The sequence below is a fragment of the Roseateles microcysteis genome (assembly GCF_036880965.1).
Lineage (GTDB): Bacteria > Pseudomonadota > Gammaproteobacteria > Burkholderiales > Burkholderiaceae_C > JAUASW01.
The window spans coordinates 395,684-453,354 of sequence record NZ_JBAJMV010000006.1 but is presented as its reverse complement, the minus strand read 5'-3'; the positions used below and the strand labels follow the sequence as shown (position 1 = coordinate 453,354).

The 57,671-nt window shown below is 68.4% G+C and carries 42 protein-coding genes (2 of these 42 running past the window's edge); 23 read left to right on the top strand and 19 right to left on the bottom strand.

The annotated features are described in order from the left end of the window. The 5 genes from V3596_RS18680 to V3596_RS18660 all read right to left on the bottom strand — a co-directional run. On the bottom strand, positions 1 to 1,092 hold the 5' portion of the coding sequence (locus V3596_RS18680) for an acyl-CoA dehydrogenase family protein (protein ID WP_334279316.1). Its footprint begins 549 nt before the window's first position; only the first 1,092 of its 1,641 coding nucleotides appear in the window; its start codon is at positions 1,090 to 1,092; the stop codon falls past the left edge of the window. Further along, entirely contained in the window at positions 1,058 to 1,669 is a 612-nt protein-coding gene (locus V3596_RS18675; RefSeq protein WP_334279315.1) for a GNAT family N-acetyltransferase, read from the bottom strand. Before V3596_RS18675 ends, V3596_RS18680 begins: the two co-directional genes overlap by 35 nt. Beyond that, positions 1,666 to 2,250, bottom strand: coding sequence for a GNAT family N-acetyltransferase (locus V3596_RS18670; RefSeq protein ID WP_334279314.1), 585 nt, complete (start codon positions 2,248 to 2,250; stop codon positions 1,666 to 1,668). The genes V3596_RS18675 and V3596_RS18670 overlap by 4 nt, the downstream gene beginning before the upstream one ends. 73 nt (positions 2,251 to 2,323) lie before the next feature. Further along, positions 2,324 to 3,487 (bottom strand): diguanylate cyclase domain-containing protein, encoded by a 1,164-nt coding sequence (locus tag V3596_RS18665; RefSeq protein ID WP_334279313.1) that lies wholly within the window; start codon positions 3,485 to 3,487, stop codon positions 2,324 to 2,326. Between the two features lie 69 nt (positions 3,488 to 3,556). Beyond that, positions 3,557 to 5,068 carry an AMP nucleosidase gene (locus V3596_RS18660; protein ID WP_334279312.1) on the bottom strand — a complete coding sequence of 504 codons (1,512 nt, stop codon included), beginning with the start codon at positions 5,066 to 5,068 and terminating at the stop codon, positions 3,557 to 3,559. A gap of 164 nt (positions 5,069 to 5,232) precedes the next feature. Between V3596_RS18660 and V3596_RS18655 the strand changes: the two genes are divergently transcribed. The 6 genes from V3596_RS18655 to V3596_RS18630 all read left to right on the top strand — a co-directional run bounded on the left by V3596_RS18655 (position 5,233) and on the right by V3596_RS18630 (position 20,441). Further along, entirely contained in the window at positions 5,233 to 8,811 is a 3,579-nt protein-coding gene (locus tag V3596_RS18655) for an alpha-1,6-glucosidase domain-containing protein (protein WP_334279311.1), read from the top strand. A 94-nt stretch (positions 8,812 to 8,905) separates the two neighbouring features. Beyond that, positions 8,906 to 10,027: an HD-GYP domain-containing protein gene (locus tag V3596_RS18650; protein WP_334279310.1), complete on the top strand. Its 1,122-nt coding sequence runs from the start codon at positions 8,906 to 8,908 to the stop codon at positions 10,025 to 10,027. Continuing rightward, positions 10,002 to 15,038, top strand: a complete 5,037-nt coding sequence (locus V3596_RS18645) for a PAS domain S-box protein (RefSeq protein WP_334279309.1) — start codon at positions 10,002 to 10,004, stop codon at positions 15,036 to 15,038. The genes V3596_RS18650 and V3596_RS18645 overlap by 26 nt, the downstream gene beginning before the upstream one ends. Positions 15,039 to 15,197: 159 nt before the next feature. Then, complete coding sequence (locus V3596_RS18640) at positions 15,198 to 16,316, top strand: HD domain-containing phosphohydrolase (protein ID WP_334279308.1); 1,119 nt, start codon at positions 15,198 to 15,200, stop codon at positions 16,314 to 16,316. A gap of 4 nt (positions 16,317 to 16,320) precedes the next feature. After that, entirely contained in the window at positions 16,321 to 19,410 is a 3,090-nt protein-coding gene (locus tag V3596_RS18635) for a PAS domain S-box protein (protein WP_334279307.1), read from the top strand. Beyond that, a complete protein-coding gene (locus tag V3596_RS18630; protein WP_334279306.1) occupies positions 19,407 to 20,441 on the top strand; it encodes a lactonase family protein in 1,035 nt (344 codons plus the stop codon). The genes V3596_RS18635 and V3596_RS18630 overlap by 4 nt, the downstream gene beginning before the upstream one ends. Before the next feature lie 2 nt (positions 20,442 to 20,443). On the opposite strand, the gene V3596_RS18625 is transcribed toward V3596_RS18630, so the two are convergent. After that, positions 20,444 to 20,917 carry a CreA family protein gene (locus V3596_RS18625; protein ID WP_334279305.1) on the bottom strand — a complete coding sequence of 158 codons (474 nt, stop codon included), beginning with the start codon at positions 20,915 to 20,917 and terminating at the stop codon, positions 20,444 to 20,446. A gap of 35 nt (positions 20,918 to 20,952) precedes the next feature. After that, positions 20,953 to 21,837, bottom strand: a complete 885-nt coding sequence (locus V3596_RS18620; protein ID WP_334279304.1) for a diacylglycerol/lipid kinase family protein — start codon at positions 21,835 to 21,837, stop codon at positions 20,953 to 20,955. 101 nt (positions 21,838 to 21,938) lie between these two features. On the opposite strand from V3596_RS18620, the gene V3596_RS18615 reads away from it, so the two are divergent. The 3 genes from V3596_RS18615 (at position 21,939) to V3596_RS18605 (ending at position 26,617) form a co-directional block, all read left to right on the top strand. Beyond that, positions 21,939 to 23,120 carry a GGDEF domain-containing protein gene (locus V3596_RS18615; RefSeq protein ID WP_334279303.1) on the top strand — a complete coding sequence of 394 codons (1,182 nt, stop codon included), beginning with the start codon at positions 21,939 to 21,941 and terminating at the stop codon, positions 23,118 to 23,120. Positions 23,121 to 23,242: 122 nt separating this feature from the next. Further along, positions 23,243 to 24,811, top strand: a complete 1,569-nt coding sequence (locus V3596_RS18610; protein ID WP_334279346.1) for a hypothetical protein — start codon at positions 23,243 to 23,245, stop codon at positions 24,809 to 24,811. Positions 24,812 to 24,925: 114 nt separating this feature from the next. Continuing rightward, on the top strand, positions 24,926 to 26,617 hold the full coding sequence (locus V3596_RS18605) for a PAS domain-containing hybrid sensor histidine kinase/response regulator (protein WP_334279302.1): 1,692 nt from the start codon (positions 24,926 to 24,928) through the stop codon (positions 26,615 to 26,617). An 18-nt stretch (positions 26,618 to 26,635) separates the two neighbouring features. Here the strand turns inward: V3596_RS18605 and V3596_RS18600 are convergent, their stop codons facing one another. The 3 genes from V3596_RS18600 to icmF form a co-directional block, all read right to left on the bottom strand. Then, on the bottom strand, positions 26,636 to 27,241 hold the full coding sequence (locus V3596_RS18600; RefSeq protein WP_334279301.1) for a YdeI/OmpD-associated family protein: 606 nt from the start codon (positions 27,239 to 27,241) through the stop codon (positions 26,636 to 26,638). A gap of 72 nt (positions 27,242 to 27,313) precedes the next feature. Continuing rightward, the gene (locus V3596_RS18595) at positions 27,314 to 28,081 is read right to left on the bottom strand and encodes an SDR family oxidoreductase (protein WP_416383993.1); all 768 of its coding nucleotides are present in this window, start codon (positions 28,079 to 28,081) and stop codon (positions 27,314 to 27,316) included. Between the two features lie 177 nt (positions 28,082 to 28,258). Then, positions 28,259 to 31,549 (bottom strand): fused isobutyryl-CoA mutase/GTPase IcmF, encoded by a 3,291-nt coding sequence (icmF, locus tag V3596_RS18590; protein WP_334279300.1) that lies wholly within the window; start codon positions 31,547 to 31,549, stop codon positions 28,259 to 28,261. Positions 31,550 to 31,743: 194 nt separating this feature from the next. Between icmF and V3596_RS18585 the strand changes: the two genes are divergently transcribed. Continuing rightward, positions 31,744 to 32,097 (top strand): hypothetical protein, encoded by a 354-nt coding sequence (locus V3596_RS18585; protein WP_334279299.1) that lies wholly within the window; start codon positions 31,744 to 31,746, stop codon positions 32,095 to 32,097. 16 nt (positions 32,098 to 32,113) lie between these two features. Here V3596_RS18585 and V3596_RS18580 read toward each other — a convergent pair whose 3' ends face one another. From V3596_RS18580 to V3596_RS18565, 4 genes are all read right to left on the bottom strand, one after another. After that, on the bottom strand, positions 32,114 to 32,413 hold the full coding sequence (locus tag V3596_RS18580; protein ID WP_334279298.1) for a BON domain-containing protein: 300 nt from the start codon (positions 32,411 to 32,413) through the stop codon (positions 32,114 to 32,116). A 129-nt stretch (positions 32,414 to 32,542) separates the two neighbouring features. Continuing rightward, positions 32,543 to 35,077 (bottom strand): cation-translocating P-type ATPase, encoded by a 2,535-nt coding sequence (locus V3596_RS18575; protein WP_334279297.1) that lies wholly within the window; start codon positions 35,075 to 35,077, stop codon positions 32,543 to 32,545. Continuing rightward, complete coding sequence (locus tag V3596_RS18570; protein WP_334279296.1) at positions 35,070 to 35,618, bottom strand: cytochrome b; 549 nt, start codon at positions 35,616 to 35,618, stop codon at positions 35,070 to 35,072. The genes V3596_RS18575 and V3596_RS18570 overlap by 8 nt, the downstream gene beginning before the upstream one ends. A 144-nt stretch (positions 35,619 to 35,762) precedes the next feature. Continuing rightward, positions 35,763 to 36,422 carry a winged helix-turn-helix domain-containing protein gene (locus tag V3596_RS18565; protein WP_334279295.1) on the bottom strand — a complete coding sequence of 220 codons (660 nt, stop codon included), beginning with the start codon at positions 36,420 to 36,422 and terminating at the stop codon, positions 35,763 to 35,765. Positions 36,423 to 36,756: 334 nt separating this feature from the next. Between V3596_RS18565 and V3596_RS18560 the strand changes: the two genes are divergently transcribed. From V3596_RS18560 to ccmI, 13 genes are read left to right on the top strand one after another with little or no spacing between them, the layout of a single operon-like run. Further along, on the top strand, positions 36,757 to 37,653 hold the full coding sequence (locus tag V3596_RS18560; protein WP_334279294.1) for a hypothetical protein: 897 nt from the start codon (positions 36,757 to 36,759) through the stop codon (positions 37,651 to 37,653). 49 nt (positions 37,654 to 37,702) lie between these two features. Next, positions 37,703 to 39,475, top strand: a complete 1,773-nt coding sequence (locus V3596_RS18555; RefSeq protein WP_334279293.1) for a cytochrome c3 family protein — start codon at positions 37,703 to 37,705, stop codon at positions 39,473 to 39,475. Further along, positions 39,472 to 43,212, top strand: a complete 3,741-nt coding sequence (locus V3596_RS18550; RefSeq protein WP_334279291.1) for a cytochrome c3 family protein — start codon at positions 39,472 to 39,474, stop codon at positions 43,210 to 43,212. Before V3596_RS18555 ends, V3596_RS18550 begins: the two co-directional genes overlap by 4 nt. Next, positions 43,212 to 45,662 carry an outer membrane protein assembly factor BamD gene (gene bamD / locus V3596_RS18545; RefSeq protein WP_334279290.1) on the top strand — a complete coding sequence of 817 codons (2,451 nt, stop codon included), beginning with the start codon at positions 43,212 to 43,214 and terminating at the stop codon, positions 45,660 to 45,662. Before V3596_RS18550 ends, bamD begins: the two co-directional genes overlap by 1 nt. Next, positions 45,652 to 46,278 (top strand): heme ABC exporter ATP-binding protein CcmA, encoded by a 627-nt coding sequence (ccmA, locus tag V3596_RS18540; protein WP_334279289.1) that lies wholly within the window; start codon positions 45,652 to 45,654, stop codon positions 46,276 to 46,278. Before bamD ends, ccmA begins: the two co-directional genes overlap by 11 nt. Further along, entirely contained in the window at positions 46,275 to 47,012 is a 738-nt protein-coding gene (gene ccmB / locus V3596_RS18535; protein WP_334279288.1) for a heme exporter protein CcmB, read from the top strand. The genes ccmA and ccmB overlap by 4 nt, the downstream gene beginning before the upstream one ends. Before the next feature lie 4 nt (positions 47,013 to 47,016). After that, entirely contained in the window at positions 47,017 to 47,808 is a 792-nt protein-coding gene (gene ccmC, locus V3596_RS18530; protein WP_416383992.1) for a heme ABC transporter permease CcmC, read from the top strand. Further along, positions 47,805 to 47,966: a heme exporter protein CcmD gene (gene ccmD, locus V3596_RS18525; RefSeq protein ID WP_334279287.1), complete on the top strand. Its 162-nt coding sequence runs from the start codon at positions 47,805 to 47,807 to the stop codon at positions 47,964 to 47,966. The genes ccmC and ccmD overlap by 4 nt, the downstream gene beginning before the upstream one ends. Next, a complete protein-coding gene (ccmE, locus tag V3596_RS18520; RefSeq protein ID WP_334279286.1) occupies positions 47,963 to 48,418 on the top strand; it encodes a cytochrome c maturation protein CcmE in 456 nt (151 codons plus the stop codon). Before ccmD ends, ccmE begins: the two co-directional genes overlap by 4 nt. Beyond that, on the top strand, positions 48,415 to 50,388 hold the full coding sequence (locus V3596_RS18515) for a heme lyase CcmF/NrfE family subunit (RefSeq protein ID WP_334279285.1): 1,974 nt from the start codon (positions 48,415 to 48,417) through the stop codon (positions 50,386 to 50,388). Before ccmE ends, V3596_RS18515 begins: the two co-directional genes overlap by 4 nt. Next, on the top strand, positions 50,385 to 50,927 hold the full coding sequence (locus V3596_RS18510; RefSeq protein ID WP_334279284.1) for a DsbE family thiol:disulfide interchange protein: 543 nt from the start codon (positions 50,385 to 50,387) through the stop codon (positions 50,925 to 50,927). The genes V3596_RS18515 and V3596_RS18510 overlap by 4 nt, the downstream gene beginning before the upstream one ends. 2 nt (positions 50,928 to 50,929) lie before the next feature. Then, complete coding sequence (locus V3596_RS18505; protein ID WP_334279283.1) at positions 50,930 to 51,379, top strand: cytochrome c-type biogenesis protein; 450 nt, start codon at positions 50,930 to 50,932, stop codon at positions 51,377 to 51,379. After that, the gene (gene ccmI, locus V3596_RS18500; RefSeq protein ID WP_334279282.1) at positions 51,376 to 52,530 is read left to right on the top strand and encodes a c-type cytochrome biogenesis protein CcmI; all 1,155 of its coding nucleotides are present in this window, start codon (positions 51,376 to 51,378) and stop codon (positions 52,528 to 52,530) included. Before V3596_RS18505 ends, ccmI begins: the two co-directional genes overlap by 4 nt. Positions 52,531 to 52,541: 11 nt before the next feature. Here ccmI and V3596_RS18495 read toward each other — a convergent pair whose 3' ends face one another. The 5 genes in view from V3596_RS18495 to V3596_RS18475 are tightly spaced (at most 8 nt apart) and all read right to left on the bottom strand, a layout consistent with a single transcriptional unit that may run on beyond the window. Then, entirely contained in the window at positions 52,542 to 53,840 is a 1,299-nt protein-coding gene (locus V3596_RS18495) for an NAD(P)-binding domain-containing protein (RefSeq protein ID WP_334279281.1), read from the bottom strand. Then, positions 53,837 to 54,325, bottom strand: a complete 489-nt coding sequence (locus V3596_RS18490; protein WP_334279280.1) for a hypothetical protein — start codon at positions 54,323 to 54,325, stop codon at positions 53,837 to 53,839. Before V3596_RS18490 ends, V3596_RS18495 begins: the two co-directional genes overlap by 4 nt. Then, the gene (locus tag V3596_RS18485) at positions 54,322 to 55,575 is read right to left on the bottom strand and encodes a TolC family protein (RefSeq protein ID WP_334279279.1); all 1,254 of its coding nucleotides are present in this window, start codon (positions 55,573 to 55,575) and stop codon (positions 54,322 to 54,324) included. The genes V3596_RS18490 and V3596_RS18485 overlap by 4 nt, the downstream gene beginning before the upstream one ends. Continuing rightward, positions 55,572 to 55,880 carry a DUF3240 family protein gene (locus V3596_RS18480; RefSeq protein WP_334279278.1) on the bottom strand — a complete coding sequence of 103 codons (309 nt, stop codon included), beginning with the start codon at positions 55,878 to 55,880 and terminating at the stop codon, positions 55,572 to 55,574. The genes V3596_RS18485 and V3596_RS18480 overlap by 4 nt, the downstream gene beginning before the upstream one ends. Before the next feature lie 8 nt (positions 55,881 to 55,888). Next, positions 55,889 to 57,671: the 3' portion of an efflux RND transporter permease subunit gene (locus tag V3596_RS18475; protein WP_334279277.1), read on the bottom strand. Its footprint extends 1,289 nt past the window's final position; only the last 1,783 of its 3,072 coding nucleotides appear in the window; its start codon lies beyond the right edge, outside the window; its stop codon occupies positions 55,889 to 55,891.

The window sequence follows — 57,671 nt, the reverse complement described above, 5'->3', positions numbered from 1 at the left end:
CGCCAGGCGCAGCATCAGCACGGCCGCGGCTTCGCTTTCCAGCGCCATGTCGGCCAGCACCGCTTGCATCAGGGGCTGATCGGCCAGCGCCCGGCCGAAGGCTTGGCGGCGGCGCGTGTAGTGCAGGGCCTGGACCAGCGCCTGGCGCATGATCGCCGCGCTGCCTATCACGCAGTTCAGCCGCGTGTAGCCGGCCATCTCGATGATGGTCGGAATGCCGCGACCCTCTTCGCCCAGCAGCAGGCCGTAGGCATCGAGGAACTCGACCTCGCTGCTGCTGTTGCTGCGGTTGCCGATCTTCTCTTTCAGGCGCTGGATCTGCACCGCATTCTTGGTGCCATCGGGCCGCCAGCGCGGCACGAAGAAGCAGCTGGTGCCGGCTTCTGTCTGCGCTGTCACGAGATGCGCATCGCTCATCGGCACCGAGAAGAACCATTTGTGACCGCGCAGGCGGTACTCACGCCCGCCAACAAGCGTGGCGCACGTCGTGTTGGCGCGCACGTCCGAGCCGCCTTGCTTCTCGGTCATGCCCATGCCTATCCACAGCGAGTTCTTCTGCGCCATCGGCAGGTCGCGCGGGTCGTGCATGGTCGAGCGCAGCTGCGGCAGGAGCGCGGCGAGTTGCGGGTCGCGCGCCAGCACGGGAATGGCGGCCTGCGTCATGGTGGCCGGGCACAGCGTGCCGGCCTCGACCTGGCCATGCATATAGCAGCCGGCGGCAAACGCGCTCCAGCGGCCCGCGCGCTGCGAGATTTCAAAACTCATCGAGACCAGACCCTGGCTGCGGTACATCGCCAGCAGTTGATCCCAGGCGGGGTGGAAGTCGACCTTGTCTATGCGGCGGCCGCGGGCATCGAAAGTGCGCAGTTCGGGCGTGTGGCGGTTGGCGACCTCGGCCAGCGCATAGGTCTCGGCACGGCCCAGTTGCTCGCCATAGCTTTGCATTTGCGGCGCGGCCCAGCGGGCGCTGTTGCGCGCAAGGCCTTCCTGCAAGGCCAGGTCGGTGTCGAAGAGCGGGTAGTCGCTCAGCTCATCGACCTGGTTCGCTACTTCGTGGCTATGCCATGTGCCGTCGGGAGGGCTGCTGCTCACTGGCTGCTCCAAGCTTCAAGAGCTTGAAGTAGAGCGCAGTCGTGCGCAGCTCGCCATCCGGACTTGCGGCAAAGGCCGGAATCTCTCCGGCATGGCTCCAGCCCAGGCGCCGGTAGACGGTTTCAGCCAGCGAGCCGGCTTCGGTGTCCAGCACCAGCAAGCTCCGCCCGGCGGCGCGGGCTTCAGCTTCCACCGCGCGCATCAGACGCCGGCCATGGCCGTGGCCGCGCGCGCTGCTGTGCACGAAGAGCTTCTGCACCTCGGCCCGGTGGCGGCCATTGGCGCGGCTGCACAGGCTCAATTGCACCGAACCCAGCAGGCGCTGGCCAGCAATCAGCAGCACCAGGCGCTGCTCGTGGCCCAGGCGGGCAATCACGTCTTCCCAGTAGTCGTTCGCCTCATGCGGGCTCAGCGGCGCCAGAAAGCCGATCGAGGCGCCTTGGTCTACAGCGTCCACCAGCAGGGCGTTCAGGCGCGCCAGCCAGCTGCGAGCGATCTTGCCGCTGGCGATGCTCAGCAACTGGGGCTCGTCAGGGTTCAGGTCTTCCATCGTGGGTATCAGTTCGGCGGGATTCAATTCGGATGCTGCAGTCGCTTGAAGTAGAGGGCGGCGGCCAGCAGCTCGCCATCGGCGCAGGCGCTGTGGCCAGGGATTTCGCCGGCGCGTTGCCAGCCCAGGTGCAGGTAGACGGCTTCAGCCTGGGTGCCCGCCGGTGCATCCAGCACCAGAAGCGTGCGGCCCTGGGCCAGCGCGGCGCATTCGACGCGGGCCATCAGCCGCCCGGCCCAGCCCATGCCGCGGGCGCGGCTGTGCACCATCAATTGCTGGACTTCGCCGCGGTGGTGCGCATTGGCGCGCGGGCACAGCGAGAGCTGCACGCTGCCTTGCAGCCGTTCGCCCTCGCAGGCGATCCAGAGCTGTTGATGGGGGCCCAGGCGCGCCAGCACCTGGTGCCAGTAGTCAAGGGCGGCAAAGCGCGAGAGTGGCGCCAGAAAGCCCAGGCAGGCGCCTTGATGGACGTTGTCCACCAGCAGCTCGGCCAGGGCCGGCAGCCAATGGCTGTCAGACCCGGTCAATTTCAGGATCTGGGTCGGCTGGAGAGTGCGGCGCGACTCCGGTGAAACGGCAGTTTGTTGGGGGCTGGCGAAATGCAGCATCGGGACTCCCTCGGTTCGATGAGAACCCCCGTGCAAACCCCATGCCAGCTTTTGCAGCTATCGATGGCTGCAGCTACTCTTCGATGCCTGGCTCAGCCATCAACTGACCCTTGCCCGCTTCCTTGGCGGCATAAAGGGCGGCCACCGCACGCGGCATCAGGTCCTCGATGCTGCGGTCGCCAGGGCGCAGCTTGGCCCAGCCGGCGCTGAACGAGATTGCAAAGCCAAGCTCCTTGGGCGCGCGCTCGGCCAGGGCCGCGCGCATGCGCAGGTCGAGCGCCTGCGGACCCTGCGCTTCGCAGCGCGCCATCACGACAGCGAACTCCTGGCCACCGACGCGCGCTGCCAGATCGCCCAGGCGCATCTGCTCCTGCAGGCAACTGCCGAACAAGGCGATGGCCTGGTCGCCAGCCGCTTCGCCATGCTGGATGTTGATCGCCTTGAAGTTGTCCAGGTCCAGCTTCATCACCGCCAGCGGTTCATTGTGGCGGCGGGCCATCGAGATCATGTCGACCGACCGGGCGCTGAAGGCGCGGCGGTTGCACAGGCCGGTTTGCGCATCGGTCTGCGCCAGGCGCTTGAGCGCTGTTTCGGTCTCCGCGCGCCAGGCCACCAGGACCGACATTGCGCAGGCCAGCAGCGCAATGTGGCTCAAGACCGCTGCGGTGATGTTGAGTGGATGGCTGCTGTGCAGTTCCATCGCCGGGTCGCCGGATTGCAAGCCCAGGATGGCGCGCCAGGCTGTGAGTGCCGCCACAGCCAGCAGGGCCAGCAGGAGCAGCACGCGCCAGCGGCGGCTGGAGCGTTCGAGGTTCTTGGCCGGCCAGGCCAGCGCGAGACAGATCAGGCCGAGCTGCACGGCCAGCACGCCGTTGGCCCACAGCGTGCGCAAGGCCGGGTAGTCATAGCCGGCGATGTAGAGCAAGGGCAGCGCCATCGGCAGACCTTGCATCAGCCAGCGGCCCGGCCTTTGCCCGACCCAGGCCTGCAGCGCCCACCACAGCGCACTGAAGCCGGCGCTCAGGAACAGCAGCGCAGCGGCATAGACCCAGCGCCCCGGCCATTGCCCGGCCAGCACGATGCCGGCCCAGCCCAGCGATTGCAGCACCGCCGCGGCCTGCACGAACCGAGCCGCCATGCTCACCGCTCGCCAGCCCATCAGCGCCGGCAGCATGATGGCCAGCATCAGGGCCTGGATCAGCAGCAGGCTGAAGAGGGTGTTGACGTCGAGTTGCATGAGGGGCGTTGTCGGCGGCTGGGGTGCGGCGATTGTGGTGGCAATCGGGCGCGCCGCCTATGGCGCTTTTCACTGAAAAGCCACCTCGGCAAAACTGCGCAGCTTGCGGCTGTGCAGCCGGCTCAGGGAAGCGGCACGCAAGAGCTCCACGGTGCGCAGCCCGATGCGCAGATGCTGGTCGACACGCTCGCGGTAGAAGTGATTGGCCATGCCGGGCAGCTTGATCTCGCCGTGCAGAGGCTTGTCGGAGACGCACAACAGGGTTCCGTAGGGCACGCGGAAGCGGAAGCCGTTGGCGGCGATGGTGGCGCTTTCCATGTCCAGCGCAATCGCGCGGCTCTGGCTAAAGCGGCGCTCGGGCCCGCCTTGCGCGTTGTTGGGCGAAAGCTCCCAGTTGCGGTTGTCGGTGGAGGCGACAGTGCCGGTGCGCATCACGCGCTTGAGCTCGAAGCCCTGCAGCTGCGTGACCTCGGCCACCGCGGTTTCCAGTGCGACCTGAACTTCGGCCAGCGGCGGGATGGGCACCCACAGCGGCAGGTCCTCGTCCAGCACGTGGTCTTCGCGCACATAGGCATGGGCCAGCACGTAGTCGCCCAACTGCTGGCTGTTGCGCAGCCCCGCGCAGTGGCCCAGCATCAGCCAGGCATGGGGCCGCAAGACGGCGATGTGGTCGCTCATGGTCTTGGCGTTGGCCGGGCCGACGCCGATATTGACCATGGTGATGCCGCTGCTGTCGCGCCGCAGCAGGTGAAAGGCCGGCATCTGCGGCAGGCGCGGTGGTGGCACGCCCAGCGAATCGGCGGGCTCGGCCGCCAGGCCGACGCGGCGGGTGATCACGTTGCCGGGCTCCACGAAGGCGATGCAGTCGTCCAGTGGGTCGGGTCTTGCCGGGTCGGGGGCCGAGGCCATCAGCTGGCGGGCCATGCGCACGAACTCGTCGATGTAGAACTGGTAGTTGGTGAACAGCACGAAGTTCTGGAAATGTGCCGGCGAAGTGCCGCTGTAATGGCGCAGGCGCTGTAGCGAATAGTCGATGCGCGGCGCGGTGAAGAGTGCCAGCGGCTGGGCGGCGCCAGCCGCCGCTTCAAGCGTGCCGTTGGCGATGCTGTCGTCCATGGCAGCCAGGTCGGGCAGGTCGAAGATCTCGCGCAGCCGGGCACGCTGCTCGACGGAGAGCTCGCCCTCGATATGCGCCTCTTCGCCGAGCGCGAAATGCAGCGGTATCGGCTCGTGGCTGCTGCCCACTTCCAGCGGCGAATCATGGTTGCCCAACAGCAGCTCGAACTGTTCGCGCAGGTAGTTGCCGAACAGGCGCGGCTCGGTCAGCGTGGTTTCGAAGACGCCCGGCCCCGCCACGAAACCCCAGGCCAGCCGCGAATCGACGCGGCGCACGCTGCCCGCTCTCAGCCGTACGAACGGATAGCAAGCCCGGACCGGGCCGGGATCCTGCCCCTGCACAAAAGTGCGCAGCGCCTGGCGCAGATGCTGGACACCCGTCTCGTAGATCTGCTGGACCTGGGCCAGAGCGGCCGTGGCGTCGGTGAAGGATTGAGGCGCAAAAAAGGGGGCGGCAGGGCTCATGGCAATGATTGTGGCGCTGCTTTTGGCTGTAGTTTTGGTACTTAAGTGCGCTTGTTACGAATGAGTTTCATGAAATTCAAGGGGTAAACACGATCTTTTGAATGTAGTTTTACTTCACTACGATCCGGGCCCAGACCAAAAGACCTCTGACGGAGACATCCATCATGCTTGCAGCCGCCTCCCGCCTGCGCCATTGGGCCTCGTGCGCCCGGCGCGCCGCCCTGCTCGTTGCGACCACGGCCTGCCTGGTCGCCTGTGGCGGCGGAGGTGGCGGTTCGTCCGGCAGTGGCGGCAGCACGCCGGTGACGCCAACCCCGCCGGCTCCGGTGGACCCGCTGCTGGCCCTGGGCAATGGCGATGGCTTCCAGACGCTATTGCAGGCGCAGGCGGTCAATCCAGCGGGGAGTGGCGGAGGCACCAGCGAAACTCCGACAACGCTGACCGTTCACTACCGCCGCACGGCCGCCGACTACAGCGGATGGCAGCTCCACAGCTGGGGCGCGGCCAAGGACCCTGGCTGGGGCGTGGGCAACAACGCGACTGGCACGGACAGTTTCGGCGTGGTGTTCGAGGTGCCGCTGGCTGCGAGCAGTGGCGAGGTCGGATACCTGTTCCACAAGGGCGACGACAAGGACCATGGCGGCACTGACCAGAAGTACGTGCTGAAAGCCGGCAAGAACGAGATCTGGCGCATCCAGGGCGATGGCGCCAGCTACACGGCCAATCCGCTCGGCGCGGCAGCACCGGATCTGACGACGATTCGCGTGCACTACAAGCGCTTCGATGCCAACTACGCTGCCTGGGGCCTGCATCTGTGGAATGGCAGCGGCCTGGATTCATCCAGGCTGCCCGGCGTGGCCATCGAGCAGTGGAATGCCGCGGCCGCCTTCAGCAAGATGCCTGCCTACGCGGCGGCTGCGGGCGAGGTGGTGTTCGACATTCCTGTGCTCAATCCGAAGGCTGACGCCAGCCGCAAGTCGCTCGAATTCATCATCCACGGCCAGGCACCCAACGAGAACGACAAGGACGGCCGCAGCGACAACATCCGCATCGACTTCGGAGGCCTCGTCGTCAAGAACCAGATGGCTGAAGTCTGGCTGGTGCAGCAGGACGCGACCGTCTACCTGGCGGCGCCTGACACCCGCTCCGCTTCCACCACCGATGCGCGGGCCTTCTGGCTCAACAGGCAGTTGATCCAGTGGCCGAGAGTCGACGGCAGCGGCACCGTGAAGCTCTACTACTCTTCCACCGGACAGGCGGTCGCGCCCAAGGACGGCAAGGTGGCCGGCGCCGAGGGCTCGCTGACCCTGGAGCGTTTCAGTGGCGCCGTGCCTGCGGCATTGGCCGAGCGATTCAAGTTCGTCGCGCCCGGCGCGGTGATGAGCGTGAAGACTGCTGACCTGGCCCAGCTGCCCGATCTCCTGAAGAAGCAGGTGCTGCTGGTGCAGGAAGACGCCAGCGGCAATGTGCAGAACGCGACCACGGCGCAAGTGGCCGGCGCACTGGACGATCTCTATGCGGCCGCAGCCAATGTGACTGACCTGGGCGCGCGCATTGCCAACGGCAGCACCACATTCAAAGTCTGGGCGCCGACGGCGCAGTCGGTGACCGTGTTCACCTATGCGAACGGCACGGCCGACGCGAGCACAGCCGACAAGCTCGCCTTCGACCCGGCCACCGGCATCTGGAGCATCACCAAGAGCGGCGACCTCTCGGGCAAGTACTACAAGTTCGCCGTCGAAGTCTTCGCGCGCGGCACGGGCCTGGTGCGCAATCTGGTCACCGACCCGTACTCCCTGAGCCTTACCGACAACTCGCGCCGCAGCTATATCGCCAACCTCGATGCCGCCGCGCTGAAGCCCGCGGGCTGGGACCAGAGCACGCCGCCGGCCAAGGTCGCGGCCGCGCCGGACATGAGCATCTACGAGCTGCACCTGCGCGATTTCTCGGCCAATGACCCGACCGTCAGCGCAGCCAACCGCGGCAAGTACCTCGCCTTCACCGAGTCCGGCGGTAACGGCATGAAGCACCTGAAGGCGCTGGCGGATGCCGGCCTGACGGACGTGCACCTGCTGCCCGTCTTTGACCTGGCCAGCGTGCCGGAAACCGGCTGTTCCACGCCGGTTCCCACGGGCGCAGCCGATGCAGAGACACAGCAAGCCGCCGTGGCCGCCAGCGCCGGCAACGACTGCTTCAACTGGGGCTACGACCCGTACCACTACACCGCGCCTGAAGGCAGCTATGCCAGCGATGCGAGTGACGGCGCCAAGCGCGTGCTCGAGTTCCGCCAGATGGTGATGGCGCTCAACGCCGCCGGCCTGCGCGTGGGCATGGACGTGGTCTACAACCACACCACCGCCTCCGGCCAGAACGCGAAATCGGTGTTGGACCGCATCGTGCCCGGCTACTACCACCGCTACAACGCGGCCGGCGCGATCGAGACCTCGACCTGCTGCGACAACACGGCGACCGAGAACCTGATGATGGGCAAGCTGATGGTCGACTCGACCATCGTCTGGGCCCGCGACTATCACATCAGCTCCTTCCGCTTCGACGTGATGGGCCACCAGCCGCGCAGCGTGATGGAGCAGCTGAAGAGCAAGGTGGCTGCGGCCGCCGGCCGCCCGGTGCAGTTGCTGGGTGAAGGCTGGAACTTCGGCGAAGTGGAGAACGGCGCGCGTTTCGTACAGGCCTCGATGTGGAGCCTCAATGGCTCGGGCATCGGCAGCTTCAATCCTTTCATCCGCGACGCGGTGCGTGGCGGCAGCCCGTTTGACTCGGGCAATGCACTGATCGCCAACCAGGGCTGGATCAATGGCCTCTGGTTCGACCCGAACGCGCAGGGTGGCGGCAAGAGCAAGGCCGACCTGATGTGGCAGGGCGACCTGATCAAGGCCGGCCTGGCCGGCTCGATCCGCAGCTTCTCGATGAAGACACATTGGGATGCTCAAGTGACGCTGGACCAGCTCAATGGCGCGGGCTTCGTGACCGATCCGTCCGAGGTCGTCAACTACGTGGAGAACCACGACAACCAGACCTTGTTCGACACCAACGCCTACAAGCTGCCGATCACCACTTCGCGCGAGGACCGGGCACGCGTGCAGATGCTGGGCGCGGCGCTGACCATGTTCAGCCAGGGCATCCCGTACTTTCACGCGGGTGTCGACACGCTGCGCAGCAAGTCGCTGGACCGCAACAGCTACGACGCTGGCGACTGGTTCAATCGGCTGGACTGGAGCCATGCCGACAACTTCTTCGGTACCGGCCTGCCGATGAAGACGGAGAACCAGGACAGCTGGACCGTGATGAAGCCCTTGCTGGCCAATGCGGCAATCAAGCCCACGGCCAGCGAGATCGCCTGGACCCGCGACGCCTTCCGCGACCTGCTGAAGCTGCGCGCCAGCTCCACGCTCTTGCGACTGCGCACGGCCGACGACATCAAGGCGCGGCTGTCCTTCCTCAATACCGGCGCTGCACAGCTGCCCACCGTGCTGGCGGCGCGCGTCGACGGGACGGGCTATGCCGGCGCCGGCTTCAAGGAAATCATCTACCTGGTCAATGCCGACAAGCAGGCGCAGACATTGACGGTGGATGCCCTGAAAGGCCGTGCCTATCAGCTGCACCCGGTGCACCTGGCGCCGGGCGCCGCCGACCGGCGCGTGGCGGCCGAGGCCAGCTTCGATGCGGGCAGCGGCCGCTTCGTGGTGCCAGCACGCTCGGCCCTGGTTTGGGTGCTCAACTAGGACGCAAAATTGAGCGAAGTCAACGGCGATCCGGGATAGGCATGTTCTGATCCCGCTACCGGTCCTCACGCTGAAGGCCGGCAAGGGGGGCAAGATGCCGGTTTCACAGCGCCCCACGGTGCTGATCGTCGACGACAACGCGGAGAACCTGACGGTGCTCGGCGAGTTGCTGCAGCCGCTCTACCAGGTGCGCGCAGCCAATGGCGGCGAGCGGGCGCTGCAGCTGATGGCGCTGGCGCCGCAGCCGGACCTGGTCCTGCTCGACGTGATGATGCCGGGGCTGGACGGCTACGCGGTGCTGGAGCGCTGGCGCAGCGACGCCAGCACGGCCAAGGTGCCGGTGATTTTCGTGACCGCCCTGGGCGCGACCGCCGACGAGGAGCGCGGCCTCGCGCATGGCGCCGTCGACTACATCTCCAAGCCGGTGCGGCCGCCCATCCTGCTGGCGCGGGTCGCGGCCCACATCGAGCTGCACCGGGCCCGGGCCCGCCTGGAAGACCAGAACCGCTATCTCGAGGCAGAGGTGGCGCGCCGCATGCAGGAGAACGAGCGCCTGCGCGACGTCAGCATGCATGCGCTGGCCCGCCTGGCCGAGACCCGCGACAACGAAACCGGCTACCACCTGTTGCGCACGCGCGAGTACGTGCGGCTGCTGGCCGAGGAGCTGCTGGCGCGCGGGGCCTTTGCCGGCGAACTCGATGCCGCCTCGGCCGACCTGATGGTTCGCTCGGCGTCGCTGCATGACATCGGCAAGGTCGGCATCCCTGACCGCATCCTGCACAAGGAGGGCAAGCTCGATGCCCAGGAGTGGGAGATCATGAAGACCCATGCCTGGCTGGGTGCCGAAGCGATAAGCCAGGCCGAGCGCGACACCGGCGCAGGCGCGGGACTGGACCACCTGCGCTATGCCAAGCAGATCGCGCTCAGCCACCATGAGCGCTGGGACGGCGGCGGCTATCCGCAAGGCTTGGCAGGCCTGGACATTCCGCTGGCGGCGCGTCTGATGGCGCTCGCCGATGTCTTTGATGCGCTGACCTGCAAGCGGGTCTACAAGGAAGCCTGGACCCACGAGGCGGCCCGCTCCCTGGTGATCGAACAACGCGGCGGGCATTTCGATCCGGTCATTGCCGATGCCTTCCTGGCCCGCTTCGCGGAGTTCTGCGAGGTGGCGCGACGCTTCAGCGAGGACGATGTCCATGCTGCTGCCAGCGTCTGAGCCGCCGGCCGCCGGGCAGCGCCGGGCCGCCATGCGGCTGGTGCTGGTCTATGCCGTCTGGTCGGCGGTGTGGATTCTGGGGTCGGACTGGCTGCTGTTCCGCCTTGTCAGTGACCCGGGTTGGTTGGCGCAGATGGCCTTGCTCAAGGGCTGGTTCTATGTGGCCATCAGCGGGGCCCTGATCTATGGCGGTGTGCGGGGGATGCAAAGCCGGCCGGCGGGCCCTGGCACGCAAAGCCGGGTGACGGCCCAGCGGCCGCTGGGTTTGCTGCTGAGCCTGTTGGCCGTGCTGGCGGTGGGTGTGCTGGCCATGACGCTGGCCCAGCGCAGCATGCGCGATACCGAGAGTGCGCGCATGCAGGCCGTTGCCGATCTGCATGGGGACCAGACCGAGCTCTGGCTGACCCGCTTGCGGACGTTGGCCGAGCAACTGCAGCAGGACGCCAGTCTTGCGCAGCAGGCGGTGCGGGCTGCGCGTCAAGACGCGGCCGCGACCGAGCTGCTGGGGGCCGAACTGCGGCGCCTGGATTCGGTCCTGGACTTGCAGGACGTGGTGCTGCTGGGGGCCGGCGGGCAGCGCCTGTCGCTCTACCGCGGGCCTTCAGGCCGCGAGGCCGAGCTGTCGCCCGCGGTCGGGCAGCTTGTTGCACACGCGCGGTCCAGCCGTCGCTGGGCGCGCACGGACGTGCTGCCCATCGAGGGCGAGCGCGTGTCACTGGACGTCGCGGTGCCCTTGACCGAACCGGCGACCGGCTGGGTGTTGCTGCTGCGGATTGACCCGCGGCGCGAGCTGTTCGCCTTGCTGCAGGCATGGCCACTGTCCAGCGCGACCGGCGAGACGGCGGTGTGGCGCGTGGACGGCGCCGATCTGGTGGCGCAGAACGATTTCCGTCTGCACGGCGGTTCGGCGGGGCGCTTGCGCCAGCCCTTTGTGCCAAGCCAGACGGTGGCGGCGCGCCTGCTGCGCGGCGAAGGCCAGGTCGGCCAATTGATCGCCGGGCGTGACTACCGCGACGCGCCGGTGTTCGGCTATGCGCGCCGCATCGAGGGCAGCGACTGGGTCCTGGTCGCCAAGGTCGATGCCAGCGAGTTGCAGTCCCATGCCCAGCCCCTGCTGATTGCGATTGCCGCCAGCATGGTCGCGGTGGCGGCTGTGCTGACAGTGCTGTTCCGCCAGCGCCGCTCCAAAGAGGCGCTTCGTTCATTGGAGGCCGAGCGGCTCGAGCAGCGCCACCAGATCGATGCCTTGCAACTGTTCAAGGCGGTGGCCGATGCCTCAACCGACGCGATCTTCGCCAAGGACCTGCAAGGGCGCTATCTGCTCTTCAATCGCGCAGCTGAGCGCATCACCGGGGCGCTGGCCGAGGACACGCTCGGAAAGGACGACAGGACGCTGTTCAGCCCCGAGCTGGCCGAGCGCGTGATGCAGCGCGATGCCGCCGTGCTGGCCGCCGGACGCGTCGACACGGGCGATGAGCTCGTGGACACGGCCGACGGCAGTCGGCGCGTATTCCAGGCGACCAAGGGCCCGCTGTACGACGCCGAAGGACAGTTGTTGGGCCTGTTCGGCGTGTCGCGCGATGTGACGGCCGAGCGGGCGGCGCGCGAGGCACTGAGCGACAGCGAACTGCGCTACCGCATGCTGCTCGAGGCTTTGTCCGAGGGCGTGTTTGTGGCCCAGGACCGACGCATTGCCTATGCCAATCCGGCACTGCTCAGTCTGCTTGGCTACGACATGGCGACGCTGCGGACTCTGCCCTTCGACGCCTTCGTCGCCCCGGAACACCTGAAGCAGGTCAACGAAAACTACGAGCAGCGCGTCGGCGACGGGCCGGAGCCGCCGCCCAATTACGAGATCACCTGGCTGGCCCGCGATGGCCGTCGCATCGACATCGAGCTCAAGGCGAGCCGCATCCGCTACCAGGGCCGCAATGCCGTGCTGGTTGTGGTCGCCGACATCACCGACCGGCATCGCTCCGAGGAGCAGCTGCGCAAGCTGTCGATGGCGGTGGCGCAGAGCCCGGCCAGCATCCTGATCGCAGACACGACGGGACGCGTGGAGTACGTCAATGAGGCCTTCGAGCGCATCAGCGGCATGGCGGCAGCCACCGCACTGGGCCGCACGCTGACCGAGTTGCAGCCAGACCAGGGCGCCAGCGGTCAGTTCGAGGCGATGCGCACCTGTCTGCTCGAGGGGCAGGCCTGGACGGGTGAGTTCAGCCGCCTGCGCCGGAACGGTCAGATCTACGAGGAATTCGTGCGCGCCGCGCCGATCCGCCAGGACAACGGTCAGATCAGCCATCTGCTCCTGATCGGCGAAGACATCACCGAGCACAAACGGCAGGGCCGCGAACTGGACCGGCACCGTCACCATCTCGAGGAACTGGTGGGCCTGCGCACGCTGGCTTTGGCCCAGGCCGAGGCGTTCACCCGCCTGGTGGCAGAGAGCATTCCCGGCATGGTGGGCTATTGGGACAAGGACAGGTGCTGCCGCTTCGCCAACCATGCCTACGCGCGCTGGTTCAATCGTGAGCCTGCAGGCATGCTGGATCAGCGCATGGCTGAGGTGCTGCCGGAGGATCTGGCCATTCAGATCGAGCCGCATGTGCAGGCGGCCTTGCGCGGCGAGGTCCAGCATTTCGAGATCCAGGCGAGCGACGGTGCCGGCGTTCGGCATTCGCTCTGGGGGCATTACTCGCCCGACCTGCGCGACGGCACGGTGCAGGGCTTTTTCGTGCTGGTGAACGACGTCAGCGAACTCAAGCAGGCCGAGGAACAGCTGCAACGCCTCAATCTCGAGCTGGTCCAGGCGCGCGACCGTGCCGACGCGGCCAACCTCGCCAAGAGCGCTTTCCTGGCCAATATGAGCCACGAGATCCGCACGCCGATGAATGCCATCATCGGCCTGAGCCACCTGCTGCGCCGCGACAGCGCCGACCCGGTGGCGCAGGAGCGGCTGACCAAGCTCAGCGGCGCGGCCCAACACCTGCTGCAGGTGATCAACGACATCCTGGATCTGTCCAAGATCGAATCGGGCAAGCTGGTGCTGGAGGACCATTCCTTCGGCCTCGCCGAGCTGCTGGACCGCAGCTGCGAGCTGGTAGCCCAGCGTGCCGCCGAGAAGGGGCTGGAGTTGGTGATCGTCATCGATCCGGCGCTGCCCTGCCAATGGCGCGGCGACCCCACGCGCCTGTCGCAGGCGCTACTCAATCTGCTCAGCAACGCGGTCAAGTTCACCGAGACCGGCCATGTCTGCTTGCGAGCCTCCCAGGTCGGGCGCGAGGGCGACGAGGCGACATTGCTGTTCGAAGTGCTGGATACCGGCATCGGCATCGAGCCGGACCTGCTGCCGCGGCTGTTCCGCGACTTCGAGCAGGGCGACAACTCGACCACGCGCCGCTATGGCGGCACCGGCCTCGGCCTGGCCATCACTCGCCACTTGGCCACGCTGATGGGCGGCGAAGTCGGCGTGGACAGCCAGCCCGGCGCGGGGAGCCGGTTCTGGATCAAGGTCCGCCTGCGCACGGGTGTGGAGTCGGCCTGGTCGGCCCCTGTCGAGCTGGCCGGGCGTCGGGTGCTGCTGCTGGACGATCTGTCGCTGGCACGAGAAGCCGGGGCCGAACTGATGCGACGGCTCGGCTTGCGGGTCGATGCCTTCGCCGATCCGGCCGAGGCCCTGGCCGCCTTGCGGCAGGGCTTGCGACCTGAGCTGTTGCTGATCGACTGGCGCCTGGGTGCGAGCGACGGCCTCCAGCTGCTGGGCAGCTGGCGCCAGGTTCTGGGCCCGTCCTGCCCACCTGCGCTGCTGCTGAGCCAGGGCGACGAGCTGGGCCTCGCCCAGGCGGCCCAGCAGGCCGGCTTCGCGCGCGTGCTCGCCAAGCCCTTGATGCTGACCAGGCTCGCGCAGGTGCTGGTCGAGCAGCTCGGCGGCGGTGCCAGCGCGCGGACCCAGGCGGTCGCAGGCATGACGCCGCTGGACCTGCTGGCGGCGCGCCATGCTGGTGCGCGCATCCTGCTGGTCGAGGACAACCCGATCAACCAGGACGTGGCGATGGAGTTGCTGCGCACGGCCGGCCTGCAGGTCGAGCTGGCCGGTGACGGGCGCCAGGCCCTCGAGCTGCTGGCGGGCAACGACTTCGACCTGGTGCTGATGGACATGCAGATGCCGGTGATGGATGGCCTGGAGGCGACGCGCCAGCTGCGCTTGCAGCCGCGCCTGTGCAAGCTGCCAGTCGTGGCCATGACGGCCAATGCCTTCGGCGAGGATCGCCAGCATTGCCTGGACGCGGGCATGAATGACCACATTGGCAAGCCGGTGGATCCGGATCAGCTCTACGCCACCTTGCTGCGCTGGCTGCCGGCGCCGTGTGCGGCAGTGGCAGTCGAACCGGTGGCACCTGCCGCAACTGAGAGCGAAGCGCTGCCGGCGGGCCTGGATCGGGTGCCCGGGCTGGATCTGAACGAGGGCCTGCGCTTCGTCGGCGGGCGGGCCGGCACCTACCAGCGGGTGCTGCGGCAGTTCGTCCAGCACTTCGACCGCGCGTCCCTGCCCGAGATCGGCGAGGGCGCCCGGTCGCACGACGAACTGCGGCGCTGGGCCCACTCGCTCAAAGGCGCGGCAGCCGCCATCGGGGCCCAGGAACTGAGCGAGGAGGCGGCCCGTCTCGAATCGGGCGCCTTGCTGCCGCTGCCGCAGCTGATGCCGCTGCGCGCACGCGTCGAGAACCGCCTGGTCGAACTGTTGCAGGGGCTGGCCGCGATCGATCAGGGTGGCGACGAGACCCGGCCGGGCGGGCTCGATGAGCTTGGCGAGCCGGACCCCAACCAGCTCGACCGTCTGGAGCAATTGCTCGCAGCCGGCGATTTCCGCGCGCAGGCGCTTTACCGCGAGCTGGCCGGCGCCATGCGCGCCAGCTTCGGCCCGTCGGCCCATCAGCTGGGTGACCTGATTCGGGCCTTCGATTTCGGCGCCGCGCTGCCGGTGCTGCAGCGCCTGCGTCAGCGCCGCTGAGTGGCAAGGGTGCGCCGGCCGCTTGGCACCTGAGTTGCGCGATTGCCGCACAAAAGACGCGCACCTGCGCTGGACTTGAGCGACGTCAAGATCTATGGTCGCCCCTGAGTCATACGCCGCGCCGATGTCGCGCGGCGGTGGCCCAGGGAGCCGTGCAAGATGTCAATGACTCAGCGTCCGCTGATCCTGATCGTGGACGACAACGCCGAAAACCTGCAGGTGCTTGGCGACCTTCTTCAGCCGCATTACCGGGTGCGGGCCGCAAACTCGGGCGAGCGTGCGCTGCAATTGCTGGCGCTCGACCCGTTGCCCGACCTGGCGCTGCTGGACGTGATGATGCCGGGCCTGGATGGCTATGCGCTGCTCGAGATCATTCGCAAGGAGCCGCGCAGCGCCGAACTGCCGGTGATCTTCGTCACCGCACTGGGCGCAACCGAAGATGAAGAGCGCGGGCTGGAACGTGGTGCGGTCGACTACATCACCAAGCCCTTGCGGCCGCGCGTGCTGCTGGCCCGGGTGGCAGCCCATGTGGAGTTGCAAAGGGCGCGGGCGGTCCTGCGCCAGCAGAACAGCGATCTCGAAGCCGAGGTGGTCCGCCGCCTGCAGGAGAACGAGCGGCTGCGTGATGTGAGCATCCAGGCGCTGGCGCGGCTGGCCGAGACGCGGGACAACGAAACCGGCAACCACCTGCTGCGCACCCGCGAATACGTGCGCACACTGGCGATGCGCTTGCGCGAATTGCCTCGCTATGCCGAGGAGCTGGATGGCCCAGCCATCGACCTGATGGCGAGATCGGCGCCGCTGCACGACATCGGCAAGGTCGGCATCCCGGATCGCATCCTCCTGAAGCCAGGCAAGCTCGACGCCGAGGAATGGAACATCATGAAGACCCATGCCGAGTTGGGCGCCGAGGCCATCGAGCAGGCCGAGCGCGATGCCGGCAGCGGCGGTGATCTGGCCTATTTGCGCTATGCCAAGCAGATCGCGCGCAGTCACCACGAGAGGTGGGACGGCAGCGGCTATCCGCAAGGCCTCGCCGGTGAGGCAATACCACTGGCGGCGCGCCTGATGGCGCTGGCCGATGTGTTCGATGCGCTCAGCAGCAGGCGTGTCTACAAGGCAGCATGGACCGCCGAAGCGGCGTGCGAGCTGATCGTGGCGCAGCGTGGCCGGCATTTCGACCCTGAGGTGGTCGATGCCTTTCTGGCCGAGTTCGAGGCGTTCCGGGCCATTGCCTCCCGGTACTCGGACGTCGACACCGACATCGGCGCGGTCTGAGGCGATGGATAGCCCTCGCGTCGCTGTCGGCCAGCCCAGAGATCTGGACGACAGCGACGAGCGCAGCCGCGTGCTGCTGGAGGCGCTGGCCGATGGTGTGTTCGTGGCGCAGGACCTCCACTTCGTCTTCGCCAACCCGGCCCTGCCGGCGATGCTGGGCTATGCGCATGCAGACTTTGTCGGATTGGCCTTCGAGAAGGTCATCGCTCCCGAGTTCCTGGCGCTCTGGACCGAGCGCTTCCTGCAGCGCATCGGCGGCGGACCGGAGCCGCAACGCCAGTATGAGTTGAGCTGGCTGCACAGCAGTGGGTTGCCGATCTGGGTGGCGCTGCGCGCCAGCCGCGTGATCTACAAGGGCCGGCCTGCGGTGCTCGGCATCATCACGGACGTCAGCGAGCGGCGCAGCGCCGAGCGGGCGCTGCGGGAGTCGGCTGAGCTGGTTCAGGCGGTTGAAGACTCGGTGCTGGACCACATGGCCGTGCTCGACAGTCAGGGCGAGATCGTCGCCGTCAACGAGTCCTGGCGCCGCTTCGCCGAAGACAACACGGCGCCAAGCCAGCGGCTGGGCCTGGGCGTAGGAGCCAACTACCTGGAGGTCTGCGAAGCGGCCGTCGGCGCCGATGCGCCACCGGCGGCGGAAGTCGCGCGCGGCTTGCGCGCCGTGCTGGCGGGCCAGCTGGACCGCTACATGGTCGAGTACAGCTGCCATGCGCCCCAGGAGCAGCGCTGGTTCGAGATGAGCGTCACGCCCTTGCGCGCCAGCAGTGGCGGCGCGGTGGTGGTGCATACCAACGTCAGCGCGCGCAAGCTGATCGAAGAGGCACTGGCCGAGCGCGAACGCCTCTACCGCTCAATGGTGGCCGCGCTCAGCGAAGGCGTGATCATCTTCGACCAACACTCCCGCGTATTGGCCTGCAACCCGGCTTGCGAGCGCCTGCTGGGCTGGAGCGAAGCCCAAATGCGCAGCAACCACTGGAATTGGCGCGAGCTGGCCTTGCGCAGCGTGGAGGGGCATCTGATCCCCGAGGCCGAGCTGCCTTTGGCCCGGGTGAAGGCGACCGGTACCGGCTTGCATGAGCTGCTGATGGGCGCGCGCGATGCCAGCGGGCGCGAGCGCCTGATGAAGGTGAATGCGGCACCCGTGATGTCGCCCGACGGCCAACACATCGACAGCATCGTCGTCTCCTTTGCCGACGTGACCGAGCTCGAACGCCAGAGACGCGAGCTGGACGGCCATCGTGATCATCTGGAGGAGCTGGTGGCCGCGCGCACGCGCGAACTGGCGGCCGCCACCGAGGCGGCAAAGGCGGCCAACCTGGCCAAGAGCGCCTTTCTGGCGAACATGAGCCATGAGATCCGCACGCCGATGAACGCCATCATCGGCCTGGCCCACCTGCTCAAGCGCGACAGCCTCGACCCAACCGCGCTGGAGCGCCTGGGCAAGCTCAGCGACGCCGCCCAGCACCTGCTGCAGGTGATCACCGACATCCTCGACCTGTCCAAGATCGAGTCGGGCAAGCTGGTGCTGGATGAGCAGGTCTTCTCTCCAGCGGCGCTGATGTCTCGCTGTTGTGCGCTGATGCTCGAGCGGGCGCGCGAGAAGGGATTGAGCTTGCAGGTCGATCCTGTCGACCTGCCTGCGCAAGTGCGCGGTGATCCGACGCGCTTGTCGCAAGCCCTCCTGAACCTGCTCTCCAACGCGGTCAAGTTCACTGCGCAGGGCTCGGTGCAGATGAGCGCTCGCCTGCTTGAATCGTGCGGGCAGGGCCCGCTGCTGCGCTTCGAGGTGCGCGACACCGGCATCGGCATCGCCGCCGACCTGCTGCCGCGCCTCTTCCGTGACTTCGAACAGGGTGACAGCTCGACCACACGGCGCTACGGCGGCACCGGCCTCGGGCTGTCGATCACCCGCCACCTGGCCGAGCTGATGGGCGGCGACGTGGGTGTGCAGAGCGAGCGGGGCCGCGGCAGCCTGTTCTGGCTGACCGTGCGCATGCCCGCAGTGGAGGAACCGCTCACGCTGGATGCGGCCGAACCGGAAGTGCTGGCCCCCACGCGCTTGCGCCAGGAGCTGCGCGGCCGTCATGCGGGCGCGCGCGTGCTGCTCGTGGACGACAACCCGGTCAATCAGGACGTGGCCCAGGAGCTGCTGCGCAGCGTGGGCCTGCAGATCAGCCTGGCGGGCAACGGCCAGGAGGCGCTGGAGCAACTAGCGCGATCGCCCTTCGACCTGGTGCTGATGGACATGCAGATGCCTGTGATGGACGGCCTTCAGGCCACAAGGCTCTTGCGCCAGCGCGGCGCCTTGATGCCGGTGATTGCGATGACGGCTAATGCCTTCGGCGAAGACCGGAAGCGATGCCTGGCGGCCGGCATGAGCGACCATGTCAGCAAGCCTGTGAACCCCGATCAGCTCTATGCCACCTTGCTGCGATGGCTGCCTGAGCGCCCCGCACGGCCGGAGCCGCCGGTTCGGGCGCCGGGCGCTTTGGAGCAGCCGGCCCTGCCCAGCTGGCTGTCGCAAGTGCAGGGGCTTGATTCGGGGCAAGGCCTGCACTTCGTGGGCGGCCGAAGCAGCGTCTACTGGCAGGTCCTTCAGCGCTTCTCGCAGGAGTATCAAGACCTGACCCCACCGCTTGCGCTGGATGAAGCGCCGGCCCGCGAGGCCTTGCGGCGCTGGGCTCACACGCTCAAGGGCTCGGCCGGGGCGATTGGTGCGGCTTCCTTGTGCGCACTGGCCGGTGAGCTGGAGCGTGCCGCTGCCCAGGGCCTGCCGAACCTGGCCGCGCTGCATCAGGCCGTCGGGCAGAGTCTTCAACGGCTGCTGCTGGCCTTGCGTGGGCCGCATGCAGCCACAACCAGGGGCCGACCAGGCCTGCCTGCTTCAGGCCGCCTGAAGCAATTGGCGGAACTGCTGGCCGTTGGGGACTTCGATTCACTGTCATTGCATCGCGAGATGGCTGACGAGTTGCGAGCCATCTTCGGCATGCAAGCCCATCAACTGGGCGAGGCGATACGCGGCTTTGATTTCGAGCTGGCGCAAGGCCTGTTGCAGCAGCTGATAAGTCAGCACGGCGATACTCGTGTCCGATGACGAGTTCCACAAGCGCTGTCCTTGCCTATCTCGGTTGCTATGCCGAAGCCGGTCATTCGCTTCTGAGCCTGGCGCAGGATCCGGACACCGGCTCGCTGCGGCACCTTGCCAGCAGCGAATGCACGGGCAACGCCAGCTGGCTGCTGGTCGACCCGACCGCGCGCCGGCTCTACGCGGCTCATGAGCAGCAGCGCGGCAGCATCAGCGTGCATGCGCTCGACGGGCAAGGCCTGCCGCGCCTGCTGCAGCAGGTCGCCAGCGGTGGTGCCGGGCCGGTTCATCTGTGCCTTGACGCGATGCGGCGCCGGCTCTGGGTGGCGCACTACGGCGATGGCAGCCTGGGCTGCTTGCCCTTGCAGGACGATGGCGAGCTCGATGCCGCCTTGCCGGCCCGCACGGCGCGCCAGTTGGCGGGTCTACCTGGTCTTGCCAAGGCGCCCGCTTCGCATCCGCACATGCTGCAGCTCTCTGCCGACGGCCAATGGCTGCTGGCCTCCGACCTGGGCCTGGACCGGCTGCTGGCCGTGCCGCTCATCGAAGGGCGTGCCGTTCAATCGGTGGCATTGCCCAAAGGCAGCGGCCCGCGCCATTTCGTCCAGCTGGGGTGCCGGATCATTCTGCTGAGCGAGCAGCGTTCGACGCTGAGCTGGCTGGACTTCGACCCTTTGAGCGGCAGCCTGCAGCTGCGTGGCGAGATCAGCAGCCTGCCCGCGGCTTATGCCGGCCGCAGCTATGCCTCCGACCTGCGCTTGTCCACCGACGGCCTTCATCTGTATGCCTTGAACCGGCTGCACGATTCGATAGCCGTCTTTGCCCTGGGCAGCGACGGCGTTCCGAGCCTCCTGTGCCACGAATGGACGCGCGGCTCCCATCCGCGTAGCGCCACGTTCGACCCGGCCGGCCGCTTCTTCTATGTCTGCAATCAGCGCAGCGAACAGCTCACCGTGTTTGAGCGTGAGGCAGGCGGTAGCCTGCGCTTCACCGGGCAATACATCGCTACACCTTCACCCGCTTGCCTGGTGTTTGGCTGACATCACTTCAAAGGTATCGGCGTGGCCCGGTCCACCGGCACCGCCGTCACGCTGTTCTGCGGCGAGCCTTCGATCAGACGATCGGAGTAGGTCAGGTAGATCAGCGTGTTGCGCTTGCTGTCGACCATGCGGACGATGCGCAGCTTCTTGAACACCAGCGAGATGCGCTCGTTGAACACCTCGGCCTGCTTGGGCAGGGGTTTGGCAATCGTGATCGGGCCGACCTGGCGGCAGGCGATGGAGGCCTCGGCCTTGTCTTCGGCCAGGCCCAACGCGCCCTTCACCCCGCCGGTCTTGGCGCGCGAGACAAAGCAGGTCACGCCGTCGACCGCCGGGTCGTCATAGGCCTCGACGACGATCTTGTGATCGGGGCCGATCAGTTTGAAGACGGTATCGACCGCGCCGATGCGCTCGCCTTCGGCAAGGGCCAGCACGGGCATGAGAAGCAGCGACAGGGCAAGGAGAGGGCGGCGCATGGCAGGCATCCTGAGCAAAGATGCCGACAAGCGTATCAGCCGCCGCGCACCACCCGCAGTGCCAAGGGGCGAACAGTCACCGTGAGCGAACGAGCCGCCGGAATCGGCTCGCCATCGAGCGCCAGCGGCAGCTCGATCGGGCTGTCGATTTGCAGCGTCTGCATCCTGCGCATGAAGATGCCGGGCAGGCGCAGATGCTGGCCCATCAGCAGGGCGGGCATGGCGGCCAGTGCGCCCAGGCGGCCGTATCTTCCGACGCAAACCAGCTCAAGCCGGCCGTCGTCGATGCGGGCGCCCGGTGCCACCGGCATGCCGCTGGCATAGCTCTCGGTGTTGAGGCTGGAGGCGAACAGCACCTCGCCTTCGTGCAGCAGCTGGCCTTCGGCATGCAGCGTCAAGGGATAGCGGCGCAGGCGGCTGATCTCGGCCAGCGTGGCCCAGACATAGCGCGGCTGGCCGCGCAGCCAGCGCGGCGCGGCCAGCGCACGCCGGCCGACGGCGGCATCGAAGCCCAGTGCCAGGCTGGACATGAAGAAGTGGCTGCGGCCATCGGCCTGCACCTGACCGAGGTCCATGGCGCCAGCCAGGCCGTGGCGGGCCTTCTCCAGCGCAGCGCGCAGGTCCAGCCCGTGCAGGCCGAGGGCGCGGGCCAGGTCGTTGCCGGTGCCGCCGGGCAGCAGCGCCAGCTCCAGTTCGCGCTCGACCAGGGCGGGTAGCAGCTGGTGCACGGTGCCATCGCCACCGGCCACGAGCACGCGGCTGCGGGGCGGCAGGCTCAAGAGGCGCTCGCGCGCGGCATTGACATCGTCCGGCAGGTACAGCGGCACCCGCTCCAGGGCCTCGCGCAAGGGCGCTGCCAGCGCCGCACAGCGACCTCCCGCGGCATGGGGGTTCAGGAGGCAAAGGGCAGGGGCTTGCACGGCGCGCGGGAGGCTGTAGCTGAAAAGAGCGGCCAGCGTAGCGTCGCCTTGCCGCTTGCCTAGACGGGTTGTCCCGGGCGAGGACCTAAACTGTGCGACCAATGACCATCGACATCCCGACCCTGTTGCTGGCGCTCCTGAGCGGCTATCTGATGCTGGGTCTGCAGCTGCTGGTGGCCCGTCGTGGCGCCTTGCGCCAGCCCGAGCTGGGGCTGTGGACCTGGGGCAGCTGGGGTTTCGTGCTGGGCTTCGGTTTCTTCGGTGCGCGGGTGCTGATTCCGACCTGGGTGTCGGTGCTGCTGGGCAATGCCTTCATCTTCGGCGGCATCCTGCTTTACGTGATTGCGCTGCAGCGTTTCGTGCGGCGGCCCTGGCCCTCGGGCCCTTACTGGCTGGTCTGGCTGGCGGCGGTGTCGTTTACCGGCCTGATGCTTGAGATTCCGCTGTCGGTGCGTACCGCCTGGCTGTCGCTGGTCTACGCAGGTTTGCTGCTGCCGGGTGTGTATCTGGTCTTGCGCCACGGCTGGGGTGGCGAAGCCTCGCTGCGGGCCGTGGGCCTGACGCTGGCCGTGGCGGCCTTGGCCCTGATCCTGCGCGGCTGGCATGCCTTCACGCACCCCGATCAGTACACCGACCTGCTGCGCAGCAGCCTGGGCCAGGGCCTGACCTTTCTGTGTGCCTTCCTGAGCCTGATGGGTGCGGGCTTCGGCTTCGTGCTGGCCAGCTTCGAGCGTGCCGCCACAGAGATGAAGCGACTGGCCAGCCACGACGGCCTGACCGCCTGCGTCAACCGCAGCAGCACCGATGACCTGCTGGCCCACCTGCTGGAACGCGGCCGCCGCGAGGGCTCGCCGGTGTCGTTTGCAATGCTCGACCTCGATCACTTCAAGCAGATCAACGACCGCTATGGCCACCAGTCGGGCGATGCCGCCCTGCGCGCCTTTGCCGCCGATGTGCGCGGCCGCCTGCGCGCCTCCGACGTTCTGGGACGCATGGGCGGGGAGGAGTTCGGCCTGATCCTGCCGGCCACCGACGAGCCGGGCGCCATGCGCCTGCTGGAACAGATCCGCCAGGCCGTGGCGGCGCTGAAGGTGCGCTGTCACGATGGCCGCGAGTTCGGCATGACGGTCTCGGCAGGCCTGGTGGTGGTGGCATCCGACAGCGGCCTCAGCGCCGACCGTGTCTACGCGCTGGCCGACAAGGCGCTCTACCAGGCCAAGCACGCCGGCCGCAACCGCGTTGAACGGCATCTGATCATGCCCATGCCGGCCGCCGCCGACTGAACTAGACTGCGCCGAGCGAGGCAGATCGCGGAGGCGCAGTGAGCGACGCAAGCAGCAGCAAGCCCTTGTCGGCACCGCAGGTGCGGCGTCTGCACCAGATCCTGCTCTGGCCATTGCGCCTGATGCCGCTGCCCGGCGCCGATGCCGCGCCGCGCCGGCCCTGGGAGTTGCTCGCGGCGGCGCCCGGCCCCTGGGCCGAGGTGGTGGACGAGTACACCGGCGAGCCGGACCGCTTCCATGAGCGGCACTACCAGGAGTTCGTCACCTTCCTGCCCTTTGTCCAACGCTTCCTCTATGGCGAAGGCCAGGCCGCTGCCAATGCGCGCGGCGATGCGCCGGCCGAGGCCGGCATGAAGGTGTTCCGCCGTCATGATGTCGCGAGCTTGCGGGCCTGCACCAAGCCGGGCCATGCGCCGATCAGCTTGCAGGTCGTTCACATCGACCTGTATTTTTTCTTCGATGTCGATGTGGTGCTGCTCAATGTGGAGCTGGCCGGCGGCGCGCTGGCGCTGGCGGAAGCCCAGGAACTGCTCTACCGACTGGGCCGGGCCTACCCCTCCGGCTGGGATGCCGGTGGCCAGCCCCTGCACACGCTGGCCAGCGCCGAATGGTTGGATGCCGAGGGGCGGGTCCTGGCTGCCTCGGACAGCGGCGAGCGCGAGCGCTTCATCGAGCATGTGCACGCGCACCGGGCGCCTCGCATCGCCGCGCATTGGGACTTTCTGCTGCGGCCGTTGGTGGCCGATGCCTCGGGCTCGCCCGGCGAGCTGCGCTACCGCCAGATCGAGTACTACCGGATGCCGATGATGGCCTGGCTGGCGCTCGATGATCCGCGCGCGCTCTCGCGTGCCGATTTCGTTCGCCTGGGGCTGGTCACCGGCGCTGGCGCTGCAGATCAACTGCCCTTTGGCGACGCGCACCTGGCCGATTTCGAGCAGCGTCATTGCTACGACCGCTTCTGGCAGGAGGGCGGTGCCGCGCCCGACACCCGCTATATGTGCTCGGGCCATGCGCTGGTGGTGGTGGGGCGGGCCGACGCCGAATTCTTCTGCTGCCGCCACCGCGGCGTGCTGGCGCAGTTCCGGCACCAGCATTTCCTGCTCTTCCTGATCGCGCATTTCCAGAAGGCCACGGTGCTGATGTTCTCTGACCGCCTGGTGGAGGCGCTGCGCCGGCTCAATGTGCAGGACGCCAACAGCGTTCGCCGCTTCAAGCGTGCGATCCGCAGCGCCTTCGAGGGCTTTCTGCGCTTCACCCACCGTTACTGGTTCCATGCGGTGGCCGAACAGGCGCAGTCGCGGGCGCTCTTTGCGCTGTGCCAGCGGCATCTGGGCACCGAGGCCCTGTATGCCGAGGTCAAGGAGCGCATCAGCGACATGGCGGCCTATCTGGAAACCGACAACCTGCGCCGACAGGCCAACACCGTGGTGCGCCTGACCGTGGTCACCATCTTCGGCCTGATCGGCACCATCACCACCGGCTTCCTGGGCATGAACCTGCTGGCAGAGGCCGAGGCGCCGATGTCGAGGCGGGTCTGGATCTTTGTGCTGACATTGCTTGTAACGCTTGCCTTGACCGTCTACACCATGGCCAAGTCCAAGCGGCTTTCCGATTTCCTGGACATACTTTCCGACGAGAGACTTTCCGCATGGAACAAGCTGCGTGCCTTCGTCGGCGTGTGGCGGTCTTGAGCTTCCTCAAGTAGCGGGCTTGCGGCCGCTCCGAATCGGGGGCAGGATCCAAGAGCCAAGCCGATCACAGGGCCCGATGAGGTCAAGGTCGGTGGGCTTCAAGGGAGCAGTGCCATGCAAGCAGAGCAGCCGGGTCCGAAGGCGTGTGCGCGAAGAAGTGCGGCGCGTGGCAGCGCCGTCGTCAGCCGGCGCCGGCGCAACTTCCAGCATGGCCTGGCACAGGCGAAGCGGGCGCAGGCACAAAGCGAGTTGGTTGCGCGGCTGATCGCCGACCACATCCCCGGCCGCATCGGCTACTGGGACCGGCATTTGCGCTGCCGCTTCTCCAATGCCGGCTATCACGAATGGTTCGGCTTGCCGCCCGACCAGATCCTGGGTCGGCGCATGGACGAGCTGTTTGCGCCTGAAGACTGGGCCCTGATCGAACCCCATGTGCGTGCAGCGCTGCGCGGCGAAACCCAGTCCTTCGAACGCGAGGTGCGCGGCCGTGCGCCCGATTGGCAATGGATTCAGTACCTGCCCGATGTGCAGGATGGCCGGGTGTGCGGTTTTGTCGTGCTGGCGCTGGACATCAGCCTGCGCAAGCGGGCCGAGCAGGCGCAGCGCGCGCTCAACGCGGAGCTGGAGCATTCGCGCGACCGGGCCGAGGCCGCCAGCCGCGCCAAGAGCGCCTTCCTGGCGCACATGAGCCATGAGATCCGCACGCCGATGAACGCCATCCTCGGCCTCACGCATCTGCTGCGCCGCGATGCAAAGGATGAGCTCTCGGCACGCCGCCTGCACGACATCGACGACTCGGCACAGCACCTCCTGCAAATCATCAACGACGTGCTGGACATGTCCCGGATCGAATCCGGCCGCCTGGTCTTGCAGGAGGTCGATTTCGACAGCGGCGCCCTGATCTCGCGCAGCCTGGCACAGCTGAGCGACGCGGCGGCGGCCAAGGGGCTGGCCCTGCAGGTGGACTTGGGCAATCTGCCGCCGCGCCTGCACGGTGACCCGACACGTCTGATGCAGATGCTCCTGAACCTGCTGTCCAACGCGGTCAAGTTCACCGAGCAGGGGGCGGTGAGCCTGTCGGCACAGCTGGTTTCAGGCGACGAGCAGGGGCTGCGCCTGCGCTTCGAGGTGCGCGACAGCGGCATCGGCATCAGCGCCGAGGCCATGGGGCGCCTGTTCACGCCTTTCGAGCAGTCCGACATGTCCAACAGCCGCCGCTATGGCGGCACGGGACTGGGCCTGGCGATCACCCGCCACCTGGCTCGCAAGATGGGCGGCGAAGCGGGCGCGCACAGCACTCTCGGTGCGGGCAGCACCTTCTGGTTCACCGTGCTGCTGCAGCCGGCCCTGGCGCCTGCCCCACATGTCTTCGTGGCGCAGGAGGCGCCTGTCGGCGCCCTGGAGGCCAGCGAGGCCGAGCGTCTGCTGCGCGAACGCCATGCCGGGCGCCGCGTGCTGCTGGCCGAGGATGACCCGGTCAACCAGATGGTGGCCTGGTCGCTCCTGCAGGCTGCGGGCCTGGAAGTGGACATGGTGGGCGACGGCGCACAGGCGCTGCGCCGCGCCAGCCTGCAGCATTACGACCTGATCCTGCTGGACATGGAGATGCCCGAGATGAACGGCCTGGAGGCGGCGCGGGCGATCCGGCGCCAGACGGCGCATGCACTGACCCCCATCATCGCGCTGACCGGCAATGTCTTCTCATCCGATCGCGAGGCCTGCCTGGAGGCTGGCATGGACGACTTCCTGCCGAAGCCGGTGGCGCCGGAGCTGCTCTACCGGGCGCTCCTGAAGCGCCTGGGCTGACGCCATCCTGCCGGCCGTTCAGCAGTTCTCGTACTTCCAGTTGCGCCGCTTGCCCTCGGCGATCCACTCGACCGCCTGCACCAGGCGCTTGAGCCGGGTCTCCTCGCGCTTGGCCTCGGTGATCCATTCGATGTAGTCGCGCTGGGCGCTGGGCGGGAAGGCAGCGAAATGCGCCTGGGCGTCCTTGTTCGCCTTGAGTGCCGCTGCCAGGTCGGGCGGCGCCTCCAGTGCCGGCTTGCGCTCGGCGGGCCGGGCCATGCGGGTGGGCTTGGCACCTTTGTCGATCAGGGCTGCTGCCTTCTTGATCATGGCGCGCAGCTCGCGTGGCGGCGGCAGTTCCTTGAGGCTGGTGATGCGGCCCAGCTCGCCCATCGCGCCCTCCTTCTTGTGCGCCGGGTCCACGGCCTCGTCGTACCAGAAACCGAAGGCGCAATGGGCCTTGAAGGCCGACATGCCGCTGAGAATCTTGCCGCCATAGACCCAGTGCGGGCGACTCCACTTCATCGTCTCCTCGGCCGTCGGGCAGGCCGCATGGACCTGGGCGCGCCAGTGTTGCAGCAGCGCCTGGGCAAACTCGGGGGCAGCTTCGATATAGGCGTCTACGCGCGGATCGGTCTGCGGCATGGCAGGGCCTTCCTGAAACAGCAATGGCGGCAGCATAGCTTCGCGAAGCGCCGCGGCAACAGCGCGAAACCGCTAGTTGCGCGCCAGGCTGACCGCGCCGTCCACCACCAGCGTCGCGCCAACCACATAGTCGCCCGCGCGGGACGCCAGGTAGATGGCAGCACCGGCCATGTCTTCTTCGCTGCCGATACGGCCGGCCGGAATGCGCGCCGCCACCTCGGCCTCGTGGTCACGCGCGGCGCGGTTCATCTCCGAAGCAAAGGCGCCCGGTGCGATCGCGCTGACGACTATGTTGTTCTCGATCAGGCGCAGTGCCATGCGCTTGGTCAGATGGATCAGGCCGGCCTTGCTGGCGGCATAGGAATAGGTTTCCAGTGGATTGACCGAGAGGCCGTCGATGGAGGCGATATGGATCACCTTGGCCGGCCGGCTCTCGGCGGCTCGGGCCAGCAGGCCGTGCAGGGCCTGGGTCAGGAAGAAGGGTGCCTTCAGGTTGAGGTCGAGCACCTTGTCCCAGCCACTTTCGGGGAATTCGTCGAAGGGCGCGCCCCAGGCGGCACCGGCGTTGTTGACCAGGATGTCCAGGCGGTCCTCGCGACGGGCCAGTTCGGCCGCGAGGGCGTGCGCGCCGGCCACGCTCGACACATCGGCGGGCAGCGCGATGCACTCGCCCAGCGCCGACAGCTCGGCCGCCGCCTCGCCGCAGGCCGCGGCCTTGCGCGCCGAGATGTAGACCTTGGCACCCTGGCGCAAAAAGCCGGCGGCGATCATCTTGCCGATGCCACGCGAACCACCGGTGACCAGGGCCACCCGGCCCTGCAGGGAAAACAGATCGCTCATGGGCAGCACCTCCAGTGGACTGGAGCCTAGTGCGCAGTTCTTGCGGGCGCAGTCGCCCGGGGGACGGTTCGTCGCCCGCGTGACTGCTCGGCAGCCGCGCCGGCCTGCGGCAGCGCTTAGCCGACCGAGATGTCGGCCGAATGCCGGGCCATCGGGCCTTGGCCTCCCTCAGCCGCCTTACATACTGCGCCGGTACTGCCCACCCACCTCGAACAGCGCGCTCGTGATCTGGCCCAGCGAGCAGACGCGCACCGCGTCCATCAGCACATCGAACACGTTCCTGTTGTCGATGACGGCCTGCTGCAATCGCTTGAGCATGGCCGGTGCCTGGTCGCGGTGGCGCTCATGGAACTCGGCCAGCCGCTGCAGCTGGCTCTGCTTTTCCTCGTCGGTCGAGCGGGCCAGTTCGATGGTCTCGGGCGTGGCATCGCCATGCGGATTGCGGAAGGTGTTGACGCCGATGATCGGATACTCGCCGGTGTGCTTGAGCATCTCGTAGTGCATGCTCTCTTCCTGGATCTTGCTGCGCTGGTAGCCGGTTTCCATCGCACCCAGCACGCCGCCGCGCTCGGCAATCTTCTCGAATTCGGCCAGCACCATTTCTTCGACCAGCTCGGTCAGCTCTTCGATGATGAAGGCGCCCTGAGAAGGGTTCTCGTTCTTCGCGAGGCCCCACTCGCGGTTGATGATCAGCTGGATCGCCATCGCGCGACGCACCGACTCTTCGGTGGGCGTGGTGATCGCCTCGTCGTAGGCGTTGGTGTGCAGCGAATTGCAGTTGTCGTAGATCGCGATCAGCGCCTGCAGCGTGGTGCGGATGTCGTTGAAGGCAATCTCTTGTGCATGCAGTGAGCGGCCCGACGTTTGCACGTGGTACTTGAGCTTTTGCGAGCGTTCGTTGGCGCCGTACTTGTCGCGCATCGCCACGGCCCAGATCCGGCGCGCCACGCGGCCCAGCACCGTGTACTCCGGGTCCATGCCGTTCGAGAAGAAGAACGACAGGTTGGGCGCGAAGTCGTCGATGTGCATGCCGCGCGCGAGATAGGCCTCCACGAAGGTGAAGCCGTTCGACAGCGTCAGCGCCAGCTGCGAGATCGGGTTCGCGCCGGCCTCTGCGATGTGATAGCCGCTGATCGACACCGAGTAGAAGTTGCGCACGTTGTGATGCACGAAGTACTCGGCGATGTCGCCCATCACCTTGAGGCTGAACTCGGTCGAGAAAATGCAGGTGTTTTGGCCCTGGTCTTCCTTCAGGATGTCGGCCTGCACCGTGCCGCGCACATTGGCCAGTACCCAGTCCTTGATCTTGGCGGCCTCGTCGGCCGTCGGTTCGCGGCCGTTGTCGGCGCGGAATTTCTCGAGGTTCTGGTCGACGGCCGTGTTCATGAACATCGCGAGGATCGAAGGCGCGGGGCCGTTGATCGTCATCGAGACCGAGGTCGTCGGGCTGCAGAGGTCGAAGCCGTCGTACAGCACCTTCATGTCGTCCAGCGTAGCGATGCTCACACCGGAGTTGCCGACCTTGCCGTAGATGTCCGGGCGCGGTGCCGGGTCGGCGCCGTACAGGGTGACCGAGTCGAAGGCCGTAGACAGGCGCTTGGCCGGCATTCCTTCGGAGACCAGCTTGAAGCGGCGATTGGTGCGGAACGCATCGCCTTCGCCCGCGAACATGCGCGTCGGGTCTTCGCCTTCGCGCTTGAAGGCGAACACGCCGGCGGCATAGGGGAAGCTGCCGGGCACGTTTTCCAGCATCAGCCACTTGAGCAGCTCGCCATGGCATTCATAGGCAGGCAGCACGACCTTCTTGATCTTGGTGCCGGAGAGGCTGGTGGAGACGAGCGAGGTGCGGATCTCCTTGTCGCGGATCTTCACCACGTACTCGTCGCCGGCATAGGCCTTTTGCATGTCGGGCCATTGCTTGAGCAGTTGATGCGCGTCAGCGTCCAGGCGCTGGGTGCGGCTGTCGGCGAGCTCGAGGATGGCGTTGCGGGCGTTCTGCTTGTCGGGGTTGGCCTCCAGCAGCATGCGGGCGCTGGCGTTGAGCTGCTGAATCTCGCGAGCGAGGGCGGCCTGGGCGCGGGCGCGCTTCTTGTAGCCGCGCACGGTGTCGGCGATCTCGGCCAGGTAGCGCGTGCGTGCGGCCGGCACGATGGGCGTCTGGTGCGTGCTGTGGCGGGTCGCGGCGATGGGCAGGCGGCCTTCCTTCAGCGTCAGGCCCAGTTCGGCCAGGCGCGGCTTCAACGCTTGATAGAGCGCGGTGACGCCGTCGTCGTTGAAGCGGCTGGCCATGGTGCCGAAGACCGGCATCTGCTCGGGCTTCTGGGTCCAGGCTTCCTTGTTGCGCTGGACCTGCTTGGCCACGTCGCGCAGCGCGTCGAGCGAACCCTTGCGGTCGAACTTGTTGATCGCAACGAACTCGGCGAAGTCCAGCATGTCGATCTTCTCGAGCTGGCTGGCGGCGCCGAATTCGGGCGTCATCACGTACATGGGCACGTCGACATGCGGCACGATGGCCGCGTCACCCTGGCCGATGCCCGAGGTCTCGACGATCACCAGATCAAAGCCGGCGACCTTGGCCGCGGCGATCACGTCGGGCAGGGCGGCCGAGATCTCGGAGCCGAAGTCCCGCGTGGCGAGCGAGCGCATGTAGACGCGCGAACCTTTGCCCCAAGGCGAGATCGCGTTCATGCGGATGCGGTCGCCGAGGAGCGCGCCGCCGCTCTTGCGCCGCGAGGGGTCGATGGAGATCACGGCCACGCGCAGCGCGTCGTCCTGGTCCAGGCGCAGGCGGCGGATCAGCTCGTCGGTCAGGCTGGACTTGCCGGCGCCACCGGTGCCGGTGATGCCGAGCACCGGGGTCGTGATGTCTTTCGCCGCGGCTTGCAGCTGCGCGACCAGACCGGCATCGGCCTTGTCGTTCTCCAAGGCCGTGATCAGCTGGGCCAGCGCGCGCCAGGCCGCTTCGCTGTGGCCTTGAATCGCGGCCACCGTGTTCGGGGCGTCGGCCGTGAAGTCCTGGTCGGACTTCATCACCATCTCGCCGATCATGCCCGCCAGGCCCATGCGTTGGCCGTCCTCGGGGCTGAAGATGCGCACGCCGTGTGCGGCCAGGTCGCGGATCTCGGCCGGCACGATCACGCCGCCGCCGCCGCCGAAAACCTGAATCTTGTCGCCGCCGCGTGCTTTCAACAGCTCGACCATGTACTTGAAGTACTCGACGTGGCCGCCCTGATAGGAGCTGATGGCAATGCCCTGCGCGTCTTCCTGCAAGGCGGCCGTGACCACCTCGTCGACCGAGCGGTTGTGACCCAGGTGGATGACCTCCGCGCCCATGCTCTGCAGGATGCGCCGCATGATGTTGATCGCCGCGTCATGGCCATCGAACAGGCTGGCTGCGGTCACGAAACGGACCTTGTTCGTGGGACGGTAGTCGGCGAGCGCCTTGTATTCGGCGGACAGGTCGGTCATGGGGCAGTCTCCGTTATCGGCGCAGGCGAGCGCTGTGCCGGTTCTATCAGCAAGTTGGGCGGGATTCTAGGGTCGATTGACGTTTACGTAAACGTCAACTCGAATGCCCAAGACAGGCGAGGCCTTGCTTGCCGGCGCGTAGCTCTGGGCCAGAATCGTCGCTCTTCATCTGCAACCCACCAGGACCGAATCCAATGCGCCCCTTTCTCCGCCTGCTCGCCATCGCCGCCCTGTTCGCCACCGCCGTGCCCGCGCAGGCCCATGAGGTCGACTGCAAGGGCCGCACGGGCATCGAGCTGGCCCGCTGTGAGCGTCATGCCAAGGTGGCCAACCAGTGCGGCAAGCTGACCGGCGACGAGCACTTCGCCTGCGATCGCGACTACCTTCTGGCCAATCCCTTGAACTGCAAGTCCTTCAGCGGCGCTGAAGCGCAGCAGTGCGAGGCCGAGGTGGCGGCGGTGAAAAACTGCAAGGCCAAGCCGGTGGGCCGCGAGTTCATGCAGTGCGTGAAGGCCGAAGCCAAGGCCAATCCCATGGGCGGCAACTGAGGCTCAAGGGCCCGTCCTATTTCCGCAGCGTCAGCTCGTCGTGGATCGTGTGTGCCCCGTCGGCGGCTCGCGCAATCGCCAGGGCTTCGTCGATCTGGGCCTGGCTGTCGAGCACGCCGGCCAGGCGCACGTCGCCCTTGAGCGTCACCACCGTGATGTCGAAGCGCTTCAACGAGTCCCGCTGCTGCAGTGCCGTCTTGACATGCTCGGTCACATCGCTGTCGGAGACGTTGGCTGCGGCAGGCGGCGTCGGCGCCTGGCTGCATGAGCACAGCAGCAGGGCGGCGATCAGCGCAGCCGTAAGTCGGACGGGCATGTTGTTTGTATTCATGGGGGCCTCGGTGCGGGCGCCCTCGGGGAAGGGCCCTGGCGCCAGCATGGCCGGCCCGCTGGGCGCCGTCGGTGCGCTGCCGAACGCCGCGCTGCGGGGTTCAGGCACTCCGCTCTAGCGCCCGCGCGCCGGTAGACGCTTGACCGCCTTGAACCAGAGCATGGCCAGCATGGCCAGGCCCGCTGGCGCGAGCCAGGTGGCCGGCGGGGGCAGTTCAAAGCCGAACAGGCGCCGGACCATCGGAATCAACAGAACGGCGACCAGCATCGCCAGCGTGCCTGCGGCCACCCAGGCCGCCTGCGGCGAGGGCTTGAGTCGCGCCGGCCCTGCAGCGAATCCCCAGGTCCGGTTCGTGCGGATCAGCGCCAGGTTGGACAGCACAAGCGCAACAAAGCTCAGTGCGCGCGCCATGCCTTCGCGCTCGGGCCCCTCGGGCAGCCAGGCCCGGGCGGCGGCATGCAGGCCCAGCAGCATCACGAGCAGGCCGGCGCCTTGCAGGAGCCCGCGAGCCACCACTGCCTGATCGAACAGCCGCTGGTCCGGCCGGCGCGGCGGGGCCTTCATGGTCTCAGGTTCCAGGCTTTCTGCCTCGAAGACGACCGAGCAGGCCGGGTCGATGATCAGTTGCAGGCAAAGGATGTGGATCGGCATCAGCAACAGAGGCCAGCCCAGCAGCACAGGCATGAGGGAAAGGCCGACGATGGGCACGTGAACGGCCACCACGAACACGATGGCCTTGCGCAGATTGGCAAAGACCCGGCGGCCGTAGCGCACCGCGGTGACGAGGGAAGCGAAGTCGTCATTCAGCAGCACCAGCGCCGCGGCCTGGCGTGCGACTTCGGTGCCGCGCGCTCCCATGGCCACGCCGATGTCTGCGGCCTTGAGCGCCGGCGCGTCGTTGACGCCGTCGCCCGTCATGGCCACCACCTCGCCGCGCGCCTGGAAGGCCCGCACCAGGCGCAGCTTCTGCTCGGGCTGCACGCGGCAGAAGATGTGGGTGCTGCCCAGCCGTCGGGCCAGCTCGGCGTCGTCAAGCGTTGCCAGCTCGACGCCGGTGAGGGCGGGCGTCTCGGCATCCAGCCCGGCCTGTCGTGCCACCGAGACGGCCGTGGCCGGATGGTCGCCAGTCATCATCACCACGCGGATGCCCGCGGCCCGGCATTCGGCAATCGCCTGCGGCACATCGGGCCGCACCGGGTCTTCCAGGCCCAGCAGTCCGAGGAACTCGAAATTGAAATCGTGCTGCTGGTCAGGCAGGTCGCCGGCAGGAAACCTGGCCCAGGCCACGCCCAGGACCCGCAGGCCGTCGGCCGCCATTGCCTGCACCTGATTGCTGATGCTGGCGCCCTGGTCCGCGCCGAGGTGGCAGAGATCGATGATGGCCTCGGGAGCGCCCTTGGCGGCGATCAGCTGCGCGGCCAGGTCCGGAGAGCGCCAGACGCGCGACATGGCCAGCAGGTCCGGCGAGAGCGGGTAGTCGTCGATCAATGTCCAGTCGGCATGCAGATGCTCGGTGCCGGCCAGCAAGCGCTGCCCGGCTTCGGTGATCGCGGTCTCCATCGGATCGAAGGCGCGGCGGTGGCAGGCCAGCACCGCGTACTCCAGCAGGCCATGCAGGGCCTCGGGCAGCGGGCTCGGACGGGCCTGGGCTGTGTCGTGACCGTGATCGGCTGACCAGAGGCGGCGCAGCGCCATGCGGTTGGCGGTCAGCGTGCCGGTCTTGTCGACGCAGAGCAGGGTGGTGGCGCCGAGCAATTCGACCGCCGGGATCTGTCGGGCCAGCACCTTCTCGCGCGCCAGCCGCCAGGCCCCGAGGCTCAGGAACAGGCTCAGCACCACGGGCAGCTCTTCCGGCAGGATGGCCATGGCCAGCGTCAGCCCGGCTAGCAGGCCCTGCAGCCATTCGCCGCGCGCCAGGCCGTAGGCCAGCGCCAGAAGTGCTGCCAGCGCCAGGCCGAACAGGGCCACGCGCTTGACCACCTGGCGGGTCTCCTGCTGGATCGGCGTAGGTGGCGCGACGATGCCGGCGAGCGACTGGCCGATGCGGCCCAAGGCGCTGCGCGCTCCGGTGGCGATGACGCTGCCGCGCGCCGTGCCCTGCGTGACCAGACAGCCGGCAAAGGCCTGCGAGCTGGTGCCGCCGCCCGCCAGGGGAGCGCTTTGCTTGGGTACGGGCGCGGATTCACCAGTCAGCAGCGATTCATCCACCGACAGGTTGGCGACCTCGCCGAGCTGGAGGTCGGCGGGGACGCGGTCGCCCTCGGCCAGCAGGACCAGGTCGCCTACAACCAGCTCCCGGGCTGCGATGCGCTGGACCTGGCCATCGCGTTCAACCAGGGCCTGAGGATCGGACAGCTCACGCAAGGCCTCCAGCGAGCGCTCGCTGCGCCTTTGCTGGACGAAGCTGGTGGCCATGACCAGGAAGACGAAACCAAGCAGCATCAGTGCTTCGCGCCGACTGCCCAGCCCCAGGTAGATGAGCCCGCACGCCATCAGCAGCAGGAACATGGGCTCGGAGGCGATCTCGCGCGCCAGGCGCAGCAGGCTGCGTGGCTTGGAGACGGGCAGCTCGTTGGCACCGTCAATGGCCAGGCGCTGCCGGGCCTGGGCCTGTGTCAGGCCTGCTGGTGAGGCAAGGGCATCAGTCACGCTGAGGCAGCATCCGCCGCAGGGTGTCGTCGCGCACGACATAGTGATGGAACAGGGCAGCCGCGGCGTGCAGGCCAACCAGGAAATAGCCGAAGCTGGCCCCAGCCTCATGCATCTCCTCGGCCCATTCGGCGACGCGCTCGCTCTGCCCGACCAGGGCCGGCAGATCGATGCCGAAAAAGGCAATCGGCTTGCCCTCGGCGCTGAGCAGCAGCCAGCCCAGCAGAGGCATCACCAACATCCAGGCGTACAGAGCGAGGTGCATCCCCTTCGCCATGCGGGCTTGCCAGGCGGGCGGCTCGGGCTCTATGCGGGGCAGGCGGCCAATGAGGTTCAGGGCGGCCCTGAGCAGCAGCAGCGCGAGCACGGACAGGCCCAGCATGAAGTGCCAGGTCTTCAGGCCTTCGCGCAGCTCGCTGCCCTTGGGGAAGTTCTCGTGCAGCTCCATGCAGGCATAGACAGCGGCAATGAGCAGCAGCATCAGCCAATGAAGGCCGATGGACAGAGTGCCATAGCGAGTGTTGCTGTTGCGCCAGTTCATGGGTGGTTCCTCAGTGTTCTGCGTGTTCAGTCTCAGCGGAAGCAGCTTCCGGCGTCTGTTCCCTATCGAACAAGGGATCCGCGCCGCAGGCCAATCTGGCGCTGTCGGCCTTGATGCCATTTGATTCAACTCAAGGTCAGGTCCTCATGTGGGCGGTCCGGCATCGCAGAGCCGGAAGCCGCAGCCGCGCACGGTCTCGATCAGGTCGGGGCCGAACTTGCGCCGCAGCGCGTGCACATGCACGTCGATCGCATTGCTGCCCAGCTCCTGGCCCCAGCGGTAGATGCGCTGTTCGATCAGCTCGCGCTCCACCACCTCGCCCTGGGCCTCGACCAGCATCTGCAGCAGCTCGAACTCGCGGCCGGTCAAGGCCACGGGCACGCCGTGCCAGTAGCTGCCGCCATCGGCAATGTCGAGCAGCAGCGGGCCGAACCAGCGGCAGCCGGCCAGATTGCCTAGGGCGCCGCGGTGGAGGGCTTCCAGCTGCCGCATCAACAGGGTGGCTGTGCTGGGGCGCAAGGCATAGGCATCGCTCGGTGGCACGCCATGGGCGAGCAGTCGCTGCAGCTCGTTGGGTATGCAAAGGTGCAGCCGGCGCCTGGCCGGCGGCAGCGAATCCTGGGCAAGGGTCCATCGGGCGTCGAGCAAGCACAGCCGGTCGGCCTCGGCGACTTCGAGGGCCGGCCATGCGCAGGCCAGCTCGGCTTGCCAGCCCTCGGTCTGCAGGCCATGCACGAGCGCCTCGGCCAAGGCGCGGTCAGCGATGGCAATCAAGGCCCGTGGAGCAACTGCTGAAGAGGTCACGGCGCCACTCTGGGCGGCCATGCTTAAGTGGGCATGAAGCCAGCAAGGGCTGCGGCGCCGGCAGCGCAACTTCAGCCGCACTTCAGCTTGGCGCACAAGCATGGGGCCTGGTCCGTGCAGCCAGCCGCGCGTTTGCGCGGCGTCGGATCCCGGCGACACGCCTGTATTTCTGGATGTAAACGAAAGCCCTCGCCCCCCATGAGCCCTGCCACCACCGTCCTGTTCAAGTGCGGGCACCTCGCCCGACGTCGATCCGTCGCAGGGCAGCCGGTTGCATCTAGATACGCGCTTAATGTCGACCGCGATGCGTCTGGACAAACTGGCTGATATGTCCATGCCCAGCAGTCTTCCCCATTCCGGTGGCCAGGTTGCCAAGCCAGCGCGAAGCGCCAGACCCGCCGTCCGTTCTGGCCGCTGGGTCTACCTGGCTATCGCCGCCCTGGTGCTCATGGCCTGGTGGATCGTGAAGGCGCTGGACCTGCGCGCCGCTTCCGACACCGGCTACTGGCTGGGCGTGGCCGGAGGCACGTTGATGCTGCTGCTGTTCGCCTACCCCTTGCGCAAGCGCATCCGCTTCATGCAGCGCTGGGGCGCGGCCAAGTGGTGGTTCGCGGTCCACATGGTGCTGGGCGTGGGCGGACCGGTGCTGATCCTGATCCATTCCACCTTCCAGATTGGCTCGCTGAACGCTGGCGTGGCGCTCTACAGCATGCTGATCGTCGCGGGCAGCGGCGTGGTCGGGCGCTTCCTCTACCTGCGCACCCACCGCGGCTTTAGCGGCGAGCTCGAGGGCCTGGCGCAGTTGCAGCGCCAGCTCGGTCTCCAGCATGAAGGTCTGCATAAGGCCCTGGCCGCAGCGCCGGCCGTCGAGCAGCACTTGCTGGCCTTCGAGGCTGAGGCCCTGCGCCTGCCAGGCCGCTGGAGCAAGCACCTGCGTGCCTTCGTGATCCTGCCCTGGCGGCGCCTTTTCGTGCGTCGGGCCTGCCTCGATGGCCTGCGCGCTGCGCTGCGCCAGCGCGGGTACGAGCTGGACTGGGGCCCGAACCGTCGTCGGACCGAATACCTCGCGCTGCGCGAGCAGGTGCAGGACTACCTGGCTGCCGCCATGCGTGTGGCCCAGTACGACAGCGCCACGCGCCTGTTCTCGCTCTGGCATGTGCTGCACGTGCCCTTCGTCTACCTGATGGTGCTTTGCGCGGTCGCGCATGTCGTCGCCGTGCACGCCTACTAGAAGAGATGCACGATGCAGCAGTCAGGCATCGAGGACTGGAGCCGTTCCCATGAACCGCCTTGCAGCGTTCGTGGGGCTGCTGCTCGCGCTGTGCTGGCCGGCGCTGGCCGGCGCGCAAAGCATGGAGTCGGTGCTCTCTCCCGGCACGCTCTCCAAGGCCCATGCCAAATGGGACGAGAGCTGCCGCAGCTGCCACACGCCCTTCGACCGCAAGGCCCAGGACAAGCTTTGCGCCGACTGCCACAAGGACGTTGCGCGGGACCTGGCCGACCATGCCGGCTTCCACGGCCGCCTCAAGGCCGGACAGAGCTGCCGCGGCTGCCACACCGAGCACCGGGGGCGTGAGATGAACATCGCGCCGCTCGACACCAAGGCCTTCGACCACAAGCAGACCGACTTTCTGCTGAGGGGCAAGCATGCCGATACCGACTGCGCCAAGTGCCACGCACCGGGCAAGAAGTACAGCGTGGCCGCCCACGACTGCCTGAGCTGCCACAAGAAGGATGACGTTCACAAGGCGGCCCTCGGTGCCAAGTGCGAGAACTGCCACGACGAGCGCAACTGGCGCGACACCCGCTTCGACCACAGCACGACCCGCTTCGCGCTGAACGGTGCCCATGCGCCGGCCAAATGCGAGTCCTGCCACAAGACGCGCGAGTACAAGGAGACGCCGCGCGAGTGCGTGGCCTGCCATCGCAAGGACGACAAGCACAAGGCCCAGTTCGGCGACAAGTGCGAGAGCTGCCATGGCGAGAAGCGCTGGCGTGACATCGGCTTCCGCCATGACGTCGACACCAAATACCTGCTGCGCGACAAGCACCGCGACGTTCGCTGCACCAGCTGCCATACCGGGCCGCTCTACAAGGAAAAGACGCCGACCGACTGCCTCTCGTGCCACAGGAAGGACGACAAGCACAAGGGCACGCTGGGCGCGGACTGCAGCAGCTGCCACAGCGAGAAGGGCTGGAAGGAAGTGCAGCGCTTCGACCATGACCGCACGTCCTTCCCGCTGCTCGGCCGGCATGTGAAGCCGCGCTGCAACGACTGCCACCAGAGCCTCGTGTATCGCGAGGTGCAGACCACCTGCGTCGGCTGCCACAAGAAGGACGACAAGCACGAGAAGACGCTGGGCGAGCGCTGTGCCGACTGCCATACCGAGAGCGACTGGAAGGCGCCGCGCTTCGACCATGCACGCACCCGCTTCGCGCTCAAGGGAGCGCATGCCAAGACCGAGTGCCGCGACTGTCACCGCGATGTGCGCAGCTACCGTGAAACGCCGAGCAGCTGCATCAGCTGCCACAAGAAGGACGACAAGCACGAAGCCCAGCTCGGCGAGCGCTGCGACAGCTGCCATGACGAGCAGCGCTGGAAGCTGGCGCGCTTCGACCACAACCGGGCCCGCTTCGCGCTGGCCGGCGCGCACCTGACCGTTGAATGCAAGGTCTGCCACCAGAGCCTGCGCTACCGCGACACGCCGCGCGACTGCCTCAGCTGCCACAAGAAGGACGACCGCCACAAGGCCCGCCTCGGCGCGGCCTGCGACAGCTGCCACAACGTGCGCGCCTGGCGGCTCTGGCGTTTCGACCATGAGCGCCAGACCGACTACCCGCTGACCGGTGCCCATCAGAAGGTGGCGTGCGAGGGCTGCCACCGCGAGCCCGCACCGGCAGGCCGCAAGACGGCGCCGCTGGGACGCGACTGCGTCAGCTGCCACCAGAAGGACGATGTCCACGACCGCAGCTTCGGTCCTCGCTGCGACAGCTGCCACCAGACCACCCGCTGGAATCAGGTCCGCCACACCGCACCAGGAGCTCGCCAATGAAACTCATCCATTGGATGCTGGGCCTCGTGCTGTGGCTCACCCAGGCGCTCGCCGGTGCCGCCACCAGCGAGTTCGATCACCTTCGCACCGGCTTTGCGCTCACCGGTTCGCACCAGAACCAGCGCTGCGAGAGCTGCCACATCGGCGGCGTGTTCAAGGGTACGCCGCGCGATTGCGACTCCTGCCACACCAGCGGCGCCCGCTTCGCCAAGACCAACACCGTCAAGCCCGCCAGCCACATCCCGACCAGCCAGAGCTGCGACAGCTGCCACAACACCCGCAGCTTCACCGGCGCCAAGATGAACCACAGCGGCGTTGGCAGCGCCAGTTGCGCCAGCTGCCACAACGGCGCCATCGCGAGTGGCAAGACCAGCGACCATGTGCAGACCAGCCTGTCCTGCGACAGCTGCCACCGCACCAGCGCCTGGAAGCCGCTGTCGGCCTTCAACCATGCCGGCGTGGCACCCGGCACCTGTGTCAGCTGCCACAACGGCAGCAAGGCCACCGGCAAGCCGGCCAATCACACGCCCTACACCGGCGTGGCCTCGCTCGCTTCGCTGGCCTGCGACAGCTGCCACAAGGCCGGCTTCACGTCCTGGACCCCCGCCAAGCTGCATGCGAGCGTTGCGGTGACCGAAGGCTGCGCCAGCTGCCATGCTGCCCTCAAGCCAGCCAATGCGGTGCATGCGGGCCAGACCGCTTGCGAGAGTTGCCACAAGAGCACCAGCAGCTGGGGCGGCGCCAAGGTCGACCATGCGAGCTTCAATGCCTCGACCAACTGCGCCAGCTGCCACAACGGCAGCAGCGCCACCGGCAAGCCCAGTCAGCACATGCCCACGGGCAGCGCCAACTGCAGCAGCTGCCACAGCACCGGCAGCTGGAAGCCCAGCAAGTGGAACCACACGCAGCTGCCCGTCAGCAACCAATGCGCCAGCTGCCACAGCGGCGCCTTCCCGCCGGCCGACGGCAAGCCCGCCGCGCACACGCCGTACACCGCCGTGGCCTCGCTGGCAGCCTTGAACTGCGACAACTGTCACAAGGCCGGCTTCACCGCCTGGGCGCCGGCCAAGCTGCACGCCAACGTCGCGGTGAGCGAGGGCTGCGCCAGCTGCCATGCGGCGATCAAGCCCAACACGGCCGTCCACGCGGGCCAGACCGTCTGCGAGAGCTGCCACAAGAGCACCAGCAGCTGGACCGGCGCCAAAGTGGACCACGGCAGCTTCAATGCCTCGACCAACTGCACCAGCTGTCACAACGGCAGCAGCGCTACGGCCAAGTCGGCCAGCCATGTTCCGGTGGCGTCCACCAATTGCATCAGCTGCCATACCACCAGCAGCTGGAAGCCGACGAAGTGGAACCACACGCAGCTGTCGGTCACCAACCAATGCGCCAGCTGCCACACGGGTGCGTTCCCGCCGGCCGATGGCAAGCCGGCCAGCCACACGCCGTATCAGTTGGTGCCGGCATTGGCGGCCTCTAATTGCGACAGCTGCCACAAGTCGGGCTTCACGACCTGGGCGCCGGCCAAACTGCACAGCAGCGTGGCGGTGACCAGCAACTGCTCGACCTGCCACTTGAGCGTGCGGCCGACCAACGCCACGCACAGCGGCCAGACCGTCTGCGAGAGCTGTCACAAGAGCACCAGCAGCTGGACCGGCGCCAAGGTCGATCACAGCACGTTCAATGCCGCCACCAACTGCGCCAGCTGCCACAACGGCAGCAGCGCCACTGGCAAGTCGGCCAGCCATGTCCCGGTGGCGTCGACCAACTGCATCAGCTGCCACACGACCGGCAGCTGGAAGCCCAGCAAGTGGAACCACACGCAGCTGCCGGTGACCAATCAATGCGCCAGCTGCCACACGGGTGCGTTCCCGCCGGCCGACGGCAAGCCGGCCACGCACACGCCGTATCAATTGGTGGGCACCATCGCGGCCTCCAACTGCGACACCTGCCACAAGGCCGGCTATGCCTCGTGGACGCCGGCCAAGCTGCACAGCAGCGTGACGGTTACGAGCAGCTGCTCGACCTGCCACCTGAGCGTGCGACCAAGCAATGCCACGCACAGCGGCCAGACCGTGTGCGAGAGCTGCCACAAGAGCACCAGCAGCTGGACGGGAGCCAAGGTGGACCACAGCGGCTTCACCGTCGCCACCAACTGCGCCAGCTGCCACAACGGCAGCAGTGCGACCGGCAAGCCGGCGGTGCACATCCCGGTGGCGGCCACCAACTGCATCAGCTGCCACACGACCAGCAGCTGGAAGCCGACGAAGTGGAACCACACGCAGCTGCCGGTCACCAGCCAGTGCGCCAGCTGCCACAGCGGTGCCTATCCGCCGGCCGATGGCAAGCCCGCGACCCACACGCCGTATCAGCTGGTGGGCACGATCGCGGCGTCGAACTGCGACACCTGCCACAAGGCCGGCTATGCCTCGTGGACACCGGCGAGGCTGCACGCCAGCGTGACGGTCACGAACAGCTGCTCGACCTGCCACCTGAGCGCGCGCCCGGCCACGACCATCCACGCCGGACAGACCGTCTGCGAGAACTGCCACAAGAGCACCAGCAGCTGGACGGGAGCCAAGGTGGACCACAGCGGCTTCACCGTGGCGACCAACTGCGCCAGCTGCCACAACGGCAGCAGCGCCACCGGCAAGCCGGCGGTGCACATGCCGGTAGGTACGACCAACTGCATCAGCTGCCACACGACGGCCAGCTGGAAGCCGACCAAGTGGAACCACACGCAGCTGCCGGTGACCAGCCAGTGCGCAAGCTGCCATAGCGGTGCCTATCCGCCGGCCGACGGCAAGCCTGCAAGCCACACGCCGTATCAGCTGGTGGGCACGATCGCGGCATCGAACTGCGACACCTGCCACAAGGCCGGCTATGCCTCGTGGACACCGGCGAGGCTGCACGCCAGCGTGACGGTCACGAACAGCTGCTCGACCTGCCACCTGAGCGCGCGCCCGGCCACGACCATCCACGCCGGACAGACCGTCTGCGAGAACTGCCACAAGAGCACGAGCACCTGGACCGGGGCCAAGGTCGACCACAGCGGCTTCACCGTGGCGACCAACTGCGCCAGCTGCCACAACGGCAGCACCGCCACCGGCAAGGCGGCCAGCCACATGCCGGTGGGCACGACCAACTGCATCAGCTGTCACACGACCTCCGCCTGGAAGCCGACCAAGTGGAACCACACCCAGGTCACGGTGGTGAACCAGTGCGGCAGTTGCCATAGCGGCGCCTACCCGCCTGCCGATGCCAAGCCGGCCAACCACATTCCCTACCAGCTGCTCACCGGCGTGGCGATCACCAACTGCGACACCTGCCACAAGACCGGCTTCGCCAGCTGGGCCGGCGGCCGCTTCCATGCCAACGTCACCGTCACCGGCCAGTGCAAGACCTGCCACAACGGCAGCTACACCTCGCAGGGCGCCACGGCCAAGCCGGCCAACCACATTCCCGAGAACCAGCTGCTCAACGGCGCGGCGATGGAATGCAGCGCCTGCCACACCAGCGTCACCGCCTGGACCCAGAAGATGAACCACAACGCCTCGATGGGCAGCGGCGCCGGCTGGTGCAAGAGCTGCCATGCCTCCGGCACGGCCTACCTGGGCGGCATGGAGCGCAAGTCGCTGACCCATCGCACCAAGACCCCCGTGCCCACCGACTGCTCGGAATCCGGCTGCCACCGCCCGCTCGGCAACAAGGGCGCGGCCTACACGAAATGGGACTGATGAACGCCACGACGATGCGCCGCCTGCTGGCGGCCCTGACCTTCGCCCTGTGCAGCGCCGCGAGCCAGGCCCAGCTGATTGACGATGTGGAACTGCGCCGCCAGGGCGACGATGCCCTGGTCGTGGTGCGCTTCGTGACACCGGTGCAGTTCCAGCGCAATGTGGCGGCGCGCAGCGGTGACCTCGGCCAGGTCTACTACGACTTGCTGCCGACGCGCGACACGCTGAACCTGATCACCGCCGAGCGCCGGCTCACGACGCCGGCCGGCGCGCCACTCCTGATCGTGACCGACGAAAGCGCGGGCGGCACCGAGCGCAGCCGCAAGCTGGTGCTGCGTTTCTTCGGCGAGACGCCCTACCAGGCGCGGGCGGGATCCGGCAACCGCAGCATCGAACTGTTGCTGCGTGGCCAGGGCAGCAAGCTGGCCGAGGCCGTCGCGCCCGCCACCGCGCCGCGCACGGCCCCGCCTGCGGCGCCAAGCGGTCTGACCCTGGTGCTGCAGCGGCTCGAGGGCGATGATCCGGGGCAGGCCGTGCCGGTGCTCCTGCAGAGCTATACGGTGCTGGTGCGCAACCGCCAGGTCGACGGCCGGCCGCTGCGCGAAACCCTGGTCACCGGCATCGCGAGCGAAGCCGAGGCGCGCTCGCTGATCGCTGCCCTGAAGCCGCGCTTTCCCCAGGTGGCCATCGATGCCGCGCCAACCGGCACCGAGACCCAGGCCACCACCGCAGCCCTCGCCACCGCCCCGCAACTGCCCGCCGCGCTCGGCGAGGCTGACGAGGCCCGCTCGGCCGCGCTGCTGACCGAGGCGCGGCGCAAGAGCGAGGAGGGCGACCACACCGCCGCCATTGCGCGGCTGGAAGAGTTGCTGGCAATGCCACCGCACGGCCGCACCGCCGAGGCGCAGGAACTGATCGCCCAGGCCCGCTGGCGCCAGGGCGACACCGAGCGCGCGCGCGCCGAGTTCGAGCTCTACCTGAAGCTCTATCCGCAGGGCGAAGGCGCCGGCCGGGCCCGCGAGGCGCTGCTGACGCTGGCGCCGCCCCCGCCGCCGGTGCAGGCCGCTGTCGGTGCCGACGGCAAGGCTGCTGCGACCACCACATTGAGCGGCTCGCTGTCGAGCTTCTATTACGGCGGTCAGTCCAAGATCCGCACGCAGGACTTCCAGGACTCGCCGCTGGGCGGCCTGCCCGAGTTGGTCAGTGATGCCTCGCTGTCGGGCACCGACCAGAAGCAGATCATCTCCAGCGTCGATGTGAACTGGCGCCGCCGCGATGCCGACAGCGACCTGCGCCTGGTGCTGCGCGACACCTACAGCGCTGACCTGCTGCGCAGCAGTCGCAGCAAGAACAAGCTCTCCGCCCTCTACGCCGACTACCGTCTGACCGGCGCCGGCCTCAACCTGCGCGTGGGTCGGCAGTCGCCCACCGGCGGCGGCGTGATCGGCCGTTTCGATGGTCTGCAGCTGGGCTACAAGTTCGCGCCCAAGTGGCGGCTGAGCGGCGTGGTCGGCCAGCCCTCCGATCACCTGCTTGATGCCAAGCGCTACTTCTACGGCGCGTCCATCGAGGCCGATGAATTCCTGGTCAAGGGCCTCGGCGGCAGCCTCTATGCCATCGAGCAGCGCGTCGATGGGCAGGTCGACCGCCGCGCCATCGGCAGCGAGCTGCGCCTGCTGGCCGGCCCGGTCACCGCCCTCGGTTTGCTGGACTACGACCCGCTTCTCAAGGGCCTCAACATCGGCTCTGTGCAAGCCACCTGGCAATGGCAGGACAACACGGTCGTCAACGTGCTGTACGACCGTCGCTCGACGCCGATGCTGATGCTGGGCAACAGCCTGTTTTTCCAGAACCCGGTGCTGCAGGTGCAGGCCCGCACGCTCTACGAACTGCTGCTGACGCAAAGCCTGCCGCTGCTGCGCCAGCAGGTGCGCGACACCACGGCCTTCAGCACGCAAGGCATGGTCTCGATCACGCGGCCGCTCACCCCCAGCTGGCAGCTGGGCCTGGACCTGCGCCTGACCAATGTCGGCGCGCTGCAACCGGTGGCCGACATCCTGCCGAACGGCCAGCCCGGCACCGGCAATATCTGGAGCAGCGGCCTGCAGCTGATCGGCACCAATCTGTACTCGGCGCGCGACACCCATGTGCTGCTGCTGACCCTGCTGCGCGGCCCGAGCTATCGCGGCGAGCTGCTCTCCTACAACAACAGCTCGGCCGTCGGCGAGGGCTGGTTGATGGAGCCCTCGCTGCGCCTGTACCGCCAGCGCGACGACACCGGAACCGACAGCCGCCGCTGGGCGCCGGGCCTGCGTCTCAGCAAGCGCAGCACGGCCAAGCTGGTGCTGGAGGGCGAGCTGAGCATGGAGTTCAGCAAGACCGACGGCCCGCTGCGGCATGAGTCTTCCAGCCGCAGCTTCTACTACCTGGGCCTGCGCTATGACCTCTGAGGCAGACCTGCTGCTGCGTGCCCGCGAGCTGGCCTGCGAGCGCGGTGGCCGCCTGGTCTGCCGCGACCAGAGCCTCACGCTGGCGGTGGGCGGCTCGATCTGGCTGCGTGGTCGCAATGGTTGCGGCAAGACCAGCCTGCTGCGCGTGCTCGCCGGCCTGGCCCGCCCGGCCCGTGGCGAGCTGTGGCTGGCGCCGCAGCTGCGCAGCCTCTTCGTCGGCCACCAGAACGCCTTGAAGGACGATCTCACGGTGGCCGAGAACCAGCGCTTCCTGGCGCGGCTGTGCCGACTGGAACGCGGCGAAGCGGCGCTCGATCAGGCGCTCAAGACCTGGGGCCTGTGGAGCCGCCGTCACCTGCCGGCGCGTGCCTTGTCACAGGGCCTGCGCCGGCGCCTGTCGCTGTCGCGGCTGAGCCTCGCGGAGGACGCACGGCTCTGGTTGCTCGACGAGCCCTTCGATGCGCTGGACGGCGAGGGCGTGGCCACGCTGGGCGCGGCGCTGTACGGCCATCGCGCGATGGGCGGGGCCTGCGTGCTGAGCAGCCATTTGCCGCTGGGCTTCGACCGGCTGCCGCAGCTGGAGCACTGGGTCGAGGCGCGGGGAGCGGGCGCATGAGCCGCGACGAAGCGCTGGCGCTCAGAATGCCTGCGCCAGCCCGGCCCGAGCCGCATCAATCGCGCGAGCCCTCGCTGGCCTGGACGCTGCTGCAGCGCGACCTGCGGCTGGCGCTGCGCCGCCGTGGCGAGGCGCTCTTGCCGCTCGGCTTCTTCGGTGTGATCGCCGGCCTGCAACCGCTGGGCATTGGCTCGGACCTGGTGTTGTTGCGCCAGCTCGGGCCGGGCCTGATCTGGATGGCGGCCTTGCTCGCGGCCCTGCTGCCGCTGCCGGCCCTCTTTGCCACCGACCAGGCCGACGGCACGCTGGACCAGCTGATGCTCAGCGGCGAGCCGCTGTGGCTGCTCGCGCTGGCCAAGGCTGCTGCCCATTGGCTGGTCAGCAGTGCGGCGCTCGTGCTGCTCGCGCCGCTGCTGGGCCTGCTTTATGGGCTGAGCGGCGAGGCCCTGCTCGTGCTGGTAGCGGGCCTCCTGATCGGCACGCCGGTGCTGAGCCTCGTCGGCACGCTCGGCGCAGCGCTGACCACCGGCGTGCGCAGCGCCGGTGCGCTGATCCTGCTGTTGGTCCTGCCCTTGCTGGCACCGGTGCTGATCTTCGGCGCAGGCGCCGTGCAGGCCGTGCTGGCCGGGCAGAGCGCTGCGCCGCACCTCTCGCTGCTCGGGGCCGAGGCCTTGCTCGCCCTGGTCGGCAGCCCCTTTCTGACGGCGCAGGCCCTGCGCATCGCCCAGGAGTGAACCCATGATGAACACCACCGCCACGCTGCGCCCGCCCTGGCGCCTTTTCAGCCTCGCGGCGCCATCCAGCTTCTACCGCGCCACCGAGGCCATGGCACCGCTGCTCTGGGCGACCTGCCTGGTGCTGGCGGCCGTGGCCCTGTGGGTGGGCTTCGTCGTCGCGCCCACCGACGCGACGCAGGGCGAGGCCTACCGCATCATCTACCTGCATGTGCCGGCGGCCTGGCTGTCCATGGTGCTCTACCTGGCCATGGCCTTCTGGGCCCTGATCGGCTGGGCCTGGAACGTGCGCATGGCCGCGATGCTGGCGCGCGCCATCGCGCCCACCGGCGCGCTGTTCACGGTGATCGCGCTGTGGACCGGCGCGGCCTGGGGCAAGCCGACCTGGGGCACCTGGTGGGTCTGGGATGCGCGGCTGACCAGCGAGCTGATCCTGCTCTTCCTCTACCTCGGCTACCTGGCCCTGGTTGCGAGCATCGAGGACACCCGCCGCGCCGACCAGGCCGGGGCGCTGCTGGCTCTCGTCGGCGCCATCAATGTGCCGGTCATCTACTTCTCGGTGCGCTGGTGGAACACGCTGCACCAGGGCGCCACGATCAGCGCGACTGCCGCGCCCAAGATGGCCAGCACCATGCTCACCGCCATGCTGCTGATGACGCTGGCCTGCTGGGCCTATGCCTTTGCCGTCGTCTTTGCACGGGCCCGTGCCATCGCGCTTGAGCGCGAGTCCGATCATCAATGGGTCCGTCAGCTGCAGGCTGAGCAGGGCCCGCATCGCCATCGTCACGAATCATGAACAGCTTGCAATCCCTGATCGATCTGGGCGGCTACGGCCGCTACGTCTGGCCGGCCTATGGCCTGAGCCTTGCGCTGATGCTGGTGGAGCCCTGGCTTTTGCGCCGCCGCCTGGCGCGCGCGCTGGCGCCGCGCCAGGACGGGGAGGGCGAGGCATGAAGACGCGCAACAAGCGGCTGCTGCTGGCGACCGGCGTACTCGCCCTGCTGGGCCTCGCGGCTGCCCTGGTGATGAATGCCTTTCGCAGCAACCTGGTGTTTTTCTATTCGCCGAGCCAGGTGCAGGCCGGTGAGGCGCCGCAGGGCCGGCTGTTCCGCATCGGCGGACTTGTGGAGGCCGGCAGCGTGAAGCGCGATGGCGTGGTCGTGAGGTTCCGAGTCACCGACACCACGCATGCCATGGCGGTGGACTACCAGGGCATCCTCCCGGACCTGTTCAAGGAGGGCAAGGGCGTGGTGGCTCAGGGCCGGCTGCAGGGCGATGGCCGCTTCGTCGCGCAGGAGGTGCTGGCCAAGCACGACGAGAACTACATGCCGCCCGAGGCCGCCGAGGCGCTGGAGCGTGCGCGCAAGGGCGGCAGTCTGAACACCTCGTCGGCGGGTGCGCCATGAGGGCCGAGCTGGGACATTTCGCCCTCTGGCTCGCGCTCGCGGCCACCCTGGTGCAGTCGCTGCTGCCGCTGTGGGGGCTGCAGCGGGGCCGGGCCGATCTCGCGGCGCTGGCGCGGCCGCTGGCCCGCCTGATCGCCGGCCTGGTGGCCTTCTCCTTCGTGATGCTGACGCTCAGTTTCGTGGCGAATGACTTCAGCGTGCTCTACGTGGCCGAGCATTCCAATACCGCGCTCCCGCTGGCCTACAAGGTCGCCGGCGTCTGGGGCGGTCACGAGGGCTCGCTGCTGCTGTGGCTGCTGATGCTGCAGCTCTGGACCCTGGCCGTGGACCGCTTCAGTGCCCGCCTTCCCGAGCCTCTGGTGACGCGCTTGCTGGTCGTGCTGGCCTGGGTGGCGCTCGGCTTCCTGCTCTTCATGCTGCTGACCTCGAACCCGTTCGAGCGCTTGATACCCGCTGCGCCCGACGGCCGTGACCTGAACCCGCTGCTGCAGGACCCTGGCATGGTCATCCACCCGCCCATGCTCTACATGGGCTATGTCGGCTTCTCGGTGGCCTTCGCCTTCGCCATCGCGGCGCTGCTGAGCGGCGAGCTCGATGCGCAGTGGGCCCGCTGGACGCGACCCTGGACCACGGCCGCCTGGGTCTTCCTCACGCTCGGGATCATGCTCGGCAGCTGGTGGGCCTACTACGAGCTGGGCTGGGGCGGCTGGTGGTTCTGGGACCCGGTGGAGAACGCCTCCTTCATGCCCTGGCTGGTGGGCACGGCGCTGATCCATTCGCTCGCAGTGACCGAGAAGCGCGGTGCCTTCAAGTCCTGGACCGTGCTGATGGCCATCCTCGCCTTCTCGCTGTCACTGCTCGGTACCTTCCTCGTGCGCTCGGGCGTGCTGAGCTCGGTCCATGCCTTCGCGTCGGACCCGAAGCGCGGGCTCTTCATCCTCGCCTTCCTGGGCGTGACCGTGGGCGGGGCGCTCGCGCTCTACGGCTGGCGCTCGGGCAAGGTGGGCCTGGGGGCGCGCTTCGAGCTGCTGTCGCGCGAGACGGCCCTCCTGGCCAACAACGTGCTGCTGCTGGTGGCCACGGCCGCCGTGCTGCTGGGCACGCTGTATCCGCTGGTGCTCGATGGCCTGGGCCTCGGCAAGATCTCGGTCGGCGTGCCTTACTTCGAATCGGTCTTCGTGCCGCTGATGGCGCCGCTGCTCTTCCTGATGGCCGTCGGGCCGTTGCTGCGCTGGAAAGCGGCCGAACTGCCGCCGCTGCTGCTGCGCTTGCGCTGGGCTGCCGTGGTGGCCGTGCTGGCCGGTGTGGGCAGCACCTGGGCGGCGGGTCGCATCGGTTGGCAGGCGGCGCTGGGGCTGACGGCGGCGTTCTGGATCTTTGCAGGCGTGCTCAGCGACCTCTGGCCGCGAGGCGCGACCTGGGCCGAGCGCTGGCGCCAGCTGGCCGCGCAGCCGCGTGGTGCCTGGGGCATGTGGATGGCCCATGCCGGCGTGGCGGTCTTCATCATCGGCGTGGTGATGGTGAAGGGCTACGAGCAGGAGCGCGACGTGCGCGTGCGGCCCGGCGACACGGTGAGCTTCGAGCGCCTCAGCTTCCGCTTCCTCGGCGTGGAAGACGTGCAAGGCCCCAACTACCTGGCGGCGCGCGGCACGGTCGAAGCCTGGCGTGGCGAGAAGCGCGTGGCCGTGATGCATCCGGAGAAGCGCATCTACCGCGTGCAGCAGAACCCGATGACCGAGGCCGCGATCCACACGGGGCTGCGTGGCGACCTCTATGTCTCGCTCGGCGAAGCGCTCGAGGACGGCTCCTGGACCTTGCGCGTCTACCTCAAGCCTTTCGTCGACTGGATCTGGGGCGGCTGTGTCTTGATGGCCCTGGGTGGCGCCGTGGCCGCCACGGACAGACGCTATCGACAAGCGATACGCGAACGGCGCACGGCCGCTTCGCCGGTGCAGGAGGTCCTGGCATGAAACCGCTGTTCAAGCATTGGAAGCTCTGGCTGCCGCTGCTGCTGTTCGCCGTGCTGCTCGCCTTCCTGGCGCGCGGTCTCTCGCGCGACCCGCGCGAGGTGCCGAGCCCCTTCATCGACAAGCCGGCCCCGGCCCTGGACCTGCCGCGCCTCGATCAGGCCGGGCTGCGCCTGCGCCGTGAGGACCTGCTCGGCAAGGTCTGGATGCTCAATGTCTGGGCCTCCTGGTGCGTGGCCTGCCGCGAGGAGCACGAGACCTTGCTCGCCTACTCGAGGCGCGGCCGCGTGGCCGTCTACGGCCTCAACTACAAGGACACGCGGCCGGCCGGCCAGGACTGGCTGCGCCGCTTCGGCAACCCCTATGTGGCCTCGGGCTTCGATGACCAGGGCCTGGCCGGCATCGACTGGGGCGTCTATGGCGTGCCCGAGACCTTCGTGATCGACATGGATGGCCGGGTGCGTCTCAAGCACGTTGGCCCGCTGACCGAGCAGGTCATCGCCGAGAAGATCGAGCCGCTGCTCGCGCAACTGGGAGTCTGAGCATGAAGCGCTGCTGGATGTTCTTCCTGCTGTACCTGCAGGCCCTGCCTGGTGCCTGGGCTGGCGAAGCGGCACCGCTCGCGGCCGACCCGGGGCTCGAGGCCCGCGTGATGGCCGTGTCCTCGGAACTGCGCTGCCTGGTCTGCCAGAACCAGACCATCGCCGACTCGCATGCGGGCCTGGCCATCGACCTGCGCGAACAAGTCCGCCAACGCCTGGCGCGGGGCGAGAGCGAGGCCCAGGTGATCGCCTTCATGACCCAGCGCTATGGCGACTTCGTGCTGTACCGGCCGCCGGTCCAGCCCAGCACCTGGCTGCTGTGGTTCGGGCCGGCCCTGCTGCTGTTCGCGGCGCTGGCGGCCCTGCTGCTGCACCTGGCGCGGCGGCGCAACCTGGCCGACGCCGCCTTCGAACCCGACCCCACCGATGACCTCCAGGAACCCCGCCGATGAATCCGAACGACCTGAACCTGCTGCGCCAGCGCATCGAGAAGCTGGACCAGATGCAGCGCGACGGCCTGCTGTCTGAAGCCCTGCACCAGGAAAGCCGCCAGGCGCTGGAGCGAGAGCTGGTGGCGGCGGTGCTGGCCGCGCCGGCCGTTGCCACGGCCACGCCGCGTGCCGGGCTGCGCACCTGGCTGCTGGTCGGCGCCGTGGTGGCCGGCCTGGGCGGTGCCGGCTACTGGTGGAGCGGCTCGGCCGAGGCCGGCTGGTCCGGCATGCAGACGGGCTTGACCCCGTCGGCCGCGCCGTCGGCCACGGCGGCTTCGGCGCCGCATGCGCTCGGCAACGAGCAGATGGCGGCCATGGTGCAGAGCCTCGCTGAGCGGCTCAAGACCAGCCCCGACGATGCCGAAGGCTGGGGCATGCTGGCCCGCTCCTACGCCACCCTCGGCCGGCCGGCCGAGGCGCTGCCGGCCTACGAGCGCGCGCTCAAGCTGGCACCCAAGGATGCGCAGCTGATGGCCGATTACGCCGACACCCTTGCCCTGCAGCAGGGCCGGCAGCTCAGCGGCGCGCCGATGGAATGGATACGCAAGGCCTTGCAGATGGATCCGCACCAGCCCAAGGCCCTGCTGCTGGCCGGCACCGAGGCCTTCAATCGCCAGGACTACGCCGCCGCGCTCAAGCACTGGGAGGCGGTGGTGCAGGGTGGCGTGGGGGGCAATCTGGTCGAGCAGGCGCGGGCCGGCGTCGAGGATGCGCGCCAGGCGCTTGGTCAGCCGGCTGCCGCCAGTGCGGCCCTGCCGGGCCTGGCCGGCGCTCGCGTGACCGGCCAGGTCAGCCTCGCACCGGCCCTGCTGAAACAGGTGCAGCCGGACGACACGGTGTTCGTCTTCGCCCGCCCAGCGCAAGGGGCGCGCATGCCGCTGGCGATGCTGCGCAAGCAGGTGAAAGACCTGCCCCTGTCCTTCGTGCTCGACGACTCGCTGGCCATGAGTCCGCAGGCCCGCCTGTCCTCGGCCCGCGAGGTCGTGGTCAGCGCCCGAATCTCGCGCAGTGGCCAGGCCCAGCCTCAGCCCGGCGACCTGGAAGGCAGCACGGCGGCCGTGGCCGTGGGCAGCGAGCAGCTGAAGCTCGTGATCGCGACGCCGGTGAAGTGAAGCCGCTGCGCTCAGGCCTCGCCGTGCTTGGTCTCGAAGGCAATGCCCATCTGCTGCAGCAGGGCCGTGGGCAGCACGCCGCCGGCGCAGACGATCAGTGCGTCGTTGGGGCGTGAGAGCAGCCCGCCGCTGCCACGCAGCGACACCGCGTCGGGCGTGATGCGCTCGATCTCGGTCTGCAGCAGCAGCTCAAGGCGACCGGCGGCCGCGGCAGCCTCCAGCGCGCTGCGATTCTTGGGCTTGACGCGGCTGAACGCCTGGCTGCGGTAGGACAGCTGCACCGTCGTGCCGGGCTGCTCGGCCAGCTGCAGCGCGGCTTCCAGCGCGCTGTCGCCACCACCCACCACCATCACCTGCTGGCCGCGGTACTGCTCGGCATCGATCAGCCGGTAGACCACCTTCTGCAGTTCCTCTCCCGGCACACCCAGCTTGCGCGGCGAGCCGCGCCGGCCGATGGCCAGCAGCACCGAGCGGGCACGATGCTGGCCCTGGCTGGTGTGGATCACGAAGCTTTCGCCCTGCGGTTCGATGCGGTCCATGCGCTCGTTGAAGCGGAGCACGAGGCCGGTCTTGCCGACGATGCCGTGCCAGAAGTCCAGCAGCTTCTCCTTCGAGACCTCGCTCATGCGCACGCTGCCCACCAGGGGCAGCCTGACCGGCGCCGTCATTGCGATCTTGGCGCGTGGGTAGTGGTAGATCGCGCCGCCGAGCGAGTCCTCCTGCTCGATCACCGAATAGCGCAGGCCCTTTTCCTGCGCCGCCAGCGCGGCACCGAGGCCGGCCGGGCCGGCGCCGACGATCAGCAGGTCGAGTTCGTCGGGGCCGGCCTTGCGCCGGCGTATCGCATCGACCGCCTGCACGCCCTGGCTCGCGGCCTTTCGTATCAGGCCCATGCCGCCGAGCTCGCCGGCGATGAAGATGCCCGGCACGTTCGACTCGAACTGCGGCGAGACCTTGGGAATGTCGACGCCACGCTTCTCGGTGCCGAAGACGAGGGTGATCGCCTCCACCGGGCAGGCCTCGGCGCAGGCGCCATGGCCGATGCAGGCCGAGGCATTGATCAGGGTGGCGCGGCCGTCGACGATGCCCAACGCTCCCTCGGGGCAGGCGCTGACGCAGCCGCCGCTGCCGATGCAGCGCACCGGGTTGACGACCGGATGCAGCGAGGGTGGCTCGTTGAGCCCGGCCTGGTCGGCCTCTGCGCGTGCCTCGGCGTTTCCGCGCTCTCTCCGGCGGCGCATCAACAGGTGCAGGGCGATGGCGGCGGCGCCGACGCCGAGGTAGAGGGGAAGGTAGGTGCTGCTGCTCATGGGTGTGTGCGGGGCGGTCGGCTGTCGATCAGGCCGCTGATCGGCAGCTCGGGCCGTGGCGCCGCCAGCGCCGCGAGTGCGTAGTGTTGGCTGAACAGGCTGGCCTGGGAATGCAGCTGCAACCATTGCTCACCTTGTGCCTGCTCCGGTGTCCAGTGGCGGCTGCCACCGGTCCAGGACAGTTGCAGTTCGGCGCTGCCTTGCGGCGGCAGCAGCACGCGGACCCGGGTGCCCGGCAACAGCCAGATTGGTGGCTGGCCGGCGAGTTGCACGCGCACGCGGCCGTGGCGGTCATCGGGCTCGGCACGGACCAGGTTCAGCACCCGGTCGCCGGGCTGCAGAGGCTCTTCGGCCTGAGGCCGGTCGGTACACAGCGCCTGGCGAACATGGGGCACGCACAGGCGCTCGCCGATCACCGTAGTGCCGGGCAGGGCGCAGGCGACCAAGGCGGGCAGCGTCAGGGCGAGTGGGATCCAGGGCTTCATGGGACGCTCCTTGTGACCGGGTGGCCGGACAAGGGCCAGAGACGGCTGCTCGCCAGCGCGATGCGGCCCTCCAGCAATTGCCGCTCAATGCGGGCCTGCGCCAGGGCCAACGCTGCCTCCTGCGCCTGGCGGCGTGCGGCCCAGCGGTCGCCCAGCTGCGCTTCACCGAGGGCATAGGCGCGGGCGAGCTTGTCGGCGTGCTGTTGCAGCGCCTCGGCATGGCGGGCCTGCAGGCTCAATTGCTGCTGCGCGAGTTCGAGCTGGCGCAGCAGCTGCTGGGCCCGCAGCTGGGCATCCAGGCGGGCCTGATCGAGCATGGCCTCGGCGGCGGCGGCGCGGGCCGCGGCGGCGCGGCCGGCCTGGCTGCGGCCCTCGCCGCCGATGGGCAGGCTGAGGCTCACGCCCAGCACGCGCTCCTCGCCGCTGCGCCCACGCAATGCGCGCACCGCCAGCACCGGGTCGGGCCGCTGTTCGCGCCGCTCCTGCTCGGCCAGGCGCCGGCTGAGCCGGGCCTCGGCTTCGGCCAGCTGCAGGGCGGCATCCTGTTCTTCGAGCTGCGCCGTGTTGATGTCATGCGCGGCCGGCGCCTGCCAGGTGGTGGGCGGCAGCGGTGCATCGCCCAGCAGGGTCTGCAGGCGCCGCTGCTGTTCGTCGGCGGCGCTGCGGCCCTGGGCCAGGCGCGACTCGGCGCCGGCCAATGCGGCTTCGGCCTGCAGCAGCTCGGCCGGTGCGGCATCGCCCAATTGCTGGCGCCGCGCCAGCGCGGCGACCTCCTGGGCCACGCTGTCGCGCTGCGCTTGCAGCAGCGCCTGACCCTCGGTCTCGCGCCGCCAGGCAGCCCATTGCGCCAGCAGCCGCTCGGCCTGTTCGCGCCAGGCCAGGGCCAGCCGGGCGCGGCCGTAGTCCTCCCGGGCCGCGCCAGCGAGGTCGGCGGCCGCAGCCTTGCCTGGCAATCGCCAGGGGCGCTGCAGGCTCAGTTCCAGGTCCTGGTTGCTGCCGGGCTGCAGCAGTGGTTCACGGCGATGGGCAGCGGCCAGCGATACCGTCCATTCGCCATTGCCGGCGCGGGTCTGGGCGGCCAGGGCGCCCTGTTCCTGACGCCCGGCCAGGGCGGCGCGCCAGGCGGGTGAGGCCAGCAGGGCGGGCTCGGGCGACCAGGCGGCCGGCGTCTGCGCTGAGGCGCTCGACGAGGCGCCCATCCAGCCGCCCAGAGCGGCCGCCATCAGGCAAGGCAAGAGTCGGTGCTTCATGCGAAAGCCTCCAGCTGTTCCACCGGCTGCACCCACAGGCCGCCATCGGTGCCGGCCAGCAAGGCCTTCAGCGCCGCGATCAATGCGGCGCTGTGCTCACGCGCCAGCACCAGCTTGACCTCCACGCGTTCGGCATAGCCCTGCACACGCTCCTCGATGCCCGCCAGCTGCACCAGCGGCCCGCGGGCCGCGACACGATGCACGGCGAACTCGATGGCCTTGCCCGGCTGTTCCATCAGCCAGTCCACCAGGCGCGGCTCGGCGGCGGCTGGCACGACCAGCACCACGCAAACCAGATCACTCATGGGCTTCATCACAAGGCCTCCTTGGCCAGGCCGAAACGGCGGAACATCAAAGGCAGCAGCAGCAGCGTCAGCGCCGTGGACGAGAGCAGTCCGCCGATCACGACGATGGCCAAGGGCCGCTGGATCTCGCTGCCCGGGCCGCTGGCAAACAGCAGCGGCACCAGGCCGCCGGCGGTGATCGCCGCCGTCATCAGCACCGGGCGCAGCCGGCGCCGCGCGCCCTCGCGCACCACCTCGGCCAGCGGCCGCCCGGCCGCCAGCAACTCGTTGAAATGGCTCAGCATCACCACGCCGTTCAGCACGGCGATGCCCAGCAGGGCGATGAAGCCCACCGAGGCCGGCACCGACAGGTATTCGCCCGCCACGCTCAGCGCCGCGATGCCGCCGATCAGGGCCAGCGGCACATTGGCCAGCACCAGCAGGGCCTGGCGCACCGAGCCGAAGGTGCTGAAGAGCAGGAAGAAGATCAGGCCGAGGCTGACCGGCACGCCCAGCGCCAGGCGGCGCGCGGCGCGCTGCTGGTTCTCGAACTGGCCGCCCCAGGCGAGGCTGTAGCCGGCCGGCAGCTTGAGCTCGCGGGCCATCAGGGCCTGGGCCTCTCCAACGAAGCCGACCAGGTCGCGGCCGCGCACATTGGACTGCACCATCACATAGCGCTGGGCCTGCTCGCGGTCGATCTTGACCGGGCCTTCGACACTGCTGAGCCTGGCCACGCCGGCCAGCGGTACAGCGGCGCCCTGGTCACTGGCGATGCGCAGCCGCGCGAAGGCCTCCGGGTCGCTGCGCAGCGATTCCGGGCCGCGCACTTGAAGCGGTATTCGCCTGCCCTCGCGATGCACCAGGCCGGCGCTCTCGCCTTCGACCCAGTGGCGCAGCTCCTGCTGGATGGCCTCGGCGTCCAGCCCCAGGCGGCCGGCGGCGCCGCGATCGATGTCGACCTGCAGGTAGCGCACGCCGTCGTTGCGCAGGGTCAGCGTGTCCTCGGCGCCGGGCAGGCCGGCGATCAGCTTCTCGGCCTGCTGGGCCAGCTGGTTGAGCTGCGCCAGGTCGCTGCCGTAGATCTTCAGCGCCAGGTCGCCGCGGGCGCCGGACAGCATCTCGCTGATGCGCATGTCGATGGGCTGCGTGAAGGCAATATCCACGCCGGGGAAGTCGCTCATCACCTCGCGCAACTGCCCGAGCAGCCAGGCCTTGTCGGGCTTGCGCCATTGCTCGATGGGCTTGAGGACGAGGAAGCTGTCGGTCTGATTGAGGCCCATGGGGTCAAGGCCCAGCTCATCGGCGCCGCTGCGGGCCACCACGTGCAGCACCTCGGGCACGCGCTCGCGCAGCGCCTGCTGCACGCGCAGGTCCAGGGCCACGGTGGCATCGATGCCGATCGAGGGCAGCTTTTCCAGCTGCAGGATCACGTCGCCTTCGTCCATGGTCGGCATGAAGGTCTTGCCCACCCAGGCCATCGCGCCCACGGCGCCCAGCAGGGCGATGGCCGTGCCCAGGGCGAGCGTCCGGCCGTTGGCCAGCGCCCAGTCCAGGAGCCGGGCATAGGCCGGTGCGATGCGGCGCATCAGCCAGGGTTCATGCGGCTCGCCGGTCTTCAGCAGCCAGGAGGCCAGCACGGGCACCACGGTCAGCGACAGCAGCAGCGAAGCCAGCAGCGCGAAGACGATGGTCAGGGCCACCGGGCCGAACAGCTTGCCCTCCAGTCCCTCCAGGCTCAAGAGCGGCAGGAAGACGATGACGATGATGGCGATGCCCGAGGCTACCGGCGCCGCCACGGCGCTGCCGGCGCGG

Excerpts from the sequence above, each read along its gene's own strand:
- V3596_RS18600 (WP_334279301.1), bottom strand. The coding sequence starts at position 27,241 with ATGCCGCAGACCGATCCGCGCGTAGACGCCTATATCGAAGCTGCCCCC.
- V3596_RS18485 (WP_334279279.1), bottom strand. The coding sequence starts at position 55,575 with ATGAAGCACCGACTCTTGCCTTGCCTGATGGCGGCCGCTCTGGGCGGC.
- V3596_RS18630 (WP_334279306.1), top strand. The coding sequence starts at position 19,407 with ATGACGAGTTCCACAAGCGCTGTCCTTGCCTATCTCGGTTGCTATGCC.
- V3596_RS18665 (WP_334279313.1), bottom strand. The coding sequence starts at position 3,487 with ATGCAACTCGACGTCAACACCCTCTTCAGCCTGCTGCTGATCCAGGCC.
- ccmE (WP_334279286.1), top strand. The coding sequence starts at position 47,963 with ATGAAGACGCGCAACAAGCGGCTGCTGCTGGCGACCGGCGTACTCGCC.
- bamD (WP_334279290.1), top strand. The coding sequence starts at position 43,212 with ATGAACGCCACGACGATGCGCCGCCTGCTGGCGGCCCTGACCTTCGCC.
- V3596_RS18660 (WP_334279312.1), bottom strand. The coding sequence starts at position 5,068 with ATGAGCCCTGCCGCCCCCTTTTTTGCGCCTCAATCCTTCACCGACGCC.
- V3596_RS18670 (WP_334279314.1), bottom strand. The coding sequence starts at position 2,250 with ATGCTGCATTTCGCCAGCCCCCAACAAACTGCCGTTTCACCGGAGTCG.
- icmF (WP_334279300.1), bottom strand. The coding sequence starts at position 31,549 with ATGACCGACCTGTCCGCCGAATACAAGGCGCTCGCCGACTACCGTCCC.
- V3596_RS18510 (WP_334279284.1), top strand. The coding sequence starts at position 50,385 with ATGAAACCGCTGTTCAAGCATTGGAAGCTCTGGCTGCCGCTGCTGCTG.
- ccmB (WP_334279288.1), top strand. The coding sequence starts at position 46,275 with ATGAGCCGCGACGAAGCGCTGGCGCTCAGAATGCCTGCGCCAGCCCGG.
- V3596_RS18505 (WP_334279283.1), top strand. The coding sequence starts at position 50,930 with ATGAAGCGCTGCTGGATGTTCTTCCTGCTGTACCTGCAGGCCCTGCCT.
- V3596_RS18580 (WP_334279298.1), bottom strand. The coding sequence starts at position 32,413 with ATGCCCGTCCGACTTACGGCTGCGCTGATCGCCGCCCTGCTGCTGTGC.
- ccmD (WP_334279287.1), top strand. The coding sequence starts at position 47,805 with ATGAACAGCTTGCAATCCCTGATCGATCTGGGCGGCTACGGCCGCTAC.
- V3596_RS18490 (WP_334279280.1), bottom strand. The coding sequence starts at position 54,325 with ATGAAGCCCTGGATCCCACTCGCCCTGACGCTGCCCGCCTTGGTCGCC.
- V3596_RS18555 (WP_334279293.1), top strand. The coding sequence starts at position 37,703 with ATGAACCGCCTTGCAGCGTTCGTGGGGCTGCTGCTCGCGCTGTGCTGG.
- V3596_RS18495 (WP_334279281.1), bottom strand. The coding sequence starts at position 53,840 with ATGAGCAGCAGCACCTACCTTCCCCTCTACCTCGGCGTCGGCGCCGCC.
- ccmI (WP_334279282.1), top strand. The coding sequence starts at position 51,376 with ATGAATCCGAACGACCTGAACCTGCTGCGCCAGCGCATCGAGAAGCTG.
- V3596_RS18635 (WP_334279307.1), top strand. The coding sequence starts at position 16,321 with ATGGATAGCCCTCGCGTCGCTGTCGGCCAGCCCAGAGATCTGGACGAC.
- V3596_RS18640 (WP_334279308.1), top strand. The coding sequence starts at position 15,198 with ATGTCAATGACTCAGCGTCCGCTGATCCTGATCGTGGACGACAACGCC.
- ccmA (WP_334279289.1), top strand. The coding sequence starts at position 45,652 with ATGACCTCTGAGGCAGACCTGCTGCTGCGTGCCCGCGAGCTGGCCTGC.
- V3596_RS18595 (WP_416383993.1), bottom strand. The coding sequence starts at position 28,081 with ATGAGCGATCTGTTTTCCCTGCAGGGCCGGGTGGCCCTGGTCACCGGT.
- V3596_RS18605 (WP_334279302.1), top strand. The coding sequence starts at position 24,926 with ATGCAAGCAGAGCAGCCGGGTCCGAAGGCGTGTGCGCGAAGAAGTGCG.
- V3596_RS18650 (WP_334279310.1), top strand. The coding sequence starts at position 8,906 with ATGCCGGTTTCACAGCGCCCCACGGTGCTGATCGTCGACGACAACGCG.
- V3596_RS18585 (WP_334279299.1), top strand. The coding sequence starts at position 31,744 with ATGCGCCCCTTTCTCCGCCTGCTCGCCATCGCCGCCCTGTTCGCCACC.
- V3596_RS18515 (WP_334279285.1), top strand. The coding sequence starts at position 48,415 with ATGAGGGCCGAGCTGGGACATTTCGCCCTCTGGCTCGCGCTCGCGGCC.
- V3596_RS18610 (WP_334279346.1), top strand. The coding sequence starts at position 23,243 with ATGCCGCTGCCCGGCGCCGATGCCGCGCCGCGCCGGCCCTGGGAGTTG.
- ccmC (WP_416383992.1), top strand. The coding sequence starts at position 47,017 with ATGATGAACACCACCGCCACGCTGCGCCCGCCCTGGCGCCTTTTCAGC.
- V3596_RS18655 (WP_334279311.1), top strand. The coding sequence starts at position 5,233 with ATGCTTGCAGCCGCCTCCCGCCTGCGCCATTGGGCCTCGTGCGCCCGG.
- V3596_RS18645 (WP_334279309.1), top strand. The coding sequence starts at position 10,002 with ATGTCCATGCTGCTGCCAGCGTCTGAGCCGCCGGCCGCCGGGCAGCGC.
- V3596_RS18560 (WP_334279294.1), top strand. The coding sequence starts at position 36,757 with ATGCCCAGCAGTCTTCCCCATTCCGGTGGCCAGGTTGCCAAGCCAGCG.
- V3596_RS18550 (WP_334279291.1), top strand. The coding sequence starts at position 39,472 with ATGAAACTCATCCATTGGATGCTGGGCCTCGTGCTGTGGCTCACCCAG.
- V3596_RS18570 (WP_334279296.1), bottom strand. The coding sequence starts at position 35,618 with ATGAACTGGCGCAACAGCAACACTCGCTATGGCACTCTGTCCATCGGC.
- V3596_RS18625 (WP_334279305.1), bottom strand. The coding sequence starts at position 20,917 with ATGCGCCGCCCTCTCCTTGCCCTGTCGCTGCTTCTCATGCCCGTGCTG.
- V3596_RS18615 (WP_334279303.1), top strand. The coding sequence starts at position 21,939 with ATGACCATCGACATCCCGACCCTGTTGCTGGCGCTCCTGAGCGGCTAT.
- V3596_RS18480 (WP_334279278.1), bottom strand. The coding sequence starts at position 55,880 with ATGAGTGATCTGGTTTGCGTGGTGCTGGTCGTGCCAGCCGCCGCCGAG.